This window comes from Haloarcula argentinensis DSM 12282, assembly GCA_000336895.1.
Lineage (GTDB): Archaea > Halobacteriota > Halobacteria > Halobacteriales > Haloarculaceae > Haloarcula > Haloarcula argentinensis.
This window is the reverse complement of the sequence record AOLX01000006.1, coordinates 55688-101700: the sequence shown is the minus strand read 5'-3', so window position 1 is coordinate 101700 and position 46013 is coordinate 55688. Positions and strand designations below refer to the sequence as shown.

47 protein-coding genes and 1 pseudogene (1 of these 48 cut by a window edge) are annotated in these 46013 nt (G+C 54.2%); 25 read left to right on the top strand and 23 right to left on the bottom strand.

Annotation, left to right across the window (positions count from 1 at the left end; genetic code table 11):
* Positions 1 to 456 precede the first annotated feature (456 nt).
* The 5 genes from C443_RS02935 to C443_RS21105 all read right to left on the bottom strand — a co-directional run bounded on the left by C443_RS02935 (position 457) and on the right by C443_RS21105 (position 3569).
* On the bottom strand, positions 457 to 1338 hold the full coding sequence (locus tag C443_RS02935; protein ID WP_005533667.1) for a hypothetical protein: 882 nt from the start codon (positions 1336 to 1338) through the stop codon (positions 457 to 459).
* Positions 1339 to 1524: 186 nt separating this feature from the next.
* Positions 1525 to 1659, bottom strand: coding sequence for a hypothetical protein (locus C443_RS22055; protein ID WP_318249588.1), 135 nt, complete (start codon positions 1657 to 1659; stop codon positions 1525 to 1527).
* A complete protein-coding gene (locus C443_RS02930) occupies positions 1660 to 1959 on the bottom strand; it encodes a hypothetical protein (RefSeq protein WP_005533665.1) in 300 nt (99 codons plus the stop codon).
* Positions 1960 to 2551: 592 nt separating this feature from the next.
* On the bottom strand, positions 2552 to 2869 hold the full coding sequence (locus tag C443_RS02925; RefSeq protein ID WP_005533663.1) for a helix-turn-helix transcriptional regulator: 318 nt from the start codon (positions 2867 to 2869) through the stop codon (positions 2552 to 2554).
* Between the two features lie 487 nt (positions 2870 to 3356).
* On the bottom strand, positions 3357 to 3569 hold the full coding sequence (locus C443_RS21105; protein WP_152423007.1) for a transcriptional regulator: 213 nt from the start codon (positions 3567 to 3569) through the stop codon (positions 3357 to 3359).
* Positions 3570 to 3721: 152 nt separating this feature from the next.
* On the opposite strand from C443_RS21105, the gene C443_RS02920 reads away from it, so the two are divergent.
* The 3 genes from C443_RS02920 to C443_RS22050 all read left to right on the top strand — a co-directional run bounded on the left by C443_RS02920 (position 3722) and on the right by C443_RS22050 (position 4965).
* Positions 3722 to 4018: a hypothetical protein gene (locus C443_RS02920; protein WP_005533661.1), complete on the top strand. Its 297-nt coding sequence runs from the start codon at positions 3722 to 3724 to the stop codon at positions 4016 to 4018.
* A complete protein-coding gene (locus C443_RS02915; RefSeq protein ID WP_005533660.1) occupies positions 4015 to 4194 on the top strand; it encodes a hypothetical protein in 180 nt (59 codons plus the stop codon). The genes C443_RS02920 and C443_RS02915 overlap by 4 nt, the downstream gene beginning before the upstream one ends.
* 96 nt (positions 4195 to 4290) lie before the next feature.
* Positions 4291 to 4965: a hypothetical protein gene (locus C443_RS22050; protein WP_318249586.1), complete on the top strand. Its 675-nt coding sequence runs from the start codon at positions 4291 to 4293 to the stop codon at positions 4963 to 4965.
* Between the two features lie 969 nt (positions 4966 to 5934).
* Here C443_RS22050 and C443_RS20665 read toward each other — a convergent pair.
* The 4 genes from C443_RS20665 to C443_RS21095 all read right to left on the bottom strand — a co-directional run bounded on the left by C443_RS20665 (position 5935) and on the right by C443_RS21095 (position 10990).
* Positions 5935 to 7074: a DNA cytosine methyltransferase gene (locus tag C443_RS20665; protein WP_005533654.1), complete on the bottom strand. Its 1140-nt coding sequence runs from the start codon at positions 7072 to 7074 to the stop codon at positions 5935 to 5937.
* 63 nt (positions 7075 to 7137) lie between these two features.
* Positions 7138 to 8112: a hypothetical protein gene (locus tag C443_RS02905; RefSeq protein ID WP_005533653.1), complete on the bottom strand. Its 975-nt coding sequence runs from the start codon at positions 8110 to 8112 to the stop codon at positions 7138 to 7140.
* Entirely contained in the window at positions 8109 to 9908 is a 1800-nt protein-coding gene (locus tag C443_RS21100; protein ID WP_152423006.1) for an ORC-CDC6 family AAA ATPase, read from the bottom strand. The genes C443_RS02905 and C443_RS21100 overlap by 4 nt, the downstream gene beginning before the upstream one ends.
* A gap of 2 nt (positions 9909 to 9910) precedes the next feature.
* Complete coding sequence (locus C443_RS21095) at positions 9911 to 10990, bottom strand: HD domain-containing protein (protein ID WP_152423005.1); 1080 nt, start codon at positions 10988 to 10990, stop codon at positions 9911 to 9913.
* Positions 10991 to 11316: 326 nt separating this feature from the next.
* Here C443_RS21095 and C443_RS02900 point away from each other — a divergent pair, with 326 nt between their 5' ends.
* From C443_RS02900 to C443_RS02895, 3 genes are all read left to right on the top strand, one after another.
* Entirely contained in the window at positions 11317 to 11679 is a 363-nt protein-coding gene (locus C443_RS02900; RefSeq protein ID WP_005533649.1) for a hypothetical protein, read from the top strand.
* Entirely contained in the window at positions 11676 to 11837 is a 162-nt protein-coding gene (locus tag C443_RS21400; protein ID WP_005533647.1) for a hypothetical protein, read from the top strand. The genes C443_RS02900 and C443_RS21400 overlap by 4 nt, the downstream gene beginning before the upstream one ends.
* Before the next feature lie 193 nt (positions 11838 to 12030).
* Entirely contained in the window at positions 12031 to 12213 is a 183-nt protein-coding gene (locus tag C443_RS02895) for a hypothetical protein (protein WP_005533645.1), read from the top strand.
* A 395-nt stretch (positions 12214 to 12608) separates the two neighbouring features.
* On the opposite strand, the gene C443_RS02890 is transcribed toward C443_RS02895, so the two are convergent.
* The gene (locus C443_RS02890; RefSeq protein ID WP_005533643.1) at positions 12609 to 13103 is read right to left on the bottom strand and encodes a hypothetical protein; all 495 of its coding nucleotides are present in this window, start codon (positions 13101 to 13103) and stop codon (positions 12609 to 12611) included.
* A gap of 413 nt (positions 13104 to 13516) precedes the next feature.
* Between C443_RS02890 and C443_RS02885 the strand changes: the two genes are divergently transcribed.
* From C443_RS02885 to C443_RS02855, 8 genes and pseudogenes are all read left to right on the top strand, one after another.
* Positions 13517 to 13696, top strand: a complete 180-nt coding sequence (locus C443_RS02885) for a hypothetical protein (RefSeq protein WP_049943861.1) — start codon at positions 13517 to 13519, stop codon at positions 13694 to 13696.
* Positions 13697 to 13799: 103 nt separating this feature from the next.
* Complete coding sequence (locus C443_RS21085; protein ID WP_005533642.1) at positions 13800 to 14063, top strand: hypothetical protein; 264 nt, start codon at positions 13800 to 13802, stop codon at positions 14061 to 14063.
* Between the two features lie 105 nt (positions 14064 to 14168).
* Positions 14169 to 14726, top strand: a complete 558-nt coding sequence (locus C443_RS02880) for a hypothetical protein (RefSeq protein WP_005533640.1) — start codon at positions 14169 to 14171, stop codon at positions 14724 to 14726.
* A gap of 308 nt (positions 14727 to 15034) precedes the next feature.
* Positions 15035 to 16033, top strand: coding sequence for an IS110 family transposase (locus C443_RS02875; protein ID WP_005533638.1), 999 nt, complete (start codon positions 15035 to 15037; stop codon positions 16031 to 16033).
* 214 nt (positions 16034 to 16247) lie between these two features.
* A pseudogene (locus tag C443_RS21080) lies at positions 16248 to 16511 on the top strand (hypothetical protein); the annotation flags it as partial.
* Positions 16508 to 16690, top strand: coding sequence for a hypothetical protein (locus C443_RS02870; protein ID WP_005533634.1), 183 nt, complete (start codon positions 16508 to 16510; stop codon positions 16688 to 16690). The pseudogene C443_RS21080 and the gene C443_RS02870, both read left to right, overlap by 4 nt.
* Before the next feature lie 102 nt (positions 16691 to 16792).
* A complete protein-coding gene (locus C443_RS02865) occupies positions 16793 to 17104 on the top strand; it encodes a hypothetical protein (protein WP_049943860.1) in 312 nt (103 codons plus the stop codon).
* A gap of 1395 nt (positions 17105 to 18499) precedes the next feature.
* Positions 18500 to 19009 (top strand): hypothetical protein, encoded by a 510-nt coding sequence (locus C443_RS02855; protein ID WP_005533629.1) that lies wholly within the window; start codon positions 18500 to 18502, stop codon positions 19007 to 19009.
* 276 nt (positions 19010 to 19285) lie between these two features.
* Here C443_RS02855 and C443_RS02850 read toward each other — a convergent pair whose 3' ends face one another.
* Entirely contained in the window at positions 19286 to 19468 is a 183-nt protein-coding gene (locus C443_RS02850; RefSeq protein WP_152423003.1) for a hypothetical protein, read from the bottom strand.
* 20 nt (positions 19469 to 19488) lie between these two features.
* Positions 19489 to 21054, bottom strand: coding sequence for an exodeoxyribonuclease VII large subunit (gene xseA / locus C443_RS02845; RefSeq protein WP_005533625.1), 1566 nt, complete (start codon positions 21052 to 21054; stop codon positions 19489 to 19491).
* A 255-nt stretch (positions 21055 to 21309) separates the two neighbouring features.
* Here xseA and C443_RS22045 point away from each other — a divergent pair, with 255 nt between their 5' ends.
* From C443_RS22045 to C443_RS21390, 7 genes are all read left to right on the top strand, one after another.
* The gene (locus tag C443_RS22045) at positions 21310 to 21675 is read left to right on the top strand and encodes a hypothetical protein (protein WP_005533621.1); all 366 of its coding nucleotides are present in this window, start codon (positions 21310 to 21312) and stop codon (positions 21673 to 21675) included.
* A gap of 129 nt (positions 21676 to 21804) precedes the next feature.
* The gene (locus tag C443_RS02835; RefSeq protein WP_005533619.1) at positions 21805 to 21999 is read left to right on the top strand and encodes a DUF7557 family protein; all 195 of its coding nucleotides are present in this window, start codon (positions 21805 to 21807) and stop codon (positions 21997 to 21999) included.
* Positions 21999 to 22385: a PIN domain-containing protein gene (locus C443_RS02830; protein WP_005533617.1), complete on the top strand. Its 387-nt coding sequence runs from the start codon at positions 21999 to 22001 to the stop codon at positions 22383 to 22385. The genes C443_RS02835 and C443_RS02830 overlap by 1 nt, the downstream gene beginning before the upstream one ends.
* 175 nt (positions 22386 to 22560) lie before the next feature.
* A complete protein-coding gene (locus C443_RS02825; protein WP_005533616.1) occupies positions 22561 to 23049 on the top strand; it encodes a hypothetical protein in 489 nt (162 codons plus the stop codon).
* Positions 23050 to 24472: 1423 nt separating this feature from the next.
* Positions 24473 to 25624, top strand: coding sequence for an SOSS complex subunit B family protein (locus tag C443_RS02820; protein WP_005533613.1), 1152 nt, complete (start codon positions 24473 to 24475; stop codon positions 25622 to 25624).
* Between the two features lie 528 nt (positions 25625 to 26152).
* On the top strand, positions 26153 to 26602 hold the full coding sequence (locus tag C443_RS21070; protein WP_152423002.1) for a hypothetical protein: 450 nt from the start codon (positions 26153 to 26155) through the stop codon (positions 26600 to 26602).
* 162 nt (positions 26603 to 26764) lie between these two features.
* Positions 26765 to 26914 (top strand): hypothetical protein, encoded by a 150-nt coding sequence (locus C443_RS21390; protein WP_160163340.1) that lies wholly within the window; start codon positions 26765 to 26767, stop codon positions 26912 to 26914.
* Between the two features lie 11 nt (positions 26915 to 26925).
* Here the strand turns inward: C443_RS21390 and C443_RS02815 are convergent, their stop codons facing one another.
* Positions 26926 to 27288, bottom strand: coding sequence for a hypothetical protein (locus tag C443_RS02815; RefSeq protein ID WP_005533612.1), 363 nt, complete (start codon positions 27286 to 27288; stop codon positions 26926 to 26928).
* A gap of 144 nt (positions 27289 to 27432) precedes the next feature.
* Here C443_RS02815 and C443_RS02810 point away from each other — a divergent pair, with 144 nt between their 5' ends.
* The gene (locus C443_RS02810; protein ID WP_005533611.1) at positions 27433 to 27630 is read left to right on the top strand and encodes a hypothetical protein; all 198 of its coding nucleotides are present in this window, start codon (positions 27433 to 27435) and stop codon (positions 27628 to 27630) included.
* Between the two features lie 770 nt (positions 27631 to 28400).
* Here the strand turns inward: C443_RS02810 and C443_RS02805 are convergent.
* Genes C443_RS02805 through C443_RS02765 form a run of 9 tightly spaced genes read right to left on the bottom strand, consistent with a single transcriptional unit; the run spans position 28401 to position 40493 of the window.
* Positions 28401 to 30614 (bottom strand): type IV secretory system conjugative DNA transfer family protein, encoded by a 2214-nt coding sequence (locus C443_RS02805; RefSeq protein ID WP_005533610.1) that lies wholly within the window; start codon positions 30612 to 30614, stop codon positions 28401 to 28403.
* Positions 30611 to 31366 (bottom strand): relaxase/mobilization nuclease domain-containing protein, encoded by a 756-nt coding sequence (locus C443_RS02800; RefSeq protein WP_005533609.1) that lies wholly within the window; start codon positions 31364 to 31366, stop codon positions 30611 to 30613. Before C443_RS02800 ends, C443_RS02805 begins: the two co-directional genes overlap by 4 nt.
* Positions 31363 to 31836 (bottom strand): hypothetical protein, encoded by a 474-nt coding sequence (locus C443_RS02795; protein ID WP_005533608.1) that lies wholly within the window; start codon positions 31834 to 31836, stop codon positions 31363 to 31365. Before C443_RS02795 ends, C443_RS02800 begins: the two co-directional genes overlap by 4 nt.
* The gene (locus tag C443_RS02790) at positions 31833 to 32210 is read right to left on the bottom strand and encodes a plasmid mobilization protein (protein WP_005533607.1); all 378 of its coding nucleotides are present in this window, start codon (positions 32208 to 32210) and stop codon (positions 31833 to 31835) included. Before C443_RS02790 ends, C443_RS02795 begins: the two co-directional genes overlap by 4 nt.
* 5 nt (positions 32211 to 32215) lie before the next feature.
* The gene (locus tag C443_RS02785; protein WP_005533606.1) at positions 32216 to 35470 is read right to left on the bottom strand and encodes a VirB4 family type IV secretion system protein; all 3255 of its coding nucleotides are present in this window, start codon (positions 35468 to 35470) and stop codon (positions 32216 to 32218) included.
* Complete coding sequence (locus tag C443_RS02780) at positions 35470 to 37134, bottom strand: hypothetical protein (RefSeq protein ID WP_005533605.1); 1665 nt, start codon at positions 37132 to 37134, stop codon at positions 35470 to 35472. The genes C443_RS02785 and C443_RS02780 overlap by 1 nt, the downstream gene beginning before the upstream one ends.
* Positions 37135 to 37136: 2 nt before the next feature.
* On the bottom strand, positions 37137 to 37964 hold the full coding sequence (locus C443_RS02775) for a hypothetical protein (RefSeq protein ID WP_005533604.1): 828 nt from the start codon (positions 37962 to 37964) through the stop codon (positions 37137 to 37139).
* Positions 37961 to 40030 carry a hypothetical protein gene (locus C443_RS02770; RefSeq protein ID WP_049943858.1) on the bottom strand — a complete coding sequence of 690 codons (2070 nt, stop codon included), beginning with the start codon at positions 40028 to 40030 and terminating at the stop codon, positions 37961 to 37963. Before C443_RS02770 ends, C443_RS02775 begins: the two co-directional genes overlap by 4 nt.
* 7 nt (positions 40031 to 40037) lie before the next feature.
* On the bottom strand, positions 40038 to 40493 hold the full coding sequence (locus C443_RS02765; RefSeq protein WP_005533600.1) for a pilin: 456 nt from the start codon (positions 40491 to 40493) through the stop codon (positions 40038 to 40040).
* A gap of 1001 nt (positions 40494 to 41494) precedes the next feature.
* Between C443_RS02765 and C443_RS02760 the strand changes: the two genes are divergently transcribed.
* Complete coding sequence (locus C443_RS02760) at positions 41495 to 42160, top strand: hypothetical protein (protein ID WP_005533598.1); 666 nt, start codon at positions 41495 to 41497, stop codon at positions 42158 to 42160.
* A gap of 1710 nt (positions 42161 to 43870) precedes the next feature.
* Here the strand turns inward: C443_RS02760 and C443_RS21065 are convergent.
* Positions 43871 to 44827, bottom strand: coding sequence for a hypothetical protein (locus C443_RS21065; protein ID WP_152423001.1), 957 nt, complete (start codon positions 44825 to 44827; stop codon positions 43871 to 43873).
* A gap of 53 nt (positions 44828 to 44880) precedes the next feature.
* Between C443_RS21065 and C443_RS02740 the strand changes: the two genes are divergently transcribed.
* On the top strand, positions 44881 to 45783 hold the full coding sequence (locus C443_RS02740; RefSeq protein WP_318249585.1) for a hypothetical protein: 903 nt from the start codon (positions 44881 to 44883) through the stop codon (positions 45781 to 45783).
* A 172-nt stretch (positions 45784 to 45955) separates the two neighbouring features.
* Positions 45956 to 46013: the 5' end (the start) of an AAA family ATPase gene (locus C443_RS02735; RefSeq protein ID WP_005533589.1), read on the top strand. Its footprint extends 1178 nt past the window's final position; 58 of the gene's 1236 nt are visible here — the first part of the coding sequence; it begins with the start codon at positions 45956 to 45958; its stop codon lies off the right edge, out of view.

The following is a 46013-nucleotide window of genomic DNA, read 5'->3' as shown; positions in this document are numbered from 1 at the left end:
TATTATAAACCGAGTAATACAGATTGCATGGTATACTGCTGTCCTGACTGGTTAGTCCCTCACTGGTAGCTTTAATTGGGCGGGTTGTTCCCGGAAAGGGTGAAGATTTCCTGCCGACCGAACAGGACGAGCAGCAAATGCAGGCTGCCTCGCCACGGGTTCACTAAGAGCTAACCAACAAAATAGGAGGATTCGCGCGGTTGTTGGTTAGCATAGGTATCACCCTATCGTCTCACTAACATGGAGGGTTGTCCGTCACACCCGTTGTGAACCAGCGAACTGCTCTGGTCGCTCCGTTCGTGTTACGACCACTCACTACACTCCTGAAACCAAGGGGTCGCTCCCGGTTCCTGTAGCTACCAAACAGTGGCGTCGGCAGCGGCAGGGCACGTGCCACCGCGTCCGACAGCGTCGATTTAGTGCCGATTCCCGTCTTCGTCGGTGTCCGTCACAGGGTCAGGCCGAGGACTCCACCACAACGGGTGTGACGCCACCCGTCGCGGCTTTGTGGTCGCTGTTCTCTAACAGATCGAGGCCGATGTAGCGTTTTTCGAGCAGTCCTTCAGCGACCTTCATATCCATCGCGAGGATTTCCGTTTTCGTCTGGTCTCGCCCGACTTGTCGGGTTTTCTCGACGATATCATCGCCGCCCAATTCGACGAGTGTCTCCCAGACTCGCTTGATCGTCTGTCGGTGGGGCTCTTTCCCGAGTTCGGCAGTCAAAGCCGTTTGCAGATCGGCTCTGGTCATGAACACGCCGCTGCCGTCGGTTCGCGTCGTGGCAAACTCCGGCCAGCGTTTGGCGATGGCAATGGCCCGATAGGTGTTCTGTCGATTCGACCGCTCGACGAACATCGTCTTGAATTTCGACTGCCGACAGTTCGCGAAGAAATCTAGTGGCGAACTGCTGGGTTCGATGCCTTCGGGCAACTGCTCGGCGTCTTCTTGCTGGTCGGTGTCGGCTTCGAGTTGCTGGGCCTTGGCGATGGCACTCTTAGCGACATCGTGGGTGGTCTCCTGTTGGGTTTCGACGTCGTCGAGGCGGCTCTCGTTTTCCGCGGCCGTCCCAACGGCTGTCGTCGCAACGTCGTGGGTCCGTTCGAGGTCGGCCTCGAGATCGTCGACGCGGGCTTGGAGGTCGTCAATAGTCGCGACCAACAGCTCAAGAACACTCGAAACGGGGGGTGATACTTCGTCGCCGAGTTCGCTGACAAGTGACTGGAGGTCGTCGGTATCAGTGCCATCCTGTCCGAGGTCCATGTCAAGGTGGTAGGCGAGGGCTTTGTCGGTGGCTGTGCTGTCAGTCTCGTTGTCGTCGGGGCTTGTTTGTCGTGGCATCGTGACCACAGGACCCGTGCCCGGAATCGAACCGGGTAGTGCTGACCACAGCACGGGCTATCGAGGTGTCGACTGACGCTGGACTACTGACTGGCAACGGTGTCTCGTGGCAGCCGGAGTGACGCTTGAGCGCCTGCCAGCCTCAGCGCCGGCTAGGAGCGACGCTGGTGGGCATCCCGTAGCGGGTCACCTCTCGATCACCGCTGGACGCTTGCTACCGATGTCGTGGGTGTAGTCACCAATCATGTCGCGGAGCCACCGCTCGTCAGGCTGTGTGGGCGCTGTGTCGCGTTCAGTCGTAGCCGTGGTTTTCGGGGCCATCTACTGCTTCTCTCCCGCGAACGGCTCAGGACTGCTGCTGTTGCGTTCGACTCGTGCGTAGTCTGTCAGTGGGACGGTGAACGACAGACACTCGTCAGCGGGCTCGATGGCGGTGGCCACCTGCCGGCGCGTGGCTGTATCTGGCTCAGACGCTCGCAGTCGGTGGATTGTCTCGGTCGACAGGTCGGCAAGCAAGACGCCTGTGACCTGCTCGGCGTCGACAGCACAGACCAGCAGGGAGGGATCGCTGTCGGTGGTCGTGATGGCGACAATCTCGCCGGCAGCGGGCTGGGTCGTCATCGACCAACCTCCCGGTGGCACAAACGGGTTGTCAGCGGGTAGCCACTCGGCCGTAAATCAATGGACGGCGGAACGGTATCACATATGTTTTGTTTACCAACCACATATCGTTCGGTCGGGTTCTGGTCCCCGCTCCATTCCCTCTTGAATCCCCCCAAATTCATCGATTGGCCCGGGTCCAGAACCCGTCGTCGTGGATGACGACTTCGGATGGTGCACACGCCACTCCCACACCCACACCTTGGCTGTCCACCATCTTTCGGTGACGGGCCACACTGGTAGCGGGATCGGCTGACGGGAGGAGATCGACCACAGCGTGAGCGGTGAGTCCCGCTCACGAATACGGGTACGGTACCGTATGTACAGGCCCCGAAAAAGTTATTTACAGGGATTGGGTTGTGCATAGATGGGTCCCGGGTCCCGCGTCCCGTTCCGCTGGGAATCTGCTCACGACCTGAGCAGTCGGCACCCAGAACCCGTGCGTGCCTCTGACAATAACCGGGCGACTCGCTCTGTGCCCACAGTCGCCCGGCTTTTACTCTCCGGCTAGAATATAAAACCGGTTTGATATTGTCGTGATACCACTGAGTCATCACGATTGCTCACCTCCAACGACGGGCCGGGGCTGGTCACACAGGCCGGCGAGCGTGTCGGCATGGTGCTGGAGGAGTTGAGTGCCAGTGCCAGTCAGCGTATATTCGTTGGTGCGGCCGTCGAGTTCTTTTCGGTTGACGAGGTTCTGGTCGGCGAGTTGTGTGAGATTCTGGTAGAGGCGGCTGTGGTTGATCGGGTCGGCGTAGCGCTCGTCGAGATAGTCTTTCAGCGCGAGGCCGTAGGGCTCGTCGTCGACGGCGGCGATGGCTTCGAGCAGATCGCGCTGGAAGCCCGTGAGGTCGTGGTAGGTCGTCATCGGTGGCCTCCCTGCGTGTGTCTCTGGCTGGTGGATTCCGGATGAACGGAAATCGAGGCTGGCGAGCGATGCGACTCTTCATGGGTGGGCTTGCGAGTGGTCATGGGGTCGACGGGACGCCGATGTGTGCGAGTCGGCGTCGCCTGTTTTAGACTGTTACACTGGCCGCACTTAACCTTTGCTGGCCGTAAATGAAAAACACCGCATAACTTAATCGCCAGTCGGGATTGTAGCTTGATGTGCCTAGTGGACCAGATCCGGCTGCAAGTCCTCGTGAAATTCTTCTCTTCATGGTCCAATCCCCTGACCCCGCTTTTACCGCAAGTGAGGTCGGAGATGAGTTTGACAAAACCCGACAGTGGGGCCATCAGCAGTTACAGAAACTGGAGTCGTCTGAATACGTCGATAGCAAGAATCCCGGCGGAAATTCACGCTTCTACTGGGTTACTGATGAAGGCAGACAGTACCTTTCTGAGACACGCGGAAATTAATTTTCTACCCACCAGACTACAGTTTGTTCTCCAGTCTTCTTTCTTTCTACAACGTCCTGCTCGTGAAGTTGTGTGAGCCGCTTATGTGCCCACTGGCGGGTATGTCCGAAGAATTCTGCAATTTCGGATGCTGCGGCAAACGGACCGGAAATTTCTCCGAACGCGTCAACAATCTCTGCGTCGGTAACTTCGCGTTTTCCCTGAGACATCTTCTACTATCACTGTCTTTTACGGCCAGCAAAAGTATTATGGTGGTGGCGTAACATAAGATAAGTACAGGAACACACGCGCCGCTGGTCGATTTCGCACGAAATCGCCCCGGTGATTGGAACACCGAGGCACGTGGTTCCCACAAGAACCAATGGCAACTACGCAATCCAATCCACAAGAACGTACCGCCCGCGAACTACTGACCCAAGGCCGACCGCTGTTTCTCGGCGTCGACGGCGAGGGTGCAGCGTATTACTGGGACAGCTACGAGTTCGCCGTCGCTGTTGTGGCGGCTGATTGCGACGCCGAGACAGTTGAGCTGGCAGCGACGCCCTTCGAGACGCTTTCTGAGTGGTGCGAGTACACGCGCTCGGAGCGCGGCTGGGCGACTGGTCCGAATGTCGGTGGGTCGCTGGTTGGAGATTTTGTTCGGGCGGTGGAAGCATGAGTGAGACTGTCGTCGACGCGAGAGGCTTCGTGTACGAGCCGGTGTGCGGTCCCAAGCGGAAGATTGAGTTCGAACCACGATCGGACGGTAGCTTCGAGCGTATCGAGGCCGTCTGGAACGGCTGTCAGTGGCGGGTGACTGGCAGGGAGGTTGTGACGACCATGCGGCGCATCTGATTCCTCCCGCACACCTCTCTACAGTACAGTTCTCTCAGAACACAGAATCTGATTAGTGCGAGAATCATGGCTACAACGTGAATGTCTCTATTGTCTGTGATTACAGAAGGTCTTACTCAAACAGCCAATGGAGAGGGCATCAAGTACGACAGAGAGTTCCTCCGGAACTACCTCTCTAAGGTCGATTCTGTCGACGATGACCTACGGGAGCTACTGAAGGGCGGTTTTACATCCTACCTCAATTGCATCAAAGACTACAAACTCCTGTTCGATGTCCACTTCGTCGACCGGCGCGGTGGCGAGGCCACACAGCGGATGACCAAGCGATACAAAACTCGTTTCAATGACCAAGGGCGCGTCTCGAAGCAGCTCGCTCGGTCTAACGATGCACTCGAATACGGTTACGAGAACCCTGACAACGCCGTGCTGGTCACATTGACGACCGACCCAAAGCGCCAGGACTCGCTGCTCGACGGAATTGATTCGATCAACGAGAACTTCAATCGACTCCTGTCGTACTTCGATTCAGATCCTTCGACAAAAGACAATACTCGACGTTCCGCTGTTCCTAGTTGGCGGCACGATATCGATAGCGAGGTGACTGGGCGACCGCGTGACCGACCGGACTACATCAAGGCCTTGGAGTTCACTGAGAAAGGCTATCCGCATCTCCATGTCCTATTCTTCGATGTACCAACGGGTGATAGGGATGATATGCCGTGGCTTTGCGACAAACCGGAGGTAGCTGCAAAGTGGGCCGACTACGGCTAGGGCGAGATCGTCGACGTGTACCCGCTGACGTACCGCGACGACCTTGACGAGCTGGAACCCGAATTCCAGAGCGACGAGGGCTTTGTCGATTGATATCGGTTTGGTGACCACGATCACGGTGAAGAGTGGGTACGCGATCGAACCCGCTCGCACGAACTGATCGAGTTCGGTGACGACAGTTATGAGAAAGAGTCGACAGCTGGCGCGTATCTCGGCAAGTATCTGAGTGCGACCTTCGGCTCGCTGCTCAATGCCTCAGAGGCGTTCAAGCAGGGTGACGACGACAGAGAGACGTACGCCGACAAAGCAGCGATGTGGAAGCTCGCACTGTACTGGGCGACGAACCGACGGTTCTGGTCCTGCTCTAAACCGATTACGGAGGGTATTGAACCAAACGACCATCTCCAAAATCCTGACGTGCGTGAAGCCGTTCGGTGGTGTTCGCTTGACTCGGTGCAAGCTACGAGCGAATCCGAGATACGCGATGATCTCGCACGTCGGCAGTGGGACAACATCACAATCTCGACGCTGCCGTAGAGCGTGCGATTTCTGATGTGGAACAGCCGCAGGTGCGTTCAACGCTTCCTGACGAAATAACATTCCGGAGCGTTGTCGACTACATCGGTGCGTACGCCTATCGGGACCTCCCGGAAAGAGAGGTAGCCGACAGTTCAGGCAATCTTGAAGGGGCTGAGGACTGTGTCGTTGATACCAATAATTTACCCGAGGTTGATTGTGAGAGTGCCTTACCGATTGTAGATGTGTGGTCATAACCGGTGTGGATATGAGTTCACAGGAACAATCTCCGCACACAATATCGCTCAATACAGGGAAAATAAGTATCAACTGCCTTCAATCAAATAAATGCAAATAAAAGATATAATATCACAGAAAATATTCACTTTGTCGGCTACCAGTTTGCATATCAACCAATAAAATAACGAGAATTATTTGACATAGACTCGAAATTCAAACAGATGAAATCTCACTCGTAGCATGGCAATTTTGAAGAGACTTTCCAATGGAATATGCCAAATTCACAGGGACTGCATCGCCCACCATCTGTTGACGAGCATTGAAGCTACTGCCTTTAAAGTGATAGTCATCAGGGAATGATTGGAGCCTTGCTGCTTCCCGTACCGAAAGTAAGCGATTCTGAGTAGGATGAACTATCATCTGCTTTCGGAAATTAGCTACCGTTTTTGCTGGCTCATCTTCATCTAATCGTTGATAAATATGATCATGCGTCTGCTGACGATTTGTATAATTCTTCATGAGATCTTCTGGAATGTCTCTCCAATTACCCCCTTGAGGAATATGCTTGAATCGTCGGTATGTCTTCTCTTGATTCCTTGTAGTGCGGTGGTTCATAACGATACTCTTCTTTTCGTTACGACGCATTTTCGCCACATATTCGCTAATCCCAGAATTATTAGGTGAATATTCCATTCTCATTTCTCCACCGCCACCAGTTGGTAGTTCAGGTAAATCTGATATCGCTTGTTTAACTGTTACAGGCATTTGGAATTTGAATTCGCCTTGAGTAGGTAATTCTGGTTCAACGGATTTATGACCAATAAAAAAGACGCGGCGTCTTTTTTGTGGGACTCCAAACTTTTCGGCTTCTAAAACTCCATGTGTGGTACTGTACCCCATTTCTTCAAGACGTGCGATTATCGATTCTTTGAACTTACCATCCGCTATAGTGAGCAATCTCGGAACATTTTCTATTAGAACAGCCTCAGGATTAATCTCTTGAACTATCTCTAAGAATCGAGCTGGTAGTTCATTCAAAGGATGTTCTGCAGAATCTGACCGAACATTCGCCATGGAAAACCCTCTACACGGTGGCCCCCCGATTACTAAATCAACATTCTCGATATTAGATCCATTCTGAGAAACAGAGTCTTTAATATCAGAGATTGCACCCTCTCGCTGAATATCGCCCACGATGGGCTCACAATCATGATTAGCCCTAAACGTTTCAATAGAATTCTCATTATTGTCAATACCAGTGATGATATTATATCCCGCTTTGGAAAAACCTGCACTCAGTCCCCCTGCTCCACAAAAAATGTCGATAACATTCTTGAGTTCCGTCTTCGGCATCTACCAATTTCATTCCGCAGCGTTATACTTTAAACTGTTTACTATCCTATTCCCCAGTTGGCACTATTTCACCCAGTCAATGTACATTGCTTCTGAACCCGATGAGTAATTTTTTAAATTATATTCACCAGGAATAGTATAGACAACTTGGACTTCGCGCGATTCCCTAGCTGCGCCCCATGCCCCTAAAGTAGATAATTTGGTGCTCATAGGACTCAAAACGAGGTTGTATTCATCAGTGTATTTCTGAATAATCTTTTTAATTTCTTTTTTACTATCAGTTATACTATCTGCAGAGAATCGAAATCTGTCTGTGTCTTGTTGGCTTAGAACTAACTCCTGCTTCTGTAGATTCTCTTCAAGAAAGGTTTCCTTGGTGGGTGGATTGCCAATCCCCATGAGTACTTTACCGGGTTCAATTTCTTCAATTGTACTAACTGCTCGATCTTTCTCAAATCCCGATAAGATTATTAATAATGTTGGCTTACTTGAGTTTTGTATTCCAGCAAATCCAATCACATTTCGTACTAGTCGATGGCCCTTGGTAAGCCACTCACCATGCTCTTCTGGTGATACATATAGGACTCTAGTAGTAACGTTATTACTCAGGGAATATAGAATATTGAAAGCTACCAAGAGCGACTCTCGGTTGAACGAAGTCACATCAACTGTGATATTTAAGCTATTTCGCCCTGTGAAGTCTTGAAATCCGTCTCGCAGAGTATAGAGTTGTTCATCCGCTTCTAACCAGCTCCCCATCAATACGTCCACGTTTTCGCAATGTTTCTGAAGACTCTCTTTCTGTTTGTTTAGATGGGTTTTGGTCACCTCACTGTTTGATCGTTTGAAATACTCCTTATTTACATAAACAATACCCCAGTCTGCCTCATACTCTGAGTCAAGAGACTCAGTTGCCGTCAGCGTTCGCTCCTCGAAGCCAGCACTAGTAAGATAAAGGTCATCAGGTTTGCTGGAGTCAATCTTTCCAACAGTAAATTCTGACCCAAGTTGCTCGGATTCGATGAACTGATTGCTCATTTTTCCTCCGTAAATGTATTCAACGACTCTTGCTTATCATCAATATCTAACCGTCGTCTGACAAATTCAGAACTATCATTGCAACCGATTTCGAGCAGTTCTGGGGTCAGTGTTATCCTACCTTCAAACCCGGTTGGGTCTAATTTGAACATCGGTGCTAATCTTCGATTGAGTATATACCAATCAGATCTACCACCACCCTCCTTTGTACTATATGTCTTTACTTTGAAATAGCGTATTCTCTCTCCCAATTCCAAGACCCGATCCAAATCAGAATCACTAGGGATATCACCACGGATAGTAAATGAAAATACTCGCGGTTCGCGAGAGTCAGGGTCGTGAAGCCGGTGATAAAACAACTCTCCCAAAGATCGCACCAACGTTTTTAAATCTTCGATGTATCCCATATCCTCTTCAGGGAGAGTTTTAGCGATTTTTTCAGGGGCTTCTTTCAGAAAGTCCTCAGAATTCTGTTTTAAAACCTTATGTTGAATTCTTGGCGGAATGTGTGTTATATCATCAACATTATCTCCTTCACGCTTGACTTCATTGAACATCAACTGGCAAGGCTCTAAGAAATTCCGAACTACACCTGAAGAGATATGGACAATCTCATCGAATCCGGAATAGAATTTTTCTGTTTTTCCTGCGGCCAATTCTTGGAATAAGCGGGCCTTAGCATACCTTGAGGTATAATCAGATTGACGACCTGGTTTTCCCTCCTCTAACCATTCGTCTTCTAATTCATCTTTAATTTCGTCCAGCCTTTCTTGTTCAAACTCTCTATATGGCAGGAATTCTCCAATATCGGTTGTGGGTACACCGGATACTTCTAATCGTTTTTCTACAATATCTCGGACCTTCTTTGAATACTGCTTGTCTTCACCAGTATAGAGTTCCTCAAAATCTATCTTATTATAATCGTGCGTCTCTTCAATTCTCCCTCGACCCGTTGTCTCAAACGTTTCATACCTATCTCTAGTTGAAGAAATCTTCACACAAAGGGTACTCTGATCTCGGTTTGCAATCCATGTGTTTATGACTTCTTGTTGTTCTTCAAATAGATGGAAAGCATCATCAATAAAAATGTACACTGGAACATCAGATCGGCCGAGTAACTGCTGAACATTGGACATTAGCGGAAGCAAAAAGTCGTGATAGCCGCTGGTTGCGCCAGTATACTTCGCATCTGAACTCAGTGCCAGTTCTTGTAGATAGTGGGATATTTGACGTTTTTCGGATATGAATAACTCTTCTAACCACCTGAAAGGCTCTTCGTCTTGGTCATATCGATCTGAGGCATATTCCCGAGAAGCAGTAATTGAACCACTATCGAACAAATCTAGAATTCTACGTGAAAACCTGACCTTTTCATCATGGTCAAAGTAACTACTTGGAAATTGCCCGGAAAGAGTTGAAAGGGTCTCTTCTGCAACTGTCAAATTAAGAAGGTGTTCGGATATAACCTGTGAGGCACGATCATTTAGTAAATCAAGTTCTGTCTTGTCAATCTCTCCTTTTTTGCAAGGAGTATAGATACCCAAAAATGGTTTATCGCTATCAAAAAAATCGTCAGGAGAATTATACTCGACGAATCTACATTGTGGTTCTAAGTATCTAAGCATAAAGCTCTTTCCAGAGCCTCTCGGGCCCCAAATAAAGGTGTGTTTCTGCTCCTTAACATTATCTAGCTGAGTATGCTCTTCAATAAAGAGGTCAACAATCTGCTCAGCTGGAACGTCCTTCAGTGCGTCAGGGCTATGTACAGCAAATGGATTTTCTGCAAGATCTATCATTTTTATTTTCCCCCATGTGGTAAGCCAGATTCAGCCGTGTCAATCTCGTCTGAATCTGGAAGTTGATGGGGTTTCCATTCTGAATACTCTTCGAAAAATTCATCATATATATTGATGTTCGGATAGTTACCTTTGGTAGTCAGTCCTGCTGCAGCGAGGGTTTCATTTATTTCTTTCACAATGATATTTGAGCTATCACGAATAGTGATTTCTACGTTTGCCTCCCGGACCTCGGCATACCTATTGAAATACCGTTCGCAATATGATAGTTCATTTACTAATTTTTCAAGGCGACAAATAATGTATTCGATTAGAGATATTTCGTCGTCATCATTTCCTCTTTCTTCGAAACTTCCCGGGCAGGGGTACATTTTGGTAGCCTTCTCGAAGCCAACTTCTATATTGAGATTTATAGCTTTAGCATTTAGGTGTGGATGGCATCCTTGAATTGTTTCGGCGTAACGCCAGAAAATTTCACTCTCTTCAGGTACAGTTTCTCGTACCCAGGTATCACCTGACACCCGTTCCTGTGTCTCTGATATCTCGTCAGCAAAACGCAAAATCCCGGCTAATGACTTGGGATATATTTTATAAATTTCACCCCCCACATTGAACGTGGCACTTTTTTTGGGAATATCTAATCCTGCTTGATGACGGTGACCCTTGATAATATCGTCCACTGTCGCTTTTATTGAGGTAGATGGAAACGCGATGTCACGGAAGCGGGAAGCCACTTCGGTTGATATTCGCTCATGTTTAGATCGGTTTACAATCATCCCTACGTCATGCCAAAGGATGCCCGTGAGAAGAATAAATAAATCTAATTCGTTTAGATCCCCCTCGTCAAGGTCCCTTAGTTCATTTTCTAATAGTCGGCTGGCTTGATTCATGACTGCGGTAATATGTTGTCTACCGTGGTCTGTATACCAGCTACAATTTGATTGAACCCAAGGATACATTTCATTCTCAAGGTGCCTCTTAGTCTGTTTATACTGATCTAAAAATTGAGTTGCATTTTCAGAATTATTTGCTGCACTAATTAGCGCTTGCTCCAAACCTGTTTCCAAAGTAACCTTTGACATCTTAGATGAGAGAACTCCCTTATTAAGTGTTCAGACTGTGAATTGCCTTAATTGTTTTCCGACTCTTTCTACAAAACTATGTATTCGGCATAACGGTGAGTAGTGCCTAAAATCAGTGAGTGAAACTTAGCTATTGGGCTCTGTTTCAATAACTAGAAGTGAAATTTTTAACTCGTAATTGTTAGCTTACAGTATAAATGCCTCTGCTTAAATGTAGTAAGTTTATAAAATTTGGTTGCAGGACAATTCTGAATCATTAGTGTCTATTTTCACTTTCACCGAGCCTCCGACCCCTTCTAGTATCCACTCCCGAATTTTCGTCGTGTATGGCAACTCAGGAAACGCTATCCTTCGACGATCTCGAACCGGTCGACAACAGCACCGACGACTACGATTCGGTGTTGATTGAGCCGGAAGCCGGCGAATCGGTCGTCGGTGAAATCCGTGACCTCTCGCCGAACTGCGGCAAGTACGATACTACTGTCATCGAACTGGCCTGCGGTATCAGCGATGTGGTCGCCATGTGGTCGAACAACCGGATCAACAACGCGCTCGACGACAACGACCTCGGCGAGGGTGACGTGGTCGGTATCAAGCACACCGAACAGACGAGCACGTACACGAACGAGGCCGATGAGGAACAGGAGTACGATATCTGGGAGGGTCGCCAGTTCGGTGATGCTGAATGAGCTACCAGAACCGTGTGAGCGACTACATGAACATCCGTAGTCTGCCCGCCATGCTCTCGGTGGCGTTCGTCGCGGCCAGTCTCTACCAGTTCGGCGGGATTCCGACTGTCGAATCCTGTGGCTGTTCAGTAAATTATAGTCTTGCACGCCGCTCGTAACAAAAACCGGATAGACCGACGGTCAGTGCGATACGTCGCCTCTCTGCGCTACCCAGTCCGAAACCACTCTACACCGCTAACCAACAGCGACCGTTTTTGACTGATAGTGTTGGTTAGCCACGGAGCGCGAGTGAGATAGCAGGGCGAACGCCGACTGTTCGCTACTTGACGCTCTTGTTCGGATGGTGGAAGCATGAGCGGTCAGTCTGTCGCCGACACGAAGGGCTTCGTGTATGAACCGGTCCGTGGTCCCAAGCGGAAGATCGAGTTCGAGTTGCGGAGCGATGGTGGGTTTGAGCGCATTGAGGCTGTCTGGGACGGCTGTCAGTGGCGGGTCACTGGGCGGGAGGCCGTGACGACGATGCGGCGGATCTGAGGTATATCTACTGGCATAGCTCTTCAAAGTTGGTCAGTCAGTTTTTGATCCCAGTGAGAGAGGAAATTATACAACTTCGGAGTCTGAACAAACTATATGGCATTTTGTGATTATTGCGGCGACAAAGTCCCACCCGGAGAAGGATTGGATTCTCCTCGTAACAGTGCCCACATATTCTGCAACAGAACGTGTATGAGAAGATATCAGGAAGAGGGGTAGAAAGGACCAGACATTCAAAAAGTAAAGAAGAGATAGCGCAGTCTGGAAGAGCAACACCTAACACGGCGTGTTCACTTGGATACAACAGCTGACAGAGTTTCACAGATCAAATGTGCAATCATTGGTTAGGAGAGGGAGAAACTGTGCCCCCATACAGTTACCGTTGACTTCGTCCGTTATTCAAGGCGGCCCACAGGAGGCTCCAGATGGGGTTCCCGGCGGAACAGCTCTTCGAGCGGTTCTTCCATCAACTCCGGATGATCGTACGCGGCTCGCCCGATCTGCTCGAACCGCTCGCTCATCGTAGTCCTGTTTCGGATTTCTTCAAGCTCGAAGTCGTCATCTCGGAGTGACATCGCAAGGTCTCTAGCCTCGTTGATCAATCGACGAAGTTCCTCAATATCCTCTGAGTGCGCATCGGTATCATTGGAGTTGAGCGGCCCTTCAGCTACGAGATGATCAACGTGGTCGTGGAGCTGCTCGGCAATGTCGTCTGCCTGCGCTTTCAGTCCGGGAGCAGCATTCACCGTCTTCATCTGCAGCGTTCTGACTGCCGACTCAGCATCCCTACCGACATAACCACAAGTTTGAGGAGTGATCTGCTTGGATTCGTCAAGGCGCTCAAAGCATTCTTCAAGTTCAATTTGTGCAGTGTCGAGTATATCAGGCATCGTATCAGACGGCATGACGACGCAGAATAAGCTTTTTGCAGGCCCATAGTGTCGTCTTGGAATAATAGCAGTAGAGTTTTACCTCGGTTTGCGAACCTTCTTGAGCCAAGAGGCCCATGAACTGGATAGACGTTTACGCGAGATACGGGCTGCTACCCGGCACAGACTCGTTCTCGACAGTTTCACTGCCGAGAGCCATCGCTTTCACTCGCGAGCGTCAAATCAGTGGGTGCCACCAACCCACCAAGATCGCTGGCACACACTAGGAGCACCCATCGGCCACCGAGGTGCCCCGGCAGCCGACGGACGTACGACCCTTTGCAGCGGTCGCTTGTGTCGCTGTCGGTGCGGGAAATCGGGGCCATCACGAAACCCATGCTAACGAACGCCCGCCGCCATCGAGGAGCCAGCCGATGAACAGCGCCCAACTTACCATCCTCGCCATTACGACCGTTGTCGTCGCACAGATCCTCTTTGCAGTCGTTGGCCTCGCCAAGTTGTACGAGCCCAGCGCCGAGGTCTTGGTCGGCGTCCAACTTGTCCTCGCAATCGGACTGTCAACAGTCTCGACCGTGGCGTGGATGGTGCGGTGATGGTGGCTCTTAATCAACGGTCCGCCACTTTCACCCGAAGATGTTGGTTAACCACGCCGCCTGAGACGGTGGCCCACCTGTCGGCGCGCCCGTCGACGACCTCGTGCGAGGCGCCACACGGGACTGTGCCGTCGCTACCCGCCGTCGAGTCCGCTACGAGTTCGGTGGGGAAGCTGGTCCCAATGGCCGGGTGGATCTCCTAGATCCCGACGTCGGCGAGCACGGCAAGTGGTCGGTGGCGACGCTCGCGAGCGTCGAGTTTGATCCGCGGAGTGATGGTGGGTTCGAGCGCATCGAGGCCGTCTGGAACGGCTGTCAGTGGCGGGTGACCGGTCGGGAGGTCGTGACGACGATGCGCCGGATTTGAATTTTGGAGCAGCTTGTTTTCACCGCGAAGAGTCAGAACCGACTGGTCAGTACACTTGAAAGTGAACCAACAAGATATATAATGACTGTGAATTAACATTACCCTATGCAGTCCCCGAACTCAAACTCCCTCCAGACCGTGTTCAACCGATACGGTCCCACAACTGATCGTAGCGACATAGCTGCAGGATATGCAGCAGTAATCGGCGCCACCCTTGTATCGGCACTCTACATCATGTCGGTCTGGTTCGTTGAATCTGGGGTCTTCGATCTCAGCTGGTCACCATACTTTGCAACGCTTGAGTTCAACTGGGTCGTCTACTCTGCAACGGTTGGACTGGCCTTTGCCGTGCCATCGGCGTTTCTCGTCGGAGTGGTCGGCTGGCGGCTTGTCCCGACCCAGACCGCATTTAGTGGTGCTTTGAAGGGTGCCGTCGGCGCTGTGGCTACGTACCTTGTGGCGTTTGTACCAATCGCGGCGGTTGTCTTCGTGATGGAAATTGCGAGTTCGGAGCCAGTCGGGTTCGGTATCGCAATAACGAATGCGTTTGAACTATCCGGCCTCTTTGTCGCAGTCGGATTCATACTCACATGGTGGCTCGCAATTCCAGTCGGCTGCCTCGTAGGATTAGTATACGCGGCCCGCCATCCGACTCCGAATTGAACCGGGTTCCGTCGGAACTGTCTCTGTTGACAAAAGCTGCCAACAAATAAAATCGTGAAGTTATTCTCATTACTTTCCCTGTACTGATTCGATGGAAATTCTGCTATCCCATGAGAGCGTGAAACAAGTATGGGACGCAAGAGACCGGTGGTTGGTCCGTGCCTTAGAGCACGTTGTACTGATTGGTCCGAGTGCGTAAGAAGCCGAATTATGGGCGTTACAGCCCGACTGCCGCCAGGAGCGGCAGTCGGGAAAGCCCGCATAGGTGACTCTCTGTTTCACGCACCGGCGTCCCGGAGTGACAATCCATGTTCCTTGGAATTGACATTCACAAGCGATACGCACAGGTGGCAGTGATGGATGAGGCTGGTGAACTCCTCGAAGAGGTTCGCGTCGAAAACGCGAACCTCGACGACCTCGCCCAGCAGTATGCTGGAGCAGAAGCCGCAATCGAGGCAACCAGCAATTACTACCACATCCACGATACGCTGTCTGAGCACCTAGATGTGACTGTTGCCCACCCCGAAAAGCTGAACCTGATTTCTGATACCGACAAGAAAACTGATCGTGTTGACGCAAAGGAATTGGCGCGACTATGTCGGTTGAATTCAGTGCCGGAAAGCTACGTTCCTACTGATGAGATTCGTGAAGCCCGCGCACTCGTGCGCGGGCGACAGAAGTTGGTCGAAAACCGGACAGAATACGCAAACAAAATCCACGGATTGCTGTCTGATCACGGCATCACTCGGAAGGTCAAACCGCTGAGTGTGAAGGGACGAGAGTTCCTGCGGGAACTCTCGCTCCCGCACCCGTGGGAAGAATTGCTAGCGTCGTATCTAGAGATCATCGAGACGCTCACCGACGAGATTGAGCGACTTGATGCAGCAATAGAGGACCGCGCTGGGTCTCTGGAGGAGACCCAGCTCTTGATGACGATTCCCGGTGTGAGCTACTATTCGGCGCTGATGATCTACGCCGAATTAGGCGAGATAGATCGGTTCGACAGGGACAAAGAGGTCGTAAGTTACGTTGGATTGAACCCAATGATCCGCGAGTCTGGCGACTCGCGGTTCGAAGGTGGAATCTCAAAACGGGGATCAGGACGGATGCGCTGGATCCTCGTTCAGTGCGCGCAAACAGCAGTTCACACATGTAACGACGAGTATCTACGTCGGTTCTATGATCGGTTAGCAGGAAAAAAGAGTTCACAAGAGGCAATCGTCGCAACCGCTCGCAAGTTGCTGGTGTCAATTTACCATATGCTTGACCGAAGGGAGGTGTACAATCCACCAGGTGTGAGTGCCTGAGCGCCGTCGCTGCGACGGCGCTCAGTGGCCGGTTCTCAGACCGTGACAGCCACAGCTACCGCACAAGATTCCCTCAGCCTACCAATAGTTGAGAGTGGCATCAGCCCACAGTCTGGTGGTTTTCACATTTCGGTCAATCTGAAATTTGCACGGTCCAAAATATTATGACGTCAACAGTGGTTTGTTTAGATAGCAGAATTTCCATAGGTGACCGTCCAGTCGCGAACGACTCACCCAAGGTCGACCGCTCTTCTTGGGCGTCGACGGCGAGGGTGCCGCACATTACTGAGACAGCTACGAGTTCGCCGTCGCTGTTGTGGCGGCTGATGGCGACGCCGAGACGGTCGAGCTGGCGGCGACGCCCTTTGAGACGCTTTCGGAGTGGTGCGAATACACGCGCTCGGAACGTGGCTGGGACGTTGGGCCGCACGTCGGTGGGTCGCTCGTCGACGATCTCGTTCGGGCGGTGGAAGCATGAGCGAGGTTTCGGTCGTCGACGCGAAGGGCTTCGTGTACGAGCCCGTTCGAGGGCCGAAGCGGAAGATCGAGTTTGAACCACGGTCGGATGGTGGCTTTGAGCGCATCGAGGCTGTCTGGAACGGGTGTCAGTGGCGGGTCACCGGGCGGGAGGTCGTGACGACGACGCGGCGGATCTAAGTAGCGGCTTGATTTCTTCACTGGAGTAGCGCAGGAACGGCTGGTCAGTATGTGTGCTTATTGATCAATCATCTTATTAGGATTCGCGGGAGGGTAATGTATATGGGACATGACCTTACACCAATGTTCAACGGCGAAATCAATGCAGAAATCCTTGAAACAGCTTTAGAGGAGCCCTCATCTAAAGGATATGTAAAGGTCACAGAGTGGAGCAAGTATCACAACCACGCGGTAGTGTTTGCTCACTTTTCTGAGGGAGGGCAATTGAAGACTACACATTACGATGGACAAAAAAAGAAGGAAGTGCAGAACTTTGTCCAAGAAGACGGAAGCATCAATATTGGAACTGAAGAGTGGCAAGGAAAACAACTACTCTTGGCGGTCCTTGATCAGAAGGTTCCGACACACGAGTAGCTGGGAGTTTGATAACTAGGGGTAGTATTCTGATTCAATCCCCTGTATATTGCACGCGGGTTTCGACCAGACATGATAGATTGGGAGTCAGGTCGGTATCTGAATCCTCTGTACCGTCCAGAAGAACGGTTGGTCGAATAAGTCGCCCTCTCGACTTCTGGAACAAGCCAGCAATTAAACTGACCGGAGTCAATGATTTCGACCACGACTCAGACGGTTATGTTTTTATTGGTCACCGGTAGCACTTCTCCAAGTCCGCAGTGTAATTTCCCTATCGCTACGTGGATTCGAGAGAGTCCATGGTGGGTCGCCAGGATCGCGAGCAGATAGCACTTGCACGATATCGAGGCCCGTCACTCCTGCAATCTCTCGTGGGTTCAATGTGGAATATTCACGGGCAATTGCAGCGAATATATCGACGTGGTTCCAAGATTCAACGTCAATATCGTCGAGGAACATGAGTATCACCTTGTCTAAAGCAGCAGCGCTTGAGTTCGGAGATGACGCAAAGCAACGGCGTGGCATATTCTCCGTAGCCAACTCCCAGCAGACGGACGTATCCTCAGAAGCCACCGAGAGGGATGGGTTTGGATCCGACATCGGATTGCAATCGACGGTAATCTAATTGATTAGCGTACCGGTTTAGCGGATTATGGGTAAGGGTGAGTAGCCATGATAGTCCGCCTAACTCCATGCTATGGGCACCTGCTAAACCGGTGGTTCTATATGCGATTTCGAGAACCTATAGAGAGCCACTGGTATTCTCTCAGAGGACTTATTCTGGCAAAATCTAATATTCGATATCTTATCATTACCATCATAATCGCTGTACGGCAGCCTACTGTACTATTCTGCTAATTAAAACATAGTTTTTATACGATTGTAGCTGGTGGCGTGTGGCTGTGCGGTTCTCGGTGATCCCCGCTCAGTGAGACGTGTCTGTTGAGTACGGTCGACTCGCTGGGTGGCATCGTCGATGAAATACTCCTTGTGAAGAGAATCCAATGACTCAGAAACTCAAAGACAACATTGTCATCGGTCCCGATGCAGAAAGTCAACTTATCGAAAAGTCGTCCGGCCAGCGAGAAATTCGCTGTCGGAGTCACGACAGCTATGCGCTCGTTATTCGAACTCGACAGCAAGCGCTTGATCTTATCCAAGCGCTGGCCAAATTCGCTACCGAACTAGAGTAGGCCATACACGGGTTCTCCCGAACTCAGAGCCTCGCGACGTAATCTCTGTCGAATTGTCTGGTCAGAGCGTCCTGTAGTGACCGTCCCGCACGCGAACTACTGACCCAAGGCCGACCGCTGTTTCTCGGCGTCGACGGCGACGGTACAGCGCATTACTGGGATAGCTATGAGTTCGCCGTCGTCACAACTGATTACAACACCGATGACTCGCTGGCAGGCGCTGGATACGCTCCAACAGGCCGGTGTGTCGGTGTTCGTTTCGATGTCACCCACATATCCGACCATGGACGAGGACGACTTTCACGAGCTACTCAGCTACTTCAGAGCGCTCGGCGAAGTCGTCGTCTTCCACGAACCAATCAACCCACGCGGCGCGAACTTCCAGCAGTGTCCCAACGCCGCTGAAAAAGCCGGCTACGACGACGTTGTCGAAGAACTCCAGCAGCTACAGGACAGTCACCAGTACTGGGTCGAGTACGCCCTCGACCAACTGAACACGGTCCAGCAGGTGGCGACGCGCTTCGACGGCCTGCAGGTCCATTCCTGGCCCGATGACGAGCTCGTGCGGTCGACAAGCGGCCAACTCCGCTCGAAACTCAAAGCCATGCAGCAAGCGGTCTCACCTGAATCATTCTCCGACCGTGCGCCAGACACGTCGCCGGAGCAATCCGAGTTAGCTCGGGACGGCGAGTCCGTCAAGCATCTCATCTAACGACCAGCACAACGCCAGAGTCGGGAGTGGCTGGCACTTGACTGAAACACTCAAAAACCGATGTTGTTCCACAAACGACGGGTTTTGCCCACGTATCCGGGGATTTTCTTTGCCACAGATGGCACCAAAGACGGCGGTTCGAACTGGCTCGTGGATGCAGCCACTGGCGATCCCATCGGCGAATTTCGTGTAGTCCACCTTCTGTCCAGTACAGACAGATTCTGTATCCGTTGATAGAACTAAGAACTAGTCCGGCAGGTGCCTGGGGGCATCACTTTACTCCCGAAGGATCTCTCCGTCACCAAGATCGAGATCGGCCTCCAGATCATCAAGCAGGTCCATCGCTTCATCATGCAGACGCTTTGCGTCAGCCGGATTCATACTCTCCGCTTGCTGAAGCTCTGACCGAATTTCCTCGACACGCTCTATTTTTCGGTCAACATCATCATATCCGTCCATGTCTACCCCTTTTTGTCCCATTATATGAATCCAAGGAAGACTGCAAGCAGGACCGCCACTATGATGAGGAGTACAATCACTAAAGCCACGAGCGCGTAATTTCGCCGTTCCAAGCCCTGTTTTTCTGCCTGGATATCCTGTTCCCGTTCGATCCGGGCCGTTTCATTTTCGATTGTTGTTCGTGAATCGGTGATCCACCGCTTCGTGAGCTGCCGATAGTTGCTACGAATCTCTCTCCGGTGGCGTCTAAGCCACCGGTCACATTGGTCGTGAGTTGCCGAGCGGATTGCCTGCTCGTTCGACTGTACCCACCGTTCTGTTTCATCACTATAGGCCGACTGAATATCACGTCGATGTTGGCGTGTCCATCTCAGCGATGTATCAGAGCAGACGGTGTGGATCGTTTGACGGTGCTCGTGTAGCCAGGACTGCGTGAGCTGGTGTGCACTCTCCGCAATTGCCGTATTGGTTGATGTGATCCACTGGCCAGTAAGCTGCTCAGCGTCACTCCTGATATCTGTCTGTGAGCCTGCCAGCCAGGCTTCAACGTGGTCTCGATAGGCGGTCGAGATATCTTCCCGAGCCGTTTCGAACCACTCCGTTATGTGTTCGGTTGTTTCATCGTGAATAGCTGCGTCAGTATCGGCTACCCACTGCGTGGCTCGTCTATTGTATGCCGCTTGGATTTGTTGGCGGCTTTCAGCGATGTCTTCTCGGTATGTCTCGGCATCCAACATCACCGCGCTTCCAACGGCGGTTGGGGTCTGTACCCGAACATCAGCAACTTTGTCGATCAAGGGTTCGTCAGCGTCGTGGCCAATAGCTGCGACAGTCGGCGTTTCCGCTGTTGCGACGCTTCGAACCACGGGTTCTTCGTTGAATGGTCTGAGTGCGAAATCGCTCCCACCGCCACGCGAAATAACGAGAACGTCTACCTCTGCAGCCTCCGCAGCCGAAACTGCGTCCGCTATCTCACTGGGTGCATTGTCTCCCTGTACTGTTGCATCAAAGAGACGGATATCGACGCCAGTATGTTGGGATCGGAGACTCTCGACGATATCTTGCTCAGCATCGCTCCCAGCAGCCGTCACAACACCGACTGTCGTCGGTAAAGTCGGAATCGACTGTTTCCGATCATCAGCCAGCAGCCCCTCATCCGCCAAGGTTTTACGGAGCTGTTGAATGCGCTGCCAGTATGCGCTTTCACCAACGAGATGTAGATCATCGACTTCCAGACTGGGGTGTCCTCCGGCTTCAAAAAACGTGAGATTCCCTTTCGCTGCTACGAGCATATTCTGCTCCATCTCGATATCCAACTGTCCACGCTTACTCTCCCAGACAATACATTTGACTTTTCCATCGGTTCTGGCCGCAGTCAGTGAAAAGTACAGATGGTCCGACTGCGTGCTCAAATCGCCAATTTCACCGATAATATACTCGCTGTCGAATTTTGAATACGCTTTGAAGAAGCCACGAAGTTCGGTAGTGACGTCTTCAACCGGAATGAGTGCATCCACGTCGAGATCGTCTGGCAACTCTGTTGGTTCGACATCATCGACGGTCGAATCATCTGACAACAACCCCATCTATTAGCATGGTTATCCGCCTGCAGTAAGTATGTTTTCCGGAGTTGGCTACCTCTTCGCAGTGGAGACATGATGCGAATTTTGTGAGCCTCTGTCGGGTGAGAGGCGTTCCTGAACATGAGTATTGAACAGCAGTCCGTCGACGAACAGTCTGCAGACACCGAAGCCGACGAGCACTCAGCTATTCGTGCCCAGCATCGACAAGCGCAGGCCGATGGCGAGGTTTTTGAGGGTCGTCCTTGGGGTGAGAGGTAGATGTGTTGTCCCGACTGCCGCCGGCTACCGTCGGCGTCGGCGTGTGTCGACAAACGCTATTACATCAGTGGGGAGGCTTACGACCCGATTCCGTGGGGTAAGGGCAGCCAGTATCTCACTCACGAGTTGCAAATTCTCCAGAGTAGTGGGCCGACCACTGTGATCGATCCCGAACGGTGGCGCGACTGGTCATGTCCTGCCTGTGGCGTCGAGCGAGGCGAGATACATCATCGGTTGTGCGACTACGAGGAGTGCCCCGCGTGTGGCGAGCAGTTGCTGCTGTGTTCTTGTGTCGTCGAGATTGAAGTCCTCGCACCACGCAGTACAAGGCGTCGCCTCAAGCAACTTCTCGGTCGTCTCCTGTAGGTAGGATTCCCCTGGTAGAGATCTGTGGTCGGTGTCAGTTGTTGTGACTACACGCATCTTATTCGCGAGAGTGTGCGGTCATTTGGCCAGGGCAAACACTCATAACTGAGAAATTCATTAGAAATTCACATGAGCCGAACATCCATTCCCATAGATACTGATACAAAAGACAGACTCGACGAGGCGAAACGAGAAGATGAAACGTGGGATGAATTCCTCCTCCGAATTGTTGCATCGACTGGTGACGGGATGTCTCCAGGGATACTGTCTGATGAAGAAGCCGAGGAAGCACTGGAGATCGTACGAGAAGGTCGCGAGCGGTAATGTTTCTCGATACTTCCGCGATTATCGCCTACCAGCAGGGAGACGAGCGCGCTGTCGAGTATCTCGATGATGGCAAGCCATGGTACACATCCACAATTTGCGCCTTCGAGTATATCAACGGCCGGCTTGGGAGCGGTGAAACTGACGTACTGGCCGTCAGACAAGAGTTTTCGGATGTACAGACAATTGACCTGAACGAACCCATTGCAGTCGAGGCCGCACGTCTGCAAGATGAAATAATGACCGACGGAGGGCGACTTGCAACTGCTGATATGCTTATTGCGGCTACAGCCCGCTCAACTGGTGACGAACTTGTCGTCGCGGATAGCGACTTCGAGACTGAGGTCCTTCAAACTGTGATGGAGGTCACGAACCTCCGTAAATGAGCGATACGCAAATATACTAAGTGGCTATTTCGGCCACCTCAGTAAGTAAATGAACCCAGTCACAACGACTGGTAGCAAGACCAGACCCCGTGGTCAGAGTTTTGTGTGCGCCGGCGAGGGTGCCGGCGTCGCACTGACTGCAGTGCGTAGAGCGCCGGCAGGTCACGGTCTACCAATGCATATGCTCATCTACGCGCTAGTTGAGGCATCGACAGCAGACGAGGCACTCGCCGCTGGCAAGGGCGTCTTCGACAATTTGGTCGACGTCGATAGGCACTCAGACCCAGTGTTCGACTACTACGTCACGTTCGACGAAAGTTCCACCGTCGCAGGCCAATCCCGGTGGGGCGAGCGTCCGACCGCGGCCCCGGTCGACTCCGAGGCCGGCCAAGAACTACTTGGGGATGGCTGGGAGACAACGAAGTCCGCGTTCGAGCGGAATCTCCAAGCGGTCAAAGACGCCCTCAACGAGTTCTCAGACGAGGAGATCATGCGCGACAAAGACCTTTGTCGGCATACGTTCCAGAGAGTCGGAGCCGCCAAGGGCCCAGATATTGCACTGTACGAGGAACACGGATGCGGGATTCGCGACCGGACACAGCTTGACCGGCTTCTGGACGAGAGTGACAGCCTCTGGATCGTCCCCGCCGACGTTCACTTCTGAGGGAGAGCCGCGGCAGTCCGTTTTCGTCGAACCCGATTTTGTGTGTTCCTGGCGGGTGAGGAACACGAATGTCGGAGACTCCTGACTCATGCCCGAGAGAGGGTTGTGACGCAGCGATCATCAAGACCGAGACTGCCGACGTCGAGGCAGACCCACGGGCTCGGGACCCGCGCACTGAGCCTGTCGTGACGTGTACGGAGGGCCACCAACGAGTCGTCTAGCCCTGGTGGTCTGCTGTTCCGAGGGGAGACGACGCGCACGTCGGCGTCGCGCGCGGTTGGAGACGAGAGGGACGCGACTGCACTGACGCTGGCAGTCGGTCCCTCTCAGCGTGGGGCAGACGGCCGGGCGAAGCGGATGGATGCCTGGTGGATAGCAGCGTCGGGCTGGCAAGCTGGCTGAGAGCGCGTGAGACAGGTGTGTGTCGGCGTGGGACTGACGGCCGGGCAGGAACAGGTGGCTGGCTGGTATGTCGCTGGCCGCCGGGCAGCCGCCGCTGGGCGACACTCTCGCTCTTGCCGGAGCCGGGACGTGGGCTGTGGGTGTCCGGAGAGGGAACAGGTGGTATACGTCTCGTGTGTGACGGGCAGCGGGGTGTTCTGGTATTGCTGGGTCTGGAGGTTAGTTGTGTGGCACTCGTGACGGTGTCGAGGGAGGTGGGACTACTGGAGGCAGGACTACTGGCACTACTGGAGGCAGGACTGGTGGGACTGGTGTCGGCGGCACTGCTGGCTTCGACGGGATTGCTGACACTGCTTGCGGTACTTCCTCGAACAACATCGCGACGACGGACTCGGTGCCGGACCAGCACACCTCGAAAGCCCCACGCCGCTGGCGGTCGCTCACCGACATATCCTCACTGCGTTCGGATAGGGGTCGCTGACCCGACCACAGCAGGCGCCAGCGGCGTGCCCCTTTCAGTCCCACCCGACTACTACGGCACAGCACAGCAGTAGTCGAACGCACGCGTCGGAGTCGCGCGCGATCCGGCTGAGGAACCCTCGCGGCCGGGCGCTCCCTCGCCGGAACGAGGACGGGCACTGCGTGCCCTGTGTTCCGGGCTGCTCACTCCGTTGCGCTGCCGGGCTTTCACCCATCCGGCACTCGCTTGGCCGCGCGGGATGCTGGCTCACCGCAACCGCATACGATGGGACCGCCCGCCGGGATGTCCACAAGCCACCGTCCATTTATATACTAATCTCACTCGAAACGCGAAACACAAAACGCCGCTTAGACACTGCCAAGACATCCAAATACTGCACTTGAAATAACCCGAATAGTCCGGTAGATTTAAGTAATATTCACCCATGTGATTATATACGGAAAGGCACGACGCACGCGGCGCTAGTAGGGCAGTTTCACGCCGCAGAAATCGGGTGCTGTCACACCCGACAAGTGTCTTTCCGTCGGTTGGAGAAAGACAATGTACGCTACCAATTCCAGCGGTAAGAAAGCATCGGCAAGTCACCAGCAGGTTCCCCTCTCGACTCACTTCGAAGACGGCCCCGAACAACTTCTAGAAGCCGTCGCAGAGACCGAGAACGGCGACGAACTCGACTTCAGGATGAACAAGGGGAGCGATAGCCGTGGCAACTACTACGCTCGTCAAGACGACTATCACAGCTACGACTGGACCCGCTCGACCGAGGTCGGCCCGAACCGGCGCTTTGGCGAAACGTTGGAACAGCAGGAGGAACGCCACGGGCGCGAAGCCGAGCAAGCCCGACACTCCGAGGTCGCACGCGCTCACGTCGACGGTGCCGACCGCGAAGCCTCGGCTCGCCAGCTCACCGACGCCGAAACCGAACGGGCTGACGGGTTCCGGTCCCCGGCTGACCCCCGGCAGTGGATGGACCGCGACACGCTGGCGCGCATCAACCAGCAAGCCGCGACGCTTGCAGACAAGACGAGTCTGTCCCGAGCGGCCGCGAGCCGGCGACTCGCCGCCCTAGTCTCCGGGCAGATGGGCGACTGCGATAGCCTGTATGACGCTTCGTTTACCCTGTTCAGGGACGCCCGCGACGAACTACAGGAGCCGACGCCTCTCGCGGATATGTCGCCCTACGGCTACGAATGTACCGTCGAGGGCGAAGTTACCCACATCATCGAGGAACCCGACGCTCGGAACCAGTACCAAGTCCTCTACATCGAAGACGACGAAGGTACGAGCGCGAAGGTCACGGTCTGGGGCAAGTCGATGCACGGCGGCGAGATGGTGCGCACGCTCCACGAAGGCGACCGGGTGCGAATCTCCGGGGGCAAGCCAGACGAGTACGACGGCATCAAGACCGTGGCGGTCACGAGCGACACGCTGATGTGCATCATCGAGCGTGGCGACGGTCCCGCGCCGACCGGACACGGAAGCAGTATGTTCGGTTCGTCCGGTGAGAGTCAGACGGTGGCCTCGTGGGAGGCTGAATCTGACACCCATGCATGGGCCAACGAGCGGGACGGTGACCACGCGGTCGCCGTGACGCTGGGCAAGGCCCGCTGTCCTGAGTCCGGGTGTTCGGACCTGTTCGATACCGAGCATGGGGCCGCCACCCATCGCGGAATAGTCCACGGCGACGACTGACGCCCGACGGCTAGGGCGTCCCCCACCGGGCGGGGGCCTGTCGGTCGGTGCGACGGTGCTCGCGCACGCGGCTCGCCGGCGGCCACCGGCAAGCCGGGCCGCCGCCGAGCGACCGCGCGCACGGACTGGAGCGCCACCGCATCAGCGCGTCAGGGTGGGTCAGTCTGGTGGCGGCTGTGAGAGGGCTGGAGTCCTGGTGTGTGCGTGGACGTGGGCCAGCCGGCCGGGGAGAAACTGAGGCTGGGTGGCTGGTGGGTCGCGACAGCGCGCGACGCCACCGACAGACTCGCGATGCTCGTCTGTCGAGCCCTCGTTCGCTGGTGCTCACGAGGACGACGGGACGCTCCGCTCGGCGCTATCGCGCGCCTCGCGGCGGTCCATCGTGCCTGCAGTAGCGGGCGCGATCCCGGCCTGCCGCCGGAAGGTGGACGGAAACGCACTCTATCTTCTGTTGTCTGCTCGTGCTTTGATCTAGACAAGCCAATAGCGCGACATTTTTGCGACTCGCTCCGGAAAGTGGCGAGTATCATGTCAACTAACAGAGAGAGTGAAAATCCGATAGAACAGCTTACCAGCGGTCAGGATGCTAAGCGAATCCCCCACCCAAAATCAAACGAGTACATCGCTGTCTTTCGGCTTGACGGTGAAACCAACACCGCATACAAGCTCGTGACCGATGATGACACCGTCATCCGAACGTCGTGGTCCTCCTCGGCGTGCAGTGTATGCAACGAGAACGAAAGCTACAGTCCAACGAGGGGGACTCCACACGACACTGCACAGGAGAAGCGCAAGCAAGCAAACTGCGAACACGCACAATTCGCAGCGGACGCATTCTCACTTGACGCAGCGGGGTCCTGCGACGACTGTGGCGCGTGGGCGATCTCTCCAAAGTCGATGCCCCATCCAACGGTCTCTGGAGCTACCGCACTAGTTGAGGAGTACTGTGTGGAGTGTGGCGCGCTTCGAGCAACGTAACCTGCTGCGGTCCTCAGTGGTCTACCCAAGACAGTCGGCGCAGTCTGGGGAGCTGTTGGGTAGCTGTTTTCTGGGCCCGGAATCCCGGATGGACACACCTCGATTTTGTGTGGCCGCAGGCAGGTGGCGGCCAGACAGGGCCGCCGGGAGGTGAGATATCAGATGGGAGAAATTCAATGTCCACGCTGTGAGGACGTATTTATTGCCGAGTTCGATGAGGTCCGGATTCGGTCGGGATCGTTCCATGACTCTGACCGCAACGAGTCGTTTGACCAGCTTTGCGAGGACTGCTATCGCGAGGTCGTGAAGTGACGTCGGTCAAACTACTCTCTCTTTTTTTCGACTGGATCTGGGATACGGCCAAACTCAGTTTCTAGCAAGACTTCCAGCTCATCAGTTTCTGTGTCTCTCTCAGCGAAAAAGCCTTCAACCACTTCACGGTCACTGTGGTACTGGATGATCGCCTCGTATCCGTATCGGTTGTTTGCTCCGGCAGGATACCAGTGCTTGACGCGGACTTTGAACTCCTGATCTTCCCACGTCCACAGGCGGACTTTGATCGGGTGCTTGAGTTCTCGGCGGGCGATGTCGATCACTCCGTCGACGACCGGCCCAATCGCTTCAATGCTCGGGATCTGGCGCTGGCTGGATGGCTGTTGCTCTGGGGATAGGTGTTGCTGTGACATGAGAACGGTGCGATGCACACTTGGCCGGCATCGCTCAAAAAGCTCCGGGTTGGGGCGGTATCTGGCTGGCAGCCAGCGAGGAACAGTCCCGACAGGGGGACCGGGTGGATCGCAAGCGTGGGTCTGCCGGCCGGGCTGAAACAAATGGAAGCGCGGTGTGTCGTGACAGCGCGCGACGCCACTGACAGACTCGCGATGCTCGTCTGTCCTGTCCTCGTTCGCTCCCGCTCACTCGGACGACGGGGCGCTGCGCTCGGCGCTATCGCGCGCCTCACGCCGGTCCAATCGTGCCTGCAGTGGCGGGCGCGATCCCCGCCGGAGATCGGACAGTTCCCCGGCTGAATGGCTCACTAAATTGCGAGTATATTACTGTACGAAAGGAACGTCTATCAGAAGTGTTGCGATTCGAATATAAAGCTCCGGATACAGTGGTGTGTCCTCCAGTTGTTGATCGACAAGTTGAGTTCGGTGCGGCGTCGGCATGGGTCTGCCCCGAGCGTTGGTCTGCCAGCGCTGGCTCAGTTCGGGTGCGGTCATGATCGGTGTGGCCTCGACGTCGACGAGCCAGTCACTCGCATGGACCAGTGGACTCGCATGACGCTCGGTGGAGCTGGCCGACCGCGTGCAGGTCACGATTGGACTTCGGGGAACAAGCTGGGACCTATTTACATTCCAACACATCCTGCTGGGACTGAGTGTGCGGGCTTCTCGCGATCCGAAGTCCGTCGTTCATCACTGGTCCTTATGTTCTATTCCTTATGTCTCACTGTTTCCAGCGGTCGCCTCGCGACTGAATCACCAAAGGACAAGATAAAGAGTGTCTTACATCGGCGGTTTTCGATGAATAATTCGATTGCCGTCTTGCGATTTGGACTTTGTTCAGTCAACAGTGGTAATTCACCAGTAGTGATTCAAACAGGGCGAAAACCGCTGCCGTCTTGCGATTTCAGTGATATAAAGATAGGAATAAAGATAAGTATTGGAATTTGATAGAAGAGGAGGTAGAAATTCTTGCTGTCCACTCTTACCGGCGGGGTAGAGAGGATCACGGTCGCGGAACGATACAAAAGTATTAGATACGCTATATACAGAAACAGGTTCACAACGAGGGATTACATAAACTCAGATACGTCGCGTCCCTCTTCTCTTGACTCAGTTTCGTCCCGCTCTTCAGTCTCGGTTGAGTCTCCCTCTGCATCTGATTCAGTGAGTGATTCTCCGCCTTCCTGCTCGGCAGACTCCGTCCCACCTAAGCTGGGATCTGGGTCCGGCTCAGAGAAGAGTCCCCCAGTGTTGTCGTCGGACTGCTGATCGTGACTGCCACCGTCGAACTCATCTTCACTATCTGACAGGTCCGGGTGGTCCATGTCCGGTGAGGTGACGGCAGTGTTTGCTGTTGTCTGGTCGAGTAGGTCACTGGAATCGTCGTCGTCCAACCCATCCGTCGCGTCGACGGTTGGCTCAACTTCGGGGCCACGATCCGGGCCACTATCTCTGGACTCGTCGTCGGTCTCACCAGCCGACTCATAAAGCACTTCATGGAGTCGAGCACGAGTGAACGAGAACCAACTGTCACTCTCGATGTCGGTGTCATCTTCTGTGGGCTCTGGCTCCGAACTGCCCGGCGACTCCGCACCCTGTGCCGGAAGGCTGTCGCGGACGTCGGCCAGTTCGTATGACTGCCCGTGAACCCACGTCGTTCGCGAGACTGCAACGCACTCACCGGGCTGGAAGTCTCGAAGCAGCCCAGACGTGACCGGTGTTTTGTCCTTTTCCTTGTACGTGTCCCGAGCCTGTGTTCGTGGGTTCTCGCCGCGTCCCTGGTGGCTCATCGACACCATCTCAGAGCGGTCGTACTGCCGACTCTCGCCGAGTTCGTCGAGGATGAAGTCCGTCGACTCAGTGTCACCCGGCCCGAAGTACACGCCTTGCGGGCAGTTGCCGACAATCCCAGAGATCGTACTGTACGTGTCTTTGAGCTGGCCGATTGTCTGGACGCCGACCAGTGCCCGTGCTTTGTGTTTCCGGCCTCGTGCCGTGAGGTTCGTAACTTGGGTCAGTGCCGGCAGCGCGTCGATCTCGTCGAGGATGTGGACCGTTGGGTTCTCGGCGTTCATCGCATACCGGATCGACCAGTCTACGAGCAACTGGTACATCGGCCCGAGCGTTTCCAGTTCTGTTGGGTTCGAGTCGATGATGAGGACCCGGCCTTCCGGGCTCTCGATGTACTCTTGCAGGGAGAACTCCCCGTAGTTCCCGAAGTCGCCGGTGAAGACGGGATCGACGTTCTCCTTGATGGTCTGATAAACGTTCTGTGCACCTTTTCCCTTGTCAGGGTCGATATGACCAGAATCCAGCCGGTCGAACTCGTCAAGGGCTTTCTTGAGCGCGATATGACCCTCGTTGAGCAGCGAGACGATATCAGCATGACAGAGGGCATGGCGGCGATTGTTCTTTTGTGCGCTGAGATGGAGGTACATCAGCATCTCCGCGAAGGTCTGTTTGGCGGGCCGGTGGAACGGGTCATGACCGTCGGCTTCGCCGAAGATTGCGCCGGCGACCTCGCGGAAGTCCGACTCAGAGTCAGCGTCTTTGAACAGATTCCAGACTACGTCGCTGTCCTCGTGGCGGATACGCTGGACATCGAAGCCCAACTCCTCGTAGAATGCTTGGAAGTCCTCACCGGTGTCGTGGGCGATGACTGCTGTGTCGCTGTAATAGGGGAATTGGTAGGCCAGCAGTTTCATCATCGACGTCTTCCCGCTTCCAGTCTCGCCCACAACAGCCGTTGAAACGTCCTGATCGAGCGTGAACGGCAGTTCCGCGTCGTCGTGTTCGTGAGAGACCTCTTCCAGCGGGACGACGGACTCGCCGTCGTCGTGGTCCCACTGGTTCATCGCGAGCATTTCCGGTGAGGTCCGGCGGAGCAGTTCCCCGGAGAACACGATACCGATTGAAACAGCATACAGGATCACCGTGGTCGAGTACGTGACCATCGGCAGCGACAACCCGGGCATCGTGAAGTCAGCGAACAGTGTCCCGACTGAAATAGCAGCCAAGACGTGAGCAAACGGGAATAGCAGTGCCACACTCGGCGTCCCGAGGAGCACGTCGTGGAAGAACGCCGCGCTGATAACTCCAAAGCCGAGGTAGATGTAGCGCCACGCCCAGAACCGCTTTGGCAGGACCTTGTCGCTGTCGACGATCATCGGTGGGAACAGCAGCATGAACCCAGCCCAGACGAACCCGACGACGTTGTCGTACTTGAGGCTATTCGGGACTTCGCCGGAGCGTTGTCCTGGTGGTGCAGAGGAACTAGAACTCACTGCCACCACCCAACTTCGCGTTCGGGTTCCTGCTCGCGTTCAAGGTCAACTTCGGGTTCGCGCTCAGTTGCGGCCTGTTCTTCAGCCCTCTCCGCAGCGCCCTCTGAGAGTGACTCTGGTTTGCTCTCAGCGCGCTCTTTCTCAGCCGTGGGCTGTCCGACCTCTTTCTGCTGGCTCTTCTCACTCGCCCGCTTGAGCGCTTTTTCCGCGTCGGGGTTCAGCGACAACTCTGCCTCGTGGTACTGCTCCCGTGCTTCTTGATCGACGACCCGACCGGGATTCTCTGGAGCATCGCGAGCAGCAGTCGTTGGGTCCCTCGTCCGGGAGGGCTCTTCATACACGGTCGCTGCTTGTTCGCGCAACTCTCGGATATTTTCCCGATCCATCTCCAACTCTGCGCGCTCGCCAGTCGCCGCGATGTGTGCGTGGGGAAACTCTGTGTCTCTGTGGACTCCATACACGTAGTCAGTTGTCGGCTGCTGGGCAAACTCACTGTGCATGAATTCCCGAGTGTTGGCATTCACCTCTTCTGGTGAGTATTGTCCCGTGGGATCAGGAGAGACGATCATGTGTCGCTGGAATCCGAACTCCCGGCTCTTGTCGACGAATTGGTCTACTTCTGGGTCGGATAGTTCTCTCCCAGCTGGGTTTCGGAGGTCAACTGTCGCGCCGGCGTCCTGTTCGCGATCACGCTGAATATAATCGACGAGGTTCCCTGCACCACCCTCCTGATAATCTGTTTTTAGCATCATGCACTCTCACCTGCCGGCTCAGTGGCGGCCGAGGCATCTGACTCAGCGTTGTTTTCTTCATCTGGTGTTTGCGACTCCGTGTCCGGATCTTGTCCGACGTGTTCGCCGGCAAATTTCAGCGCAAGCCGCCGCTGTTCAGCTGAGTAGTCATCTTGGAGCAGTTTCCAGATCGCGATGATATATGCTGTCCGGACTTTTTGCACGGTCTTCACTTCCTCCATTGATCCAGACTCAAATTCTGCTAACAGTTCCGTCACCTCGCGCTTTGCCTCCTCCAGCAGGACTTCAATTTTTGTGTTAGTGCTGTACCGTTGATACTGATTCTCTCCAGTCTCCCATTCAACGTAGTCCTCGATAACCTCGTGTCCGTATTCGGAGGTGGATTTCCCCGCGGCGTCAGCCAGCTGGTCAAACAATTCTTTGTTCCCCTCGCTCGTATAAATCTGGAGCAGAGTGTCTCTCTCAGTCATTCCTGACCCTCCTTGTTTCGGATTCTTTCAACCTCTTCCTCGAGTTTCCCTGTCGCTTCCTCCATCGCAGTAGCGCGCCTCTCTGCCGGGAACTCAGAGGAAATCAAATCCCACAGAGCGACCGAGTAGAACAGTTCCTGATCCGTATCAACGTTTGTTGCTTCCTCAACGTCCTCTACGACGGCATCAGCGATGTACTCCAGTTCCGATCCAAGATTTAATTCCCCCGCACGCTGTTCCTGTAGTTCCCTCGAAATACGCCGTTCCGTGGCTTTCAGAATGTACTCTGAAACCCCTTCACCCGCTTTGTTAGCCTGCTTCACGATCTCTTTTCGCTGCTCTGCACTCAGCCGAATTGTGACTTTTTCACTCATGTGAATCACTCCGTATTGTCGAACTCCGAATCAGTCTCTGCCTCGGTACCACCATCAGCAACAACTGCATCCGGCTGTGCCCGGTCAAGTGCCACAGACACAGCATCCACCAACTCATCTTCGTCCAGTCCGTCCAGAACGCGCTCAGCCTTCTCCGGGGACAACCCGTGATTCGTTAGCTCTTGCTCGACTGCTTTTGAGTGGACGAACTCTTCGAACTCAGCAACGTGAGGATCAACCTCGGCGACAACATCGTCAAACGCGTCCTCCGCGTCGGCGTCGAGGTCGATAATCTGCTTTTCCTCCCACGACGTCTTGATCGTCAGCGGGTAGTCGCCATGCTCGTCGACGCGGACCAGCGCTTGCGAGTACCCCTGACCGTCGCCCAGTGACTCCTTTCCAGCTTCGGCGTGCTGGATGTAGGACTGCTGTTCGTCTGTCAGTCCAGCACTTGTCGCAGTCTCATCACCCAGTTCTGGCTCACGATGATGCACCTTGATCGGGCACATCCCCGCGATTTCCTCAGCGGCTCCCTTATCCTCGAACTCCGAGAGTGTCTGGGACAGCATCACCAGTCGCAGCCCAGCGTGACGCTGGTGGCGGGCGATCTGGTTCAGCGACTCCAAGTTCGCAGCGTCATTGAACAGGTAGTGCGCTTCGTCAATGATGATCTCGACCTTCTGGGTCATGTTCTTGGCCTGCTGGTACAGCGTCGACAGCAGCAACTGCATGATGAACGACTGCTTGCCGAGGCCACTACCCGAGCCTTCGACCTGCTGGAGGTCCAGATACACAGCCTTGCTACTGTCGTCGATCAACCGCAAGTCCGACTCTTTCGAGAGGTTCCCGAACGTACTCCCCGGCCGGAACGGATGCAGCGCAATCGAGAGTTCGTTCGCATACTGCTGGATTTTCTGCTGGGAAGATTCGGTTGTCGCGCCGGGGAACATTCCCGGGTCTTCCTGGAGGCGGTCGACCACCTCAAGAAAGTCACTCAGGTCCGGCGAGTTCGCCGGCGTATGCGTTGAGGGGTCGTCCGGGTCGATATCGGATTCAGTGAATATCTTGTCGATCAGGAATGTGATCAGCCCGCTGTGCATCTCCAGATCGACATCCCGCGATTGCAGGAAGTTCTCGATGACACCGTACACTTCGTCTTTCTTCGCTGAGACGGGCTGCATATCCGGGGACTGTTCGAGAACATGGGGCGGCGTCGGATGCATCTCACACGGATTCAGCGGTGTCTCGCCGCTGATTGTGATCGTCTTTGCATCCAGCATCTGCGCACTGCCGTGCATATCCCCAACCGGGTCGATGTAGATCTGCTTGACATCCGACCGCTTTTTTAGCATCCGCATCGCCCGAGCCTGCGTGCCGTGTGTTTTGCCGCCGCCGGGCATCCCGGTCACCAGCTCTGAGTGGCCGGTTTCGAGCGCCCATGGGTCTATCAACAGCGATGAATCGTTGTGGCCGTGCAGTCCGTACTCGATGCCATCTTCCATGCGGAGGTAGTTCGACGAGAACGGGAACAGCGAACCCAGCGCTTCCCCGGTCATCGAGGAGAGCCGATTCTGGCCGAGTTCATTGGCCCCGATGGGCGAGACAGTCACCAGTCCCGCTTCCTGCCGGCGGGTCGTTCGCTTGACGCCGCAGTTCGACGGCGAGTCCCGCAGCAGCGTTTCAAGCCGGTTCGTTTGCTTCCGGAGGTCTTCCTCGGTCTCCGCGGTCAGACGGATGAACGCGCCGACACGGAACAGCGACGTGTGGTTCCGGCGGACCATCTGTCGGATGTACTTCGCCTGATTGACCTCCTGTTCGATATCTTCCGCTTCCAGCTCTCCTTTGTCGTTTTGCAGCATCTTCAGCGACGAAATCCACTCTTTCATCACTGACACGGCTGCGTCAGAGTCGTAGGGGTCGATGTGGATTGAGACGTCGACGGCAAGGTCCGTATCCAGCAGCAGTTGCTCTAACATCCCGCTGGTCGGATGCTCTGGATACGTCTCGATCCAGAAACAGCGTGTGTACGTCTCCTGATCGAGGAGAGCGTGGTCGGCGTCCCACTCGATATCCGTCGGCGCGACCAGTGACCGGTGATTCTCTCCGGGCCGGTGGAGTTGTGAGACGAAGTCAGTCTCGTCGACCTCGTAGTCGGTCCCACCGACGTCGTCGGTCTCCATGCCCTCTGTGGCGCCGTGGGCTGCTGCTCCCTCGCCGTGCTTGATGAGTTCCCGAGCAGAGTAGGTCACTGGAGAGACGGAGGCCGCCTCTTCGTACTCTCGCTCGGACCGCGTTTCACAGGCCCAGTAGTCTTCGATCAGGTTTGCCAGTTCGTGGGGGCTGACCGACCGGCTGCGACACCGGAACATATTGTTGACTGCCCTGTCGACAGTCTCAAGCCGGTCGTGGAGTTTCTTGGCCTTGAACTCCTCTCGCTCGGCATCAGTCAGCGTATCACTGTCGAATCGACCGAACAGTCGCCCAAGGACGGGTATCCCGGCTAGATAGTCAGCGATGGAGTCATCGGCCATCTGGAGGTCGTGAATATCACCGTCAGTGACCCAGACGACGATGTAGTACTTGCGCTGGAGTTCGGTTTCGGTCTCAACGTTGCCGCTGTCATCGGTGTAGCGGTTGACCCACTCCAACAGGACTCCCCGGAAGATCGGGTGGCTCTTCGCGTCGGGATCTTCGAGCCGATCGATATGTGTCTGGATGTGGGATTCGTTGTCGACTTCCGCTGTCGTGACGTGGAGTTTCGCTCGCCCAGTCAGCGACTCAGACAGGCGTGTGAGTGACTTGACTGCCTTGTTCCACTTCTCGTCGTCTTGCAGCGACATATTGGCAGGTTCGACCTCGACCGCGCCGACATATGCTCCGTCGACGCGCTCGATGCCGTGGGGCATAATCCGCTCCAACCGTGTGACCTGCCGAGCATCCTGATTGCCCTGGCCGTGGGTGTACTGGCGCTTTTTGACGAGCCAGAACAGTTTGACGCGCAGCCACTCAGTCAGCCGGTAGTGATCCGGACGGACTTTGTGGAGGATGTAGAGGAAGACTTCGACGACCGCTGTGAGGGCCAACGTGGGGAAGAACAGCGCCGCTGGGACGAACGGCATCCCCATCCCAACGAGGAAGCCAAACGGCGGGATGAGGAACAGGATGAGTTCCCCGAGCGTGTAGTCTCCCCAGAAGTTGGTCGTGTCTCCGAGGGACTCGTGGATGATGTTCGTGTTGTATTCTTCTTGTTCGTCAGCCATTAGTCGTCATCCTCCCGAGGCGGCAGGCCGTCGCGGTATGCATCTGGCCCTAGTTTGTCAGCATCAGTTGCAAACACATCCTTGAGCGAGTCATACGACTCGGACCCACCAGAGTCGGTATCGGTCCCGTTTTCGTCGGGTTCCCCATCCGAGAACGGCGGGTCTGTCTCAGACTCGTAGACTCTGGTATCGCCAGAGTTGATCTGTGTTTGGCGCTCCATTTTCGTCTGACGCTCACTGACCGGGGTATCGTCGCTTCCAGAGCCGCCGGACGAACTCCCGTTAGTGAACCTGCTGTTGAGCGCACTTCCAGGGGAGGTCCCACTGGAGCTACCGGAGCTACTGGAACCGCCGGAGCCACTAGAACCACCGGAACCGCTACTGCCGGCAGGAGGTGGGGCGGAACCGCCACCACCGCTGTTACCTCCACCGGAGCCGCCGGAGCCACTGCTGCCGGCAGGAGGTGGGGCGGAACCGCCGCCACCGCCGTTACCGCCTCCAGAGCCGTTGGAACCGCTCTTCCCATAATTGCGGTTCATCCCGGCGGGGTTGGCTGCCATCTGACGATGGACCATCTGGGCTCCCGTGGCAGCACTGCCAACACGTCCTTTTGCAGCGCTTGAGGCGGCTCGAATCGTGCCACCCGTCGCCATTGCTGCGCCGGGGCCACCAACGGCTCCAGCGCCGGCTGTCGCCGCCGCGCCAGTGGCCGCCGCGCCGATCTTTGCTGGCTTTTTGCCGCCGGCAAGAACCTGCTCGCTGACCTGAATCGCAACGCGGCTACTGCGCTGGATGAGGACCTTCTGGGACTTTGCTGCCAAGTACAGCGTAACGAGACTGATGAACAGCGACAGTTCAGATGCCAGTCCCCAGTTCGTCGCTTCAAAGCTCATGCGAATCAGGATTGCAGGCGGGATGCCCGCAGCGAGGACTCCGGGATACGCGCCGGCGACCTGCTTTGCCAGTCCCGAGAAGCGATTGAGCGGCCAGACTTCCACTGCCCAGAACGTCGCGACCAGCGGCATCGACAGCGTCATCAAGAAGACCAGCAGCCATCTGGTGATGAAGATGAACGCTGCTTTGAGGTAGACGTATAGTCCGACAATAATGAGGACGAGGAATATCCCAAGGCTGAGTTCCGCAATTTGCTCGGCTGAACTGATTAGTGCGGCGACTTCAGTGGTTGACTGACCGGATTTGTAGATCTCGCGACCGATGGCGTTGAAGAACTGAGTCCCCAGTGAAGCTACCGGAAGCCAGAAGAATAGTGAGAGGAAGGCAACTCCGAGTCGGCGTAGGAGCTTCTTCCGAATAACCGGGTTCATCGACCCGTAGCGCACTCCAATCATTGCTAGAACGATGAACTGTAGCCCGAGTGCCAACCCAACTATTCCGTCGAAATAGATGCCCGATATCAGCGAGTTCCACGGGGCATTACTCGCAGACTCAAATGCAATGTCGACAGGGGCTGCTGAATTCGGTCCTTCAGGGGCGGGTGTCCCCACCATCGGATCAATGATGGCTCTGAAAAACCCGCTCAGATACTCGGTAATATCACCTTTGAGTCCATTGAGGAAGTCGGTGAGACCATCCCCAATTGCTGATGCAAGTTTTGGGAGTAGCAGCTCGATGAGCAGCTGTATGACATCTCTACCGACCTGCATTGCTACTTCTCCGTTGAGGTCGCGGTGGCTTCCTCAGGAGTCCCAATCAGAGTCCGCTTGCATCCAGATGAATTTTCATATCTGATCGTCTGAGTGAATGTGACTGGATCGCTCCAAAGGAATTCAACGGTTAATTGCTCATCTCTTTCAGAGGTCTCATCAACTCTCGGGCAGGAGGAAACGGTGTCTTCAATGAGGGAAAAATATCTGACGACGTTGGTTTCACCGGGCTCTACCGGCACAAATACGTCGCCCTTTTCTTTCCCGTTCATTAATGCGCGGGTGGCTGCACCAGTTCGCTCACCCACATTCCTGACAACAACCACCAAGTGGCCGAGGCCTTCACGAATGTCTGGATGTTCAGTGGCAGGAACGACTTTCTCAAGTTCGAATGTAGTGCCCAACTCGAGTGGGAGTTTAGTTTCGACCTCATCCCCACGGAGATAGAGCGTGTGCTGGCCCCGTGGCAGCGGCTCATACGAGTCCTCTCCCTCTGTTAGCGAGAGACGTGTCCGGGTCTCGCCGGGACTGAAGTAGTCGCTGGCGAACTCCCGCCCAGACTCTGTGATGATGCTGACCGATGACGGCTCGACTTCATCGGTCACAGCCACCTCCAGTGCCAATTGACGGCCGTTCTCGACAATCTCAATCGATGTTTCTTCGATGTAGTCGGACTGCTCTTCCGGCGGACCGGCGCTTCCGTCACCTCCGTCACTGCTATCAGACAGCCCGCCACTGCATCCTGCAAGTGCGGCAAGACTCCCGCTCAGGAGTCCGAGCACTGTTCTGCGGTCGATACTGCTGGTTCGTGGTATGTCTTGCTTTGTCATGGATTATACCAACCAACGATTTTGCCTCTCGTCCAGATGTCGTAGCCGTACAGCACCAACACAGCCGGCAACAACGTCAGGAGTGTCACTACAGCGAGGTCGATGAACTGCGTAAGGTCCGGGAGATCGAGTTCATATGTGACCCGCTCTTGGGTGTCCCGGACTGGGACAGCACGCCCTTGCTCCCACCAGATCTGATTCGGACGATATGTGACTATCGCCGACGAGACTTCGCCTTGGTCAACGGTCACTGTAAGCTCATCATCGCCAGCGAGCGACCGTTCAACTCGAGTCTGTCCAGTCGCGACCGTGACGTTCCCCGCTGCAATCGGGAAGCCAGCCGTCGGTTCAACCCGGACCAGCAGGTCCGTCGAGTTGTCGGTCGAGTTGACCACCTCGGAGGTGATATTAACCTCACGGATCGGCGTCGGGTTCGTCGAGTCCGCTGGCTGTTCGATGCTGTTCCCACGGACGAGTCCGTGGATCTCGAAGTTCTCTGTCCGGAGCGGTTCCGCACTCCGAATCGTGAACCGATCCGTTCTCGTAAACGACTCTGAGCGATTAATCCGAATCTCTGGTGGGAGCGTGGTCCTGTTGGTCGCGTTAGCGGTCGTGTTCCCCGCTGCGTTCCCCGTCGCATTCGTCGGATACGTCGCTTCCAGCGACGGTACGAACTGCCAGCCGTCGGAACTCTCGTTTTGGACGCGGTTGACCGTGACCTCCGGGCCCTCTGTAGTCCGGACAGCGTGGGTTTCGAGCGGTCGCACTGGCGTCGTCGTATTTTCGGACCAGTTCTCCCAGCCGGGCGGTGAGCGGGTATAGAACCGCCACTTGCTCTGGACTTCGTATCCCCTGTCAAACTGGACACGCTGCCAGCTGCCGGGGATTACAGTCCCGATACGATAGTCGTCAGTCGTGGCCCCTCTGCCATTCGGGACGACGCCGGGTTCGACGACCATCTCCCGCTCGGATAGGTTTTCGACGTGGACCGTGCGTGAGTCCGTGACCGTCAGTTCGTACTCGTCGATCTCGTCATCGTCAATCTCTGAGATATTCGTCGAGACCGTCGTGACCAGTTGGAGGTCGGTGGTCCCAGAGATGTTCGTGTAGTTGAGCGTCGGCTGAGCAGCGGTGCTGTTGTCCATCGCAGTGCCGTTGGCATACAGCGTCGTGTTCGTCGACGTGTTCAGGACCCGGAAGTCTTCCTCGAAAATCTCCGAGATGAATACCCGGTAGTCGTGGATAGCACGAACAGTCCCGTTTGGACGGACGAGCCGTTTTGTGCCCGATGGCCGATGGACAACGGTCGATGGCTCGATGCTGAAGAACGCGACATAGGCGTCACGAATCCAGAGTCCAGATCGAGTGTCGGTGACGTTGACTGGTCGCGAGGAGTCCTCAATTCCAGTCCGGAACGAGTCGTGTTCGGGCCGGTTCCACAGCGTCGTGTTCGAGGGCGCACGAGAGGGCATATCTCCCGTGCAAGATGGCAGGACGGCCAGCGTGCCGTTCTCGGCATCTGACCGGTCGGCCCGTGTGAGATTCGGGTGGTCGGGGTCGCCAGACCACAGCGCACGGAAGAACGTGTGGTTGTGATTGTAGGACCGGTTCGGAGGCACGACGCCGGCCGTCGCGTTGTCACCGATAGACGCGTTCGCTGGTGGATTCGAGGCGTTCTCGTAGCACGAGACTTGCGCGCTGAGGTTTTGCCTTGCGCCGAGTTCCACGGACCTGTTCACGTCTGTCTGGTTCGCTGCTGGTCCCTGTTCGGTGGACTCGTTGCCTTCGGTTCCGTTGGCTGCTGTTCCGTTGCCTACCGGGTCTTGGACGCTGGATTCGTTGTTTTCAGTGTCGTTCGCTTGTCCCTCGCCGCTGGAGCCATTCGGTGCAGTGGCGTTTTGTTGGAGTACCCCCACGCCACCGTGGCTCACATCGCCAAGAGAGTCTGCCGTCCCCCGCTCAATCTGAGATGGGTTGCTACCAGCAGACGCAGGCCCCGCAGCTGCAGCTGTCGAGAGCAGCGAGCAGAGGGCCGCGACCAGCAACAGTGAGCGGAGTGATGGCATCGTGTGCTTAGAATGGCGTCACGCAGTCCGAGAAGCCGAAGCCGACGTTGTCCCCAAACTTCGTGATGAGCTCTGGAGCCACGATTGCCAGCACAACGACGCCGAGGCCGACCAGCGAGAGGATGAGATCCCGCCGGGCTTCGTTTTGCTGGTTCGGGTTGCCAGAGGCTCGCATATACGACAGGCCACTGCGACCGACGAAAACCATCGTTGCTGGCAGGCCAAGACCAGCCAGTGCGCCGAAGACGACATCGACGCCGTCTTCGACAGCCGTGTCACAATAGATGTTCCCAACGTCAGTCTGGCCCATCGCCGAGCCAGCAAACAGCGTGAGAATCAGCAGCAGTTGGGTCCCCTGTCGCACGCCGGGCGTGAGCCATGCGTCTGCAAGTCGGCGCTTCGCGTGCGTGTAGAGTGTTGGTTCCGAGGTCGATGCGGTCGATGCTGTAGTTTGTGTTGACATGGATGTCTCTGTTTTTGCAGTCTTGCTTGCTTTCCGATTCCCCACCGGTGACCCGCTACCAATTGTATATCAGTTTTCTTATGTTTGTGGTGAACCCTGCCCTGAATTCGCCAGCACTTATTGACAGTGGGACTATCAAAAAACTTGTGAACAAAATTAAGAGTGCTAGATTATGATAGGTAGTGTTACTCGGCAATGCCGTAATTTTCGTGCCGCATGAATGCTAATGCTAAGTAAAAAATCTATTAGTATATCAACTAGTAGTTTAATCAACTAGTCTATCAGCCGCAGAGATCCCAAACCGTATATCAGAAATTGCGGCAGTTAGGAAAGAATATTGATAGTGATAACTAGTAGTATATTTACTGCAATTGGATATAAGATAGCCATGGAATTTGATTAATAGAACATCATTAGGCTAGCTTCATAGAAGGGCAAAAGCGAGGCATTAGGAGAGCCAGACTGAAATCAGAACCTCCCGTTGCTCGGGTCGTGGACCACTCTCATATTGTTAATGTCGCCGCACACACCCGTGTCGTCAACTCTGCGATGCCGAGCGAGCGGGAAATAAAACTGAACAGAGTGGATATGCGGTTCTATCAGTTACTGTCGAGGATGGTGAGATAGCCGTAGCCGACTATGACCCAGAAACGACAACAACGCGGAATGAAGACGCACAAAGCCGGTTTGACCGGCTGTCGAGCCGGCCAACAGACGAGGATTCATAAGACGAGCAGTTATAATACTGAGAAGTGGCTTGCTGTCTGTAAGACCAATCTACAGCGGGTTGATCTCTGGCAACATCGGGATAGAGTGCGGGGATTGTCCTCGTTGGGCTTCATGTTCGTTTCGGCGGTGACTGGAGGGTAGTGTTCACGGGGTTAGCTGACACTTGCGGACGGTCTCAAGCGATAGCCCACCTTTACTGACTAACTGTTGAGCGAACCCCAGTCGTGTGGGAAGCACGGCACTTACATAACGCTCCATCTACAGCGGTGGGTATGAGCGAGTGGGTCGTGGATGCCCGTGGGGGTGTCTGCAACCAGTGTGAGAACGAGTTCCAGCGCCTCGCCCAGCACTGGTCGCGCAATCAACAGTGTTCGTATCCGGATGTGGGTGCGGCCCAGCACGAGGCGATTCGTGGGTGTCTGGTTGGTGACGGTAATCTTGACAATCCGAATGACGGCCCGCCGGCGCTTCGGATTGCCTCAATGCGGCGGGCACACATCGAATGGATTCGCGACCAACTTGGCTGGCTCGTCCGTGGAGTCACGCGCGACACGGACGGTGCGTATCGCCTTCGGACGCTTTCACATCCCACTCTTGGCCGGTACTGGACGTGGACGGATGGGCCCCCAGCGGACTGGACGCTAACGAAGCCTATCGCGCGTCTGTGGTACGCCTGCGACGGTGGATTAGAGTGGCCCGGCAGCTCGACGCAACCACGAGCCACCTGGACGATCACTGACGACGCCAAGCGACGAGCCTGCAAGCAGGCGCTCGCTGAACAGGGCTACGAGGTCATGGTATGGGACCGACGGTTGGCGTTGCCCTTTGAGGCGACCGAGCGGTTTCTGGCATGGGTTGGCGATCCGACACCCGGTAGCGAACACAAGTGGGCGGAAGAGCGTGAAGAGTATGAACGGCGTCGCGGGGAGCTATCGTAGGGTTCTGGTGGCATACAGTCGTACTCGGCCAGATCAAGTCATGTGTCCTGCAAGAGAGCTCTGATGACATCATTTCGTGTTTAGAGAGGTCGTCAAAATCGCTGTGAAACGCGGTGAGGCGTTAACCAACAACGGTTGATCTCGACCGCTACTGTTGGTTAGCCAAGTATCGATTCGCCTTCTAGGCGTGGTTTATTGCTTGGAGTGATGATGTGTAATAGCCGTTCAGTTTATGTGCGGAAGAATCAACTGAACCAGTGACGACCGCCAGCGGAGCCACAACGAATATGACCACTTGCATGGAAGATGGAATCGCTAACTCGGCTGATGAGTTAGGTTACTAAAAAGCCGTCTTATTTCAGTGATTCTATAAAATGGGATCAACATCGAAAAATCGCTTCAGTGGCCGCGCTCTCATTATATTTGCAGTAGTATCGTTCATCATATCCGGTCTACTCATTGGTGCTGCCTCGGAGCCGACGAACGCGGCTTACACCACCGAGACGAATCAATCGCAAGTGTCTCCCGATGCCGAGGTAGTCAGTTACAATAACCTTTCAGCAGCGGGCCAAGACGTGTTCGACCAAGCACTCCGTGCTGATGGGGCTGCCACAGTGCATCAGTCACCGCCAGATTTCGACTATCCCGGTGACACGATGGACTATACCTACGTCGAAAAAAACGGGACGATATACACTATAGGCACTGGATCAAATAGCTGCTGGGTATGTGCCTTCGTGGATCCACTCAGCATCGTGGCTGGGCTTGCGGGGGCCATCCTGTTGCTGCGCGGAGTGTATCGCTTGGTGAACGGGGAAGCCGACGCCACATAGGGCCGATGATCGGTAGAGTGCCTTTTTCAGAGTCTGGTTTCAACTCAACCGAACGTCACGCTCACAACCAATTCTGATCACCACTAGAGCTTTTGTGGCCTGCGAGTTACAGTCACTGTACTGACCGGTACAGCGACTTGTTGAGTAAGTCGTTACTCAGTATTTCAGGGATGGAGGGGAGATATGGCGCTCGGTATGTCTGCAACTTGATTAGACTTATTTGGGAGAATTGATATTCTATTGGTACCGTGAAGCATCTCTACCGTCGCGTAGATGCGCGGATACGTACTCTCTCGCGGGGGAAATTCGCAGTTCTGGCCGGTATCCTAACCGGCATTGCTTTCCTTGCATTCACCCTGTTACTGGGTGATTTGATGCCCATTCAGGCGGTGTCGATGTCTGTGACAATAGCTGTGGTTTATTACATACTTGACCCAAATAGCTAACTCGAGTAAGAGTCGTCGCCGAACTGTTGAGAGGGCTTCCCTTTTCATCCTGTATTTTGCCGAGAAAGACTCTTTAACCCATCTATTGATACTACTGTACTCTCTTTCACGGAGAGAGTCTTCTGACCAAGTTGACGACGGGGGGTGTAGGCGTGTGGGATTCAGATACTTCTCCCAGTGCCGGTGGCGGTAGCTAGCTCGACAACCAGTACACCCGCATCCAGCAGCTACCAAGCAAATACTAGAAACATACAGGACGTCGGCACACCTCGAAAACAACATAGCCGAATACCCCGTTACCAGACTTCCGTCGGCTGTGCATCCACATTAGCTTGTGGAACCACGACCAATTCCTTGGAGAAAAATCTCAGGGACGAACATACAGGTTAATTCCAGTATTTGTAGATACGCTTTTCCAAGCAATTCAGCAACTAAAATGACACACCGCCAGCAAAAATATCTCTTGCCTTGAATTGCTTTTTAATGCCGAGATCGATCTTTTGATTACGCTCTTCCCGGCTCATTCCTTCAGCACAAGCAGCGGCCATATTGCTGGCAGCCTGTCGATACAGCCTGAATATCTGACTGTAGTTTCCCAGTGACAGCGAGTATGACGTTACCTTGTAGTCCTTCAGAGAATCACTGATCTGCACACTTGCCTTATTATTCGCTCGCTGGAAGTTGCGGCCCGCAGAGTCGAAAGACGAACGCTCGAAAGCGTCGATACCACTATTGAGCGAAAGAATCACCTTCAGGAACCGCTCTTGCATATCAGCGTGTTTCTTATATATGGCTCTCTGTCGGTTCAGCCGCGAACTGACTCTATCAAGATCAGGTAAGAGTTTTTGTGTTGAGGGTGGCCACTCACTGCGAGTATGTGTAGCTACTGTTTTGCTAAATTTAGAAATGGATGACTCCACATTAGGAAGGTTCCTATCTTGGTTTGATTGACCGTTGAAATACTCACTATTCAAAGTATTAATCTCACGGCTTTCAATTTTCCCACTGAGAGACTCCCCCTCGTCCAAAGTTTGCTGCAATTCTTGATAGTACTCTAAAGCTTGGTTAATATTGCTAGCTCCAACCGCAGGTGTTGAAGATGGAGTTTTTCCAGTCGGTTCTATCTCCTTCTCAGAGAGTGAGCTATTTACCGACTCTATCGTTGTAGCTATTGACGACTGCAGCATAGAGTTATTTTGGGGGTCTCTAAGATCAGTTGAGTCAATAGTCTGGGCCAAATTCTGTAGTTCAGACACTTCACTGGAGAAATCGGGTGGCTCCTCATCGACCATACTCACGAGGGTGCCGAGGACGATAGTCCCACCTAACAGTCGGAAAAAGTTACGACGATAAAGAGGTATTTCGTCGGTATCTTCGTCACCAGACATTGCATTTATTTTCACCGACAAGTATTAAATACATTTCCACTATCTAGCAGACTGTGGGCGAATTGGATACTGACCGTGTTAATTTAGCGGTAAGCCATCTCGATGGCGGATTGTACCGCCATGCGAGAGTCGAAACGCGAAGACCAGCGCTTGATTTGGCCGGTGCCCTGTCTGAGGTACACGATAGCAGCTTGGAGTTAAGTCTCGCAGAAGGTGATCGTATATTAATCCGAGCAGAGCAAGAGATCGATACCACAACACTACGTCGGCTTCGGAAGCTCACTGAGGTACTTGAGGATGACCTTGGAATTAATCTCGGACATGGGAAGTTTGCCCGGATGGCGAGTACCGCGGCGACAGCCAGTTCGGTTGTAGCCGTGGCGATTGCTGGGTGGAATCTAGTAGAAGCTGCGGATACCTTGCGGGACGCTTCGAAGAGGGCAGAGTCACTGCAAGCAGTGAAAGAGGAACAGTTCGGTATTTTCTACAGAGCAATCGGTCTATTTGTTGTAGAGTGTTTCTTATTCACTACCCCACTCAATTACAAGACCGCTTGGAAAGGAACGCGGTATCTCAACAATCACTACCTCTATCGGTTGCGATCTACGTCGAAACTTCTCTATAGACTCACACTGAGCGAAGTACATTATGCGATTCGAGGATTTACCAAAGAAGCACTTCGTAGCGCGGATCAGTTTGCTTCGTACCTTGCACAGGTAACTGTCAAGAGTGTACAAATCTTGCAGGACAATTCTGACGACGGAGTAGATGATCTTATTGAGACTGTACAACAAGAGGTAGAGGAGTTTCATGCGTTCGTCAAAAATCGTTACCAGATTATTGTACCCGAAATCGAACTGCAATCTGTCGCTAAAGAAGTGGTCAAAGAACTTTCTACAGTCATCGACCTTTCAGATCTATCCTCGAAGCAAATTATGAGCGGGATTGATATATAATAGGTAGCAATCGAGTAATTATTCTACTCACTTTTGCAGGAGCTATCTGAACTTTTTATCGAGTTTTCTGTTCTACCTGCATAGACAGCTTTGATTACAGGGATAAGCACGACCAGTTCACCATTTCGCAGTCATGTGGGATTTATATACTTTCATCAACGTGTGTTTGTAAATGGCTACAACCTCCAACGATACCTACTCACTTGACGACGCGAAGGAGGAAATCGATA

What these genes read in the sequence shown, in the direction of transcription:
- C443_RS02935 (WP_005533667.1), bottom strand. Translation starts at nt 1,338, where the DNA reads ATGCCACGACAAACAAGCCCCGACGACAACGAGACTGACAGCACAGCC.
- C443_RS22055 (WP_318249588.1), bottom strand. Translation starts at nt 1,659, where the DNA reads ATGGCCCCGAAAACCACGGCTACGACTGAACGCGACACAGCGCCCACA.
- C443_RS02930 (WP_005533665.1), bottom strand. Translation starts at nt 1,959, where the DNA reads ATGACGACCCAGCCCGCTGCCGGCGAGATTGTCGCCATCACGACCACC.
- C443_RS02925 (WP_005533663.1), bottom strand. Translation starts at nt 2,869, where the DNA reads ATGACGACCTACCACGACCTCACGGGCTTCCAGCGCGATCTGCTCGAA.
- C443_RS21105 (WP_152423007.1), bottom strand. Translation starts at nt 3,569, where the DNA reads ATGTCTCAGGGAAAACGCGAAGTTACCGACGCAGAGATTGTTGACGCG.
- C443_RS02920 (WP_005533661.1), top strand. Translation starts at nt 3,722, where the DNA reads ATGGCAACTACGCAATCCAATCCACAAGAACGTACCGCCCGCGAACTA.
- C443_RS02915 (WP_005533660.1), top strand. Translation starts at nt 4,015, where the DNA reads ATGAGTGAGACTGTCGTCGACGCGAGAGGCTTCGTGTACGAGCCGGTG.
- C443_RS20665 (WP_005533654.1), bottom strand. Translation starts at nt 7,074, where the DNA reads ATGCCGAAGACGGAACTCAAGAATGTTATCGACATTTTTTGTGGAGCA.
- C443_RS02905 (WP_005533653.1), bottom strand. Translation starts at nt 8,112, where the DNA reads ATGAGCAATCAGTTCATCGAATCCGAGCAACTTGGGTCAGAATTTACT.
- C443_RS21100 (WP_152423006.1), bottom strand. Translation starts at nt 9,908, where the DNA reads ATGATAGATCTTGCAGAAAATCCATTTGCTGTACATAGCCCTGACGCA.
- C443_RS21095 (WP_152423005.1), bottom strand. Translation starts at nt 10,990, where the DNA reads ATGTCAAAGGTTACTTTGGAAACAGGTTTGGAGCAAGCGCTAATTAGT.
- C443_RS02900 (WP_005533649.1), top strand. Translation starts at nt 11,317, where the DNA reads ATGGCAACTCAGGAAACGCTATCCTTCGACGATCTCGAACCGGTCGAC.
- C443_RS21400 (WP_005533647.1), top strand. Translation starts at nt 11,676, where the DNA reads ATGAGCTACCAGAACCGTGTGAGCGACTACATGAACATCCGTAGTCTG.
- C443_RS02895 (WP_005533645.1), top strand. Translation starts at nt 12,031, where the DNA reads ATGAGCGGTCAGTCTGTCGCCGACACGAAGGGCTTCGTGTATGAACCG.
- C443_RS02890 (WP_005533643.1), bottom strand. Translation starts at nt 13,103, where the DNA reads ATGCCTGATATACTCGACACTGCACAAATTGAACTTGAAGAATGCTTT.
- C443_RS02885 (WP_049943861.1), top strand. Translation starts at nt 13,517, where the DNA reads ATGAACAGCGCCCAACTTACCATCCTCGCCATTACGACCGTTGTCGTC.
- C443_RS02880 (WP_005533640.1), top strand. Translation starts at nt 14,169, where the DNA reads ATGCAGTCCCCGAACTCAAACTCCCTCCAGACCGTGTTCAACCGATAC.
- C443_RS02875 (WP_005533638.1), top strand. Translation starts at nt 15,035, where the DNA reads ATGTTCCTTGGAATTGACATTCACAAGCGATACGCACAGGTGGCAGTG.
- C443_RS02870 (WP_005533634.1), top strand. Translation starts at nt 16,508, where the DNA reads ATGAGCGAGGTTTCGGTCGTCGACGCGAAGGGCTTCGTGTACGAGCCC.
- C443_RS02865 (WP_049943860.1), top strand. Translation starts at nt 16,793, where the DNA reads ATGGGACATGACCTTACACCAATGTTCAACGGCGAAATCAATGCAGAA.
- C443_RS02855 (WP_005533629.1), top strand. Translation starts at nt 18,500, where the DNA reads ATGACTCGCTGGCAGGCGCTGGATACGCTCCAACAGGCCGGTGTGTCG.
- C443_RS02850 (WP_152423003.1), bottom strand. Translation starts at nt 19,468, where the DNA reads ATGGACGGATATGATGATGTTGACCGAAAAATAGAGCGTGTCGAGGAA.
- xseA (WP_005533625.1), bottom strand. Translation starts at nt 21,054, where the DNA reads ATGGGGTTGTTGTCAGATGATTCGACCGTCGATGATGTCGAACCAACA.
- C443_RS22045 (WP_005533621.1), top strand. Translation starts at nt 21,310, where the DNA reads ATGTGTTGTCCCGACTGCCGCCGGCTACCGTCGGCGTCGGCGTGTGTC.
- C443_RS02835 (WP_005533619.1), top strand. Translation starts at nt 21,805, where the DNA reads ATGAGCCGAACATCCATTCCCATAGATACTGATACAAAAGACAGACTC.
- C443_RS02830 (WP_005533617.1), top strand. Translation starts at nt 21,999, where the DNA reads ATGTTTCTCGATACTTCCGCGATTATCGCCTACCAGCAGGGAGACGAG.
- C443_RS02825 (WP_005533616.1), top strand. Translation starts at nt 22,561, where the DNA reads ATGCATATGCTCATCTACGCGCTAGTTGAGGCATCGACAGCAGACGAG.
- C443_RS02820 (WP_005533613.1), top strand. Translation starts at nt 24,473, where the DNA reads ATGTACGCTACCAATTCCAGCGGTAAGAAAGCATCGGCAAGTCACCAG.
- C443_RS21070 (WP_152423002.1), top strand. Translation starts at nt 26,153, where the DNA reads ATGTCAACTAACAGAGAGAGTGAAAATCCGATAGAACAGCTTACCAGC.
- C443_RS21390 (WP_160163340.1), top strand. Translation starts at nt 26,765, where the DNA reads ATGGGAGAAATTCAATGTCCACGCTGTGAGGACGTATTTATTGCCGAG.
- C443_RS02815 (WP_005533612.1), bottom strand. Translation starts at nt 27,288, where the DNA reads ATGTCACAGCAACACCTATCCCCAGAGCAACAGCCATCCAGCCAGCGC.
- C443_RS02810 (WP_005533611.1), top strand. Translation starts at nt 27,433, where the DNA reads ATGGAAGCGCGGTGTGTCGTGACAGCGCGCGACGCCACTGACAGACTC.
- C443_RS02800 (WP_005533609.1), bottom strand. Translation starts at nt 31,366, where the DNA reads ATGATGCTAAAAACAGATTATCAGGAGGGTGGTGCAGGGAACCTCGTC.
- C443_RS02795 (WP_005533608.1), bottom strand. Translation starts at nt 31,836, where the DNA reads ATGACTGAGAGAGACACTCTGCTCCAGATTTATACGAGCGAGGGGAAC.
- C443_RS02790 (WP_005533607.1), bottom strand. Translation starts at nt 32,210, where the DNA reads ATGAGTGAAAAAGTCACAATTCGGCTGAGTGCAGAGCAGCGAAAAGAG.
- C443_RS02785 (WP_005533606.1), bottom strand. Translation starts at nt 35,470, where the DNA reads ATGGCTGACGAACAAGAAGAATACAACACGAACATCATCCACGAGTCC.
- C443_RS02780 (WP_005533605.1), bottom strand. Translation starts at nt 37,134, where the DNA reads ATGCAGGTCGGTAGAGATGTCATACAGCTGCTCATCGAGCTGCTACTC.
- C443_RS02775 (WP_005533604.1), bottom strand. Translation starts at nt 37,964, where the DNA reads ATGACAAAGCAAGACATACCACGAACCAGCAGTATCGACCGCAGAACA.
- C443_RS02770 (WP_049943858.1), bottom strand. Translation starts at nt 40,030, where the DNA reads ATGCCATCACTCCGCTCACTGTTGCTGGTCGCGGCCCTCTGCTCGCTG.
- C443_RS02765 (WP_005533600.1), bottom strand. Translation starts at nt 40,493, where the DNA reads ATGTCAACACAAACTACAGCATCGACCGCATCGACCTCGGAACCAACA.
- C443_RS02760 (WP_005533598.1), top strand. Translation starts at nt 41,495, where the DNA reads ATGAGCGAGTGGGTCGTGGATGCCCGTGGGGGTGTCTGCAACCAGTGT.
- C443_RS21065 (WP_152423001.1), bottom strand. Translation starts at nt 44,827, where the DNA reads ATGTCTGGTGACGAAGATACCGACGAAATACCTCTTTATCGTCGTAAC.